This window comes from Escherichia sp. MOD1-EC6162 (assembly GCF_002965125.1).
Classification (GTDB): Bacteria; Pseudomonadota; Gammaproteobacteria; order Enterobacterales; family Enterobacteriaceae; genus Escherichia; species Escherichia marmotae.
On sequence record NZ_PTSB01000001.1, the window covers coordinates 57,672 to 115,342 of the forward strand.

The 57,671-nt window shown below is 51.1% G+C and carries 38 protein-coding genes and 1 pseudogene (2 of these 39 cut by a window edge); 17 read left to right on the forward strand and 22 right to left on the reverse strand.

What is annotated here, in order from left to right; all coding sequences use genetic code 11:
• From mqo to ompC, 6 genes are all read right to left on the reverse strand, one after another.
• Nucleotides 1-1,027: the 5' portion of a malate dehydrogenase (quinone) gene (mqo, locus tag A9587_RS00295; RefSeq protein ID WP_000758095.1), read on the reverse strand. Its footprint begins 620 nt before the window's first position; the window shows 1,027 of its 1,647 coding nt (coding positions 1-1,027); its start codon is at nucleotides 1,025-1,027; the stop codon falls past the left edge of the window.
• Nucleotides 1,028-1,236: 209 nt separating this feature from the next.
• Nucleotides 1,237-2,880, reverse strand: a complete 1,644-nt coding sequence (gene yojI, locus A9587_RS00300) for a microcin J25 efflux ABC transporter YojI (protein ID WP_001516738.1) — start codon at nucleotides 2,878-2,880, stop codon at nucleotides 1,237-1,239.
• A 75-nt stretch (nucleotides 2,881-2,955) separates the two neighbouring features.
• The gene (alkB, locus tag A9587_RS00305; RefSeq protein ID WP_000885047.1) at nucleotides 2,956-3,606 is read right to left on the reverse strand and encodes a DNA oxidative demethylase AlkB; all 651 of its coding nucleotides are present in this window, start codon (nucleotides 3,604-3,606) and stop codon (nucleotides 2,956-2,958) included.
• Nucleotides 3,606-4,670, reverse strand: a complete 1,065-nt coding sequence (gene ada, locus A9587_RS00310) for a bifunctional DNA-binding transcriptional regulator/O6-methylguanine-DNA methyltransferase Ada (protein WP_105263876.1) — start codon at nucleotides 4,668-4,670, stop codon at nucleotides 3,606-3,608. Before ada ends, alkB begins: the two co-directional genes overlap by 1 nt.
• 73 nt (nucleotides 4,671-4,743) lie before the next feature.
• Entirely contained in the window at nucleotides 4,744-5,799 is a 1,056-nt protein-coding gene (apbE, locus tag A9587_RS00315; protein ID WP_000425712.1) for an FAD:protein FMN transferase ApbE, read from the reverse strand.
• 111 nt (nucleotides 5,800-5,910) lie between these two features.
• A complete protein-coding gene (gene ompC / locus A9587_RS00320; protein WP_105263877.1) occupies nucleotides 5,911-7,014 on the reverse strand; it encodes a porin OmpC in 1,104 nt (367 codons plus the stop codon).
• A 735-nt stretch (nucleotides 7,015-7,749) separates the two neighbouring features.
• Here ompC and rcsD point away from each other — a divergent pair.
• Both rcsD and rcsB read left to right on the forward strand, forming a co-directional pair.
• A complete protein-coding gene (rcsD, locus tag A9587_RS00335; RefSeq protein WP_001516742.1) occupies nucleotides 7,750-10,422 on the forward strand; it encodes a phosphotransferase RcsD in 2,673 nt (890 codons plus the stop codon).
• A 16-nt stretch (nucleotides 10,423-10,438) separates the two neighbouring features.
• Nucleotides 10,439-11,089, forward strand: a complete 651-nt coding sequence (gene rcsB / locus A9587_RS00340; protein WP_001516743.1) for a response regulator transcription factor RcsB — start codon at nucleotides 10,439-10,441, stop codon at nucleotides 11,087-11,089.
• A gap of 135 nt (nucleotides 11,090-11,224) precedes the next feature.
• Here the strand turns inward: rcsB and rcsC are convergent, their stop codons facing one another.
• Nucleotides 11,225-14,077 carry a two-component system sensor histidine kinase RcsC gene (gene rcsC, locus A9587_RS00345; RefSeq protein WP_105263878.1) on the reverse strand — a complete coding sequence of 951 codons (2,853 nt, stop codon included), beginning with the start codon at nucleotides 14,075-14,077 and terminating at the stop codon, nucleotides 11,225-11,227.
• A 166-nt stretch (nucleotides 14,078-14,243) separates the two neighbouring features.
• Between rcsC and atoS the strand changes: the two genes are divergently transcribed.
• The 6 genes from atoS to atoB all read left to right on the forward strand — a co-directional run bounded on the left by atoS (nucleotide 14,244) and on the right by atoB (nucleotide 21,494).
• A complete protein-coding gene (gene atoS, locus A9587_RS00350) occupies nucleotides 14,244-16,070 on the forward strand; it encodes a two-component system sensor histidine kinase AtoS (protein ID WP_061090395.1) in 1,827 nt (608 codons plus the stop codon).
• Complete coding sequence (atoC, locus tag A9587_RS00355; protein WP_000125306.1) at nucleotides 16,067-17,452, forward strand: acetoacetate metabolism transcriptional regulator AtoC; 1,386 nt, start codon at nucleotides 16,067-16,069, stop codon at nucleotides 17,450-17,452. Before atoS ends, atoC begins: the two co-directional genes overlap by 4 nt.
• Nucleotides 17,453-17,647: 195 nt before the next feature.
• Nucleotides 17,648-18,310 (forward strand): acetate CoA-transferase subunit alpha, encoded by a 663-nt coding sequence (gene atoD / locus A9587_RS00360; protein WP_000850523.1) that lies wholly within the window; start codon nucleotides 17,648-17,650, stop codon nucleotides 18,308-18,310.
• Nucleotides 18,310-18,960, forward strand: coding sequence for an acetate CoA-transferase subunit beta (gene atoA / locus A9587_RS00365; RefSeq protein ID WP_000339068.1), 651 nt, complete (start codon nucleotides 18,310-18,312; stop codon nucleotides 18,958-18,960). Before atoD ends, atoA begins: the two co-directional genes overlap by 1 nt.
• Nucleotides 18,957-20,279, forward strand: a complete 1,323-nt coding sequence (locus A9587_RS00370) for a TIGR00366 family protein (protein WP_000580268.1) — start codon at nucleotides 18,957-18,959, stop codon at nucleotides 20,277-20,279. Before atoA ends, A9587_RS00370 begins: the two co-directional genes overlap by 4 nt.
• Before the next feature lie 30 nt (nucleotides 20,280-20,309).
• The gene (atoB, locus tag A9587_RS00375; protein WP_105263879.1) at nucleotides 20,310-21,494 is read left to right on the forward strand and encodes an acetyl-CoA acetyltransferase; all 1,185 of its coding nucleotides are present in this window, start codon (nucleotides 20,310-20,312) and stop codon (nucleotides 21,492-21,494) included.
• Nucleotides 21,495-21,567: 73 nt separating this feature from the next.
• On the opposite strand, the gene A9587_RS00380 is transcribed toward atoB, so the two are convergent.
• The 6 genes from A9587_RS00380 to gyrA form a co-directional block, all read right to left on the reverse strand.
• Nucleotides 21,568-22,344, reverse strand: coding sequence for a YfaP family protein (locus A9587_RS00380; RefSeq protein ID WP_001225842.1), 777 nt, complete (start codon nucleotides 22,342-22,344; stop codon nucleotides 21,568-21,570).
• Between the two features lie 4 nt (nucleotides 22,345-22,348).
• Nucleotides 22,349-23,998, reverse strand: coding sequence for a YfaQ family protein (locus A9587_RS00385; protein ID WP_001516748.1), 1,650 nt, complete (start codon nucleotides 23,996-23,998; stop codon nucleotides 22,349-22,351).
• On the reverse strand, nucleotides 23,999-28,597 hold the full coding sequence (locus A9587_RS00390; protein WP_105263880.1) for an alpha-2-macroglobulin family protein: 4,599 nt from the start codon (nucleotides 28,595-28,597) through the stop codon (nucleotides 23,999-24,001).
• On the reverse strand, nucleotides 28,531-29,154 hold the full coding sequence (locus tag A9587_RS00395; RefSeq protein WP_105263881.1) for a DUF1175 domain-containing protein: 624 nt from the start codon (nucleotides 29,152-29,154) through the stop codon (nucleotides 28,531-28,533). The genes A9587_RS00390 and A9587_RS00395 overlap by 67 nt, the downstream gene beginning before the upstream one ends.
• The gene (locus A9587_RS00400; protein WP_105263882.1) at nucleotides 29,151-30,839 is read right to left on the reverse strand and encodes a DUF2138 domain-containing protein; all 1,689 of its coding nucleotides are present in this window, start codon (nucleotides 30,837-30,839) and stop codon (nucleotides 29,151-29,153) included. The genes A9587_RS00395 and A9587_RS00400 overlap by 4 nt, the downstream gene beginning before the upstream one ends.
• 148 nt (nucleotides 30,840-30,987) lie before the next feature.
• A complete protein-coding gene (gyrA, locus tag A9587_RS00405; RefSeq protein WP_016248987.1) occupies nucleotides 30,988-33,615 on the reverse strand; it encodes a DNA topoisomerase (ATP-hydrolyzing) subunit A in 2,628 nt (875 codons plus the stop codon).
• Nucleotides 33,616-33,761: 146 nt separating this feature from the next.
• Here gyrA and ubiG point away from each other — a divergent pair, with 146 nt between their 5' ends.
• Nucleotides 33,762-34,484: a bifunctional 2-polyprenyl-6-hydroxyphenol methylase/3-demethylubiquinol 3-O-methyltransferase UbiG gene (gene ubiG, locus A9587_RS00410; protein WP_016242523.1), complete on the forward strand. Its 723-nt coding sequence runs from the start codon at nucleotides 33,762-33,764 to the stop codon at nucleotides 34,482-34,484.
• A gap of 145 nt (nucleotides 34,485-34,629) precedes the next feature.
• Here the strand turns inward: ubiG and yfaL are convergent, their stop codons facing one another.
• Complete coding sequence (gene yfaL, locus A9587_RS00415) at nucleotides 34,630-38,376, reverse strand: AIDA-I family autotransporter adhesin YfaL/EhaC (RefSeq protein WP_105263883.1); 3,747 nt, start codon at nucleotides 38,374-38,376, stop codon at nucleotides 34,630-34,632.
• A gap of 689 nt (nucleotides 38,377-39,065) precedes the next feature.
• On the opposite strand from yfaL, the gene nrdA reads away from it, so the two are divergent.
• The 3 genes from nrdA to yfaE all read left to right on the forward strand — a co-directional run bounded on the left by nrdA (nucleotide 39,066) and on the right by yfaE (nucleotide 42,800).
• A complete protein-coding gene (gene nrdA, locus A9587_RS00425) occupies nucleotides 39,066-41,351 on the forward strand; it encodes a class 1a ribonucleoside-diphosphate reductase subunit alpha (protein WP_001075189.1) in 2,286 nt (761 codons plus the stop codon).
• Between the two features lie 64 nt (nucleotides 41,352-41,415).
• Complete coding sequence (gene nrdB, locus A9587_RS00430; protein WP_000332038.1) at nucleotides 41,416-42,546, forward strand: class Ia ribonucleoside-diphosphate reductase subunit beta; 1,131 nt, start codon at nucleotides 41,416-41,418, stop codon at nucleotides 42,544-42,546.
• A complete protein-coding gene (gene yfaE, locus A9587_RS00435) occupies nucleotides 42,546-42,800 on the forward strand; it encodes a ferredoxin-like diferric-tyrosyl radical cofactor maintenance protein YfaE (RefSeq protein ID WP_000135039.1) in 255 nt (84 codons plus the stop codon). The genes nrdB and yfaE overlap by 1 nt, the downstream gene beginning before the upstream one ends.
• A 353-nt stretch (nucleotides 42,801-43,153) precedes the next feature.
• On the opposite strand, the gene inaA is transcribed toward yfaE, so the two are convergent.
• The 3 genes from inaA to glpT form a co-directional block, all read right to left on the reverse strand.
• The gene (inaA, locus tag A9587_RS00440) at nucleotides 43,154-43,804 is read right to left on the reverse strand and encodes a lipopolysaccharide kinase InaA (RefSeq protein WP_016248989.1); all 651 of its coding nucleotides are present in this window, start codon (nucleotides 43,802-43,804) and stop codon (nucleotides 43,154-43,156) included.
• 241 nt (nucleotides 43,805-44,045) lie between these two features.
• Nucleotides 44,046-45,122 carry a glycerophosphodiester phosphodiesterase gene (gene glpQ / locus A9587_RS00445; protein WP_105263435.1) on the reverse strand — a complete coding sequence of 359 codons (1,077 nt, stop codon included), beginning with the start codon at nucleotides 45,120-45,122 and terminating at the stop codon, nucleotides 44,046-44,048.
• A 4-nt stretch (nucleotides 45,123-45,126) separates the two neighbouring features.
• Nucleotides 45,127-46,485: a glycerol-3-phosphate transporter gene (gene glpT, locus A9587_RS00450; RefSeq protein WP_000948746.1), complete on the reverse strand. Its 1,359-nt coding sequence runs from the start codon at nucleotides 46,483-46,485 to the stop codon at nucleotides 45,127-45,129.
• Nucleotides 46,486-46,757: 272 nt separating this feature from the next.
• Here glpT and glpA point away from each other — a divergent pair, with 272 nt between their 5' ends.
• The 5 genes and pseudogenes from glpA to A9587_RS00475 form a co-directional block, all read left to right on the forward strand.
• Nucleotides 46,758-48,386, forward strand: coding sequence for an anaerobic glycerol-3-phosphate dehydrogenase subunit A (glpA, locus tag A9587_RS00455; protein ID WP_105263436.1), 1,629 nt, complete (start codon nucleotides 46,758-46,760; stop codon nucleotides 48,384-48,386).
• Complete coding sequence (gene glpB, locus A9587_RS00460) at nucleotides 48,376-49,635, forward strand: glycerol-3-phosphate dehydrogenase subunit GlpB (RefSeq protein WP_016262172.1); 1,260 nt, start codon at nucleotides 48,376-48,378, stop codon at nucleotides 49,633-49,635. The genes glpA and glpB overlap by 11 nt, the downstream gene beginning before the upstream one ends.
• Nucleotides 49,632-50,822 carry an anaerobic glycerol-3-phosphate dehydrogenase subunit GlpC gene (gene glpC / locus A9587_RS00465; protein WP_001000345.1) on the forward strand — a complete coding sequence of 397 codons (1,191 nt, stop codon included), beginning with the start codon at nucleotides 49,632-49,634 and terminating at the stop codon, nucleotides 50,820-50,822. Before glpB ends, glpC begins: the two co-directional genes overlap by 4 nt.
• A gap of 193 nt (nucleotides 50,823-51,015) precedes the next feature.
• On the forward strand, nucleotides 51,016-51,942 hold the full coding sequence (locus tag A9587_RS00470; protein ID WP_000140544.1) for an ISNCY family transposase: 927 nt from the start codon (nucleotides 51,016-51,018) through the stop codon (nucleotides 51,940-51,942).
• Nucleotides 51,943-52,189 (forward strand): annotated as a pseudogene (locus A9587_RS00475) (hypothetical protein); the annotation flags it as partial.
• A 40-nt stretch (nucleotides 52,190-52,229) separates the two neighbouring features.
• Here the strand turns inward: A9587_RS00475 and yfaU are convergent.
• From yfaU to A9587_RS00500, 5 genes are all read right to left on the reverse strand, one after another.
• Nucleotides 52,230-53,033 carry a 2-keto-3-deoxy-L-rhamnonate aldolase gene (gene yfaU, locus A9587_RS00480; RefSeq protein ID WP_105263437.1) on the reverse strand — a complete coding sequence of 268 codons (804 nt, stop codon included), beginning with the start codon at nucleotides 53,031-53,033 and terminating at the stop codon, nucleotides 52,230-52,232.
• Between the two features lie 16 nt (nucleotides 53,034-53,049).
• Nucleotides 53,050-54,339 carry an MFS transporter gene (locus A9587_RS00485; RefSeq protein WP_001516759.1) on the reverse strand — a complete coding sequence of 430 codons (1,290 nt, stop codon included), beginning with the start codon at nucleotides 54,337-54,339 and terminating at the stop codon, nucleotides 53,050-53,052.
• A gap of 56 nt (nucleotides 54,340-54,395) precedes the next feature.
• Nucleotides 54,396-55,601: an L-rhamnonate dehydratase gene (gene rhmD, locus A9587_RS00490; RefSeq protein ID WP_105263438.1), complete on the reverse strand. Its 1,206-nt coding sequence runs from the start codon at nucleotides 55,599-55,601 to the stop codon at nucleotides 54,396-54,398.
• 14 nt (nucleotides 55,602-55,615) lie between these two features.
• Nucleotides 55,616-56,398: an IclR family transcriptional regulator gene (locus A9587_RS00495; protein WP_000894175.1), complete on the reverse strand. Its 783-nt coding sequence runs from the start codon at nucleotides 56,396-56,398 to the stop codon at nucleotides 55,616-55,618.
• A gap of 217 nt (nucleotides 56,399-56,615) precedes the next feature.
• Nucleotides 56,616-57,671, reverse strand: partial view of a nicotinamide mononucleotide deamidase-related protein YfaY gene (locus A9587_RS00500; protein WP_105263439.1) — the 3' portion only. The gene runs 147 nt beyond the window's last position; 1,056 of the gene's 1,203 nt are visible here — the last part of the coding sequence; its start codon lies beyond the right edge, outside the window; its stop codon occupies nucleotides 56,616-56,618.

Genomic DNA, 57,671 nt, shown 5'->3' on the forward strand with positions numbered 1-57,671 from the left:
GCCCGAACAGCACCACGCGTTTACCGTCCAGTACACGGGTATCGATATGCGGAACTGACATCGGCGGCGCGCCAACGGATGCTTTACCATAGACCTTCGCCAGATGGTGATTAACCACATCCGGGTTTTCCGAAACGAGGAACTGACCACCCACCGGGAAACCGGCGTATTCTTTCGCTTCCGGAATACCGGACTCCTGCAACAGTTTCAGTGCCGCGCCACCCGCGCCGATAAAAACAAATTTCGCACGGATGTTCTGTGCGGTGCCGTTTTTCAGATCGGCAACGGTGACGGTCCAGGTGTTATCGTCATTACGTTTGATAGCGCGGACTTCGCTGCTGAGTTGCAGCGAGAAGTTAGATTTCTTCTGTAATGAGGCGATCAACTGACGGGTGATCTCACCGTAGTTCACATCGGTGCCAATTTCTGTACGCGTAGCCGCCACTTTCTGTTGTGGATCACGCCCTTCCATCACTAACGGTGCCCACTCCTTGATTTGCGCGTGATCTTCAGAGTAACGCATACCGCGAAACAGCGAACTTTGTTGCAATGCCGCGTAACGGGCACGCAGGAAATTGACGTTATCTTCGCCCCAGACAAAGCTCATATGCGGAACGGTATTGATAAATGAACGCGGGGTACGCAGCACGCCGCGCTCGACCTGGTGCGCCCAGAACTGGCGGGAAATCTGGAATGCTTCGTTAATGGCGACTGCTTTTTCAATACTGATGCTGCCATCGGCGTTTTGCGGGGTGTAATTGAGTTCCATCAGCGCAGAATGCCCGGTTCCGGCGTTGTTCCAGCCGTTCGAACTCTCCTGCGCGACACCCTCCAGGCGCTCTACCATGGTCATCGACCATTCAGGCTCCAGTTCCCGTAAATAGGTCCCCAACGTGGCGCTCATAATGCCGCCGCCAATCAACAGTACATCAGTTTCCTGCTCCTCGGACGCTTTCGCTTTTGCCGTCATTGAAACGGCATTAAGCCCCACGGCCATCGAGAAGAGCATGGCAGTCACTTTTTTCATCTTGTTAATGCCTTACTTTTAGTCGCTTTATTGCAGGTGAGATTTGCGCGGCATCAACGTTAACACTTAAGTAACAACATTTAAATAATGTTTATAATTTATCTTCTATTTTTATAAACATTATGATTTCGTTGATTAATTATAAGGTTATTAGAAACGAAGGGAACGCTTACCTGGCAGCAGAAGTCCGTCAGGTAAGCGTCAAAATATCATGCCGTCCGGGCAACGGCATCACGCGAAGCGGCATCACGCTCTTCGCCGGTTAGTTCGCTAAGCAGCCCACTGCGCATTTCCAGCAGGCGGTCGGCGTGAATAAAATAGTGGTCGTCATGACTGATGGCGAAAATCGTTTTGCCCATCTCCTGCATCAGCGGCAGTAATACCTGATAAAACTCACGGCGGAAGTGTGGATCCTGATCCGCTGCCCATTCATCCAACAGGATTATGTCGCGTTCTTCTGCCAGTGCCAGCAACAACGCCACGCGTTTCTTCTGCCCTTTCGATAACTTCAGGTTAAGAATACGCCCGTTACTTAACTCAAGCTTATGACCCATTTTCAACTGATCTAACCACTTCTCAACCAGTTGTGGATTTGCGGTTTTACCCTCCGGCCCCAGCAGTTGATCAAACAACCAGACATCGGTAAACACGGCGGAAAACAGCTTGCGATAATCTTCTGGTTTTTCAGCGCTGATGGGGTTGCCATCCAGCAAAATTTCACCGCTTTGCGGCTGATACAACCCCGTCAGCAACATCGCCAGCGTCGATTTACCGCTACCGTTGCCACCAATCAGGAACAGCAGTTCGCCACGTTTAATAGTGAGGTTAATCGGGCCAACGGAAAAAGCATTATCCTGATAACTAAACGTCACGTTACGCAGCTCCAGGGTTTGCCAGTTGGGAAACGCCTGCGGGCGCGGAAACTCCGCTTTAAAAGGCGCGAGCGCGAATTTGTTCAGCTTGTTGAACGCCACCTGTGCCGTCAGCAGCGTCGGCAACGCACCAACCGCCGAAAGCAGCGGTGTACGCAGGAACAACAGCGTCAGCGAATAAGTCGCCGCAACGTTGGTATCAGCCCAACCGAGACTGTTTGCCATCCAGAACACCAGGCCTATTGCGCCCAGCATCATAATGTTCGACCAGTTCACGGCACTAAGATGGAATGTATCAGCACGAATAATATGATGGCGATATTCTTGCGCATCGGGGATGTAGAGATTGTTAAAAACGTACTCGGCGCGCTCGCGGTTCAGGGTCAGCTCTTTGCGCCCTTCCAGTACAGTTTGAAAATCCGTGTACAGCTTGTCTTCGGTTTCTCGCAGGGTCGCCATATGTTTGTACACCCGCGCCACCAACAAAAAACCACCCCAGATGGTGATTGCCATCCAGATCGCCGTTACCAGCAACATTTTACCCGACAGCATCCACAGATACGCCGCCGAACCCACAGTGAGAATGATACCCTGCACCAGTTCAGGTAAGCGCACAAAAGCGATGGTGATATTGCGCACATCGCTGGTTAACCCCGCCAGCAATGAGGCACTGCCCAGTTGTTCAATGCGCTCGACGTGGGTATCCAGAATCCGCTTGATAAATTCGCTACGCAGTCGGTAAACGAAATGATGGCCCAGCGTGGTGAGCGCCAGTTGCGATCCCAGTGTTACCGCCATCAACAGCAGCAATAAACCCAGAAACTCCGGCAACACCAGCAAACTGGTATCTGCCGTTTCGATAAGACGCTGATTGATAAAAGCAATTAAGCCAATACCTAACGCCGCACTGGCGAGGCTGAGCGCCATCACACTGATAAATGGCCAGCGATACTGCCGCCAGACAAGTACAAGAAGTTCCATGCAGAAAACCCGGACAATGAATTACAGCCCGCAGTTTAAACATCTCCGCGCACACAGCAATAATAATTCTTATTTTTATTCTTCTTTACCTGCCTGGCGAAAGGTCAGGTTGTAGCGACAGTCGGCGGTCAGTGGATGAAATCCCGCTTTTAGCGATTGAATACCGTGATAAAACAGCCGTGACTCACCGCCCCACACCACCACATCGCCATGTTCCAGCAACAGACGTTTTAGCGGATCATTACGTTTCAAGCCGCCAAACTGGAAAATTGCAGGCAGTCCCAGAGAAACAGAAACAATTGGCGCGCGCAGATCCGGCTCGTCTTTATCCTGATGCAATGACAGTTTCGCGCCAGGGACGTAGCGGTTGATAAGGCAAGCGTCAGGCTGGAAATCGGGATACCCCGCCGCCGTTGCTGCCCGTTGGCACAAATCACGAAAGCCTTGCGGCATGGCGGGCCACGGCTTATTTGTTTGTGGATCAATAGGCGAATAGAGATAGCCTTGCTGGTTAGTCGTCCAGCCAAGACGTCCACAGTTAGTCATTGCCACCGACATGGTATACCCACCCGGTGTAACCATCTGGCGAAACGGCGACTGGTTGGCGACACCGTTAATTTCCTGCATCAGATCTTCTGCGATATCAAAAGCAAAACGGCGCAGGATCACTGCGCCGGAAGCCAGCGGTTCTTGCCAGGGTTCAGCATCAGTGAACAGATCCAGCATTACCTCTCCTCATTTTCAGCTTCGCGACGTAGCAATTGCGCTTTACGCGAAACACCCCAGCGGTAACCGGAAAGTGCGCCATCGCCACGTACCACCCGATGACAAGGTATAACGATCGCTAACTTATTGGCGGCACAAGCACTTGCCACTGCACGCACCGCTGTTGGTTTGCCGATGGAATTTGCCAGTCGCTGGTAACTCACTGTTTCACCACAAGGAATGGAACGCAATGCTTGCCAGACTTGTTGTTGGAAAGCAGTGCCGCGAATATCCAACGGTAACGTCAGCGGCGTATTACGGTTATTAAGGCTGGCGATGACCTCGCGCACATGTTGCTGAAATGTCGGATCAGCAGGGGCGTTGTCGGCGGCAGGAAACATCTGCTGTAGCTCGCCAATTAATGTCGCATCGTCATCGCCCAGTAAAATCGCGCAAATCCCCCGCTCGCTTTCCGCCACCAGGCAACGCCCCAGCGAACAATCGGCCAGCGCATAACGAACAGCCAGGTTTTCGCCACCATGACGAAACTGTTTAGCCGTCATGCCCAGCGTTTCGTCGGCTTTACGGTAGTAACTGCTGCCGTCGGGAAATCCGGCGTGGAGAATCGCCTGGGTGACGCTCTCCCCTTTCGTTAACGATTCGCGCAAGCGACGAGCGCGCCAGGCCTGTTGCCAGGCTTTTGGTGTCATTCCGGTCGTAGCTTTAAATAAACGGTGTAAGTGGAATGGACTCATCGCCACCTGGTCGGCTAAAGCCTCCAGCGTCACGGGCGTTTCTTGTTCCAGCAGCCGACAAGCATGGGTGATTTTATCCAACCGGTCTTGCCGGGCATTGGCTTTGTCCGGCTGGCAACGTTTGCAGGGGCGAAAACCTGCGGCAAGCGCCTCGCTGGCATCCGCATAAAAGGAGACGTTTTCCCGCAGGGCATGTCTGGCGCGGCAAGACGGGCGGCAAAAGATGCCCGTGGTACGCACGGCGAAAACAAATTCGCCGTCGGCGTGCGGGTCGCGGGCCAGGACAGATTGCCAGCGTTGATCGTCAGTTAAGCATGTGGCGTTTTTCATAAGCAGCTCCCTGGTTAAGGATAGCCTCTAGTCTGCCCGGTCACCATCACGCAAAAACCAACAATCTTGCGCTTTAATTTTTTTCGCTGATAAGGAAGCTTTTAAACTGCGGCGACATCCAGGTTTTAAAACTATCGCCCTCTTTGGTGATCATATAGACCGCCAGCCCTTCCCGGCGAACGATTTCTTTGGCTTTATCCGGCCCGAGAACCATTAACCCGGTGTCCCAGGCATCGGCCTCCAGCGCCGTCGGGGCAATTACCGTCACGGACACCAGATTATGTTCGATGGGACGCCCGGTTTGCGGATCGATAACATGGGACAGGCGTTTGCCGTCCAGCTCGTAATAGTTGCGATAGCTACCGGAGGTGCTAATCCCGTGGCCATTGATATCGACCACGGCCTGAACCGCATTCTCTTTATCGGTCGGTTTTTGGATCGCCACCCGCCACGGCTGCCCTTCACCATTCATGCCCCGGCTGTTCAGTGCGCCGCCAACCGACACCAGATAGCGGGAAATACCTTCCTGCTCCATGAGACGCGCCAGATGATCTGCCGCATAACCTTCACCCACGGTGGAGAGATCGACATATAAGTCCGGCACATCTTTTTGCAGATATTGCTGATGCAACTGATTAATTACCGTCAGGTGCTGTAAGCCGGTTTTGGCTTTCATCGCGTCGATCTGTTCCTGGGTCGGGATTTGTACCGGCTGTTGCTCCGGGCCAAAGCCCCACAAATTCACCAGCGGCCCGACGGTAATATCCATCGCACCGTCAGTCTTTGCGCCAATGCGTAGCGAAGTGGTGACGATATCAGCCATCGCTTCACTTACCGGCCACGGCGATAAACTTTGCGAGTCGTTAAAACGCATCAGCGCGGAATCTTTTTTATAAGTCGAAAGTAGCTGATCGTCGGCATCCAACTGAGTCTGGATCTTCTCTTTGAGTTCAACACTACGTTTGGCGTCAATGCCCGGAATGCTGGCACGCCAGAAGGTTCCCATCGTTTTGCCTTCAAGAACGGTAACTTCAGGAGCGTTGGGTTTGGCGGGTTGTGGTTTTTGATCGCAACCAACAAACAAGAGCGCGGCAGCCAGCAATGCCACACGGGTAAAGTTCATTTCCATACGTGATTATCCTCATGCGAACGGTCGCAAGAGTACACCAAAAGACTGCGTTTGTACGCTGAAAACAATGAAAAAAGGGCCCGCAGGCCCTTTGTTCGATATAAATCGAGATTAGAACTGGTAAACCAGACCCAGAGCTACGATGTCATCAGTGTTGATGCCAGCAGCGCGGGTGAACTGGTTGTCGTCCAGCAGGTTGATTTTGTAGTCAACGTAGGTGGACATGTTTTTGTTGAAGTAGTAGGTAGCACCAACATCAACATATTTCAGGATATCTTCGTCGTCGTAGTTACGACCAGCAACGACACCCAGGTTTTTACCTTTAGACTGCAGGTATGCTACAGACGGACGCAGACCGAAGTCGAACTGGTACTGAGCAACAGCTTCGAAGTTCTGTGCTTTGTTCGCCCAACCCAGGGAACCTACGCGAGTTGCGTTATAGGTCTGGGTGTACTGAGCAGCCAGGTAGATGTTGTTCGCGTCGTATTTCAGACCACCAGTGTAGGTTTCAGCACGGTCGCCGTTACCGATGTAAGCAGCGCTGTTCTGATCATCAGTACGTTTGGAGCTGGAAACTGCAGCACCGATACCGAAGCCTTCGTAATCATAAGTGATAGAACCGCCAACGCCGTCGCCGTTCTGACGCAGAGCGCCACGAGCGTTGTTGGTCATGCCTTCGCCGCTTACGCTACCGTTTTTACCCTGATACTGAACAGCAAAGTTCAGGCCGTCAACCAGACCGAAGAAGTCGGTGTTACGGTAGGTCGCGAAGCCGTTACCACGCTGCTGCATGAAGTTGTCAGAACCGTAGGTGTCGCCACCGAATTCTGGCAGAACGTCGGTCCAGGAAGTTACGTCGTAAACAACGCCGTAGTTACGACCGTAGTCGAAAGAACCGATATCCTGGAATTTCAGACCAGCGAATGCCACACGGGTCCAGGAGTTGTTTTCGCTTTCCGGAGCGTTGCCCTGGATCTGATATTCCCACTGGCCATAACCGGTCAGTTGGTCAGTAACCTGAGTTTCACCTTTGAAGCCGAGACGCATGTAGGTCTGGTCGCCATCTACAGACTTGTCGTCAGAGAAATAGTGCAGGCCGTCTACTTTACCGTACAGATCTAATTTGTTGCCGTCTTTGTTGTAAACTTCAGCAGCGTTTGCTGCGCCTGCTACCAGCAGAGCTGGGACCAGGAGGGACAGTACTTTAACTTTCATGTTATTAACCCTCTGTTATATGCCTTTATTTGCTTTTTTATGCCACTGCATACTGATTAACCCTCATTAATCAGTCGGCAAGTCCATTCTCCCCAAAAATGCAGAATAATCCAACACGAATATGATACTAAAACTTTTAAGATGTTTCATTTATCGCTATAGATGTTTCAAAATGTAAATGTGATGGAACTTTTTAAGATTCTTGATGATTGGCGAAATAAGCACCTAACATCAAGCAATAATAATTCAAGGTTAAAATCAATAACTTATTCTTAAGTCGTTGATAGCACTGAATGCCAAAACAAAATCTTCACTCGCAACTAAAATATGTCTCGCTATCATCATTAACTTTATTTATTACCGTCATTCATTTCTGAATGTCTGTTTACCCCTATTTCAACCGGATGCATCGCATCCGGTTTTTTTTACCCTTCTTTACACAACTTTTATTTTCTTGTGCTACCCATGCAAAATTATAACAACTGTTAATAATTTCACATAAAATTAACAATATTATAATTCCCCGCCATCTTTCCTTATTTGTAATTAACTTTGTTCTTTTTGCAGATTATTTGTACAAAAAAATGCCGCATGTACATCTCTTTCCCATCGTGCAAAAGGATAAATATCATTGGGGAAGAGAGAACCATCTATCTGGTAATAGTCTGGAATTTCGCTCTATACCCTTTATACTGCCCTATCACTTCGAGAAGTTTTAACAGGTCATAAACACGAATGCGTCAGAAAGAGACAACGGCCACGACCCGCTTTTCACTCCTACCGGGGAGCATTACCCGCTTCTTTTTACTGTTGATCATTGTGTTACTTGTGACGATGGGAGTGATGGTACAAAGCGCCGTCAACACCTGGCTAAAAGATAAAAGCTACCAGATTGTCGACATTACCCATGCTATACAAAAGCGTGTCGATACCTGGCGTTACGTGACCTGGCAGATCTACGACAACATCGCTGCGACGACTTCGTCTTCCACCAGTGAAGGTTTGCAAGAGACGCGTCTGAAACAGGATGTCTATTATCTGGAAAAACCACGCCGCAAAACAGAAGCCCTGATCTTTGGTTCTCACGACAATTCAACGCTTGAGATGACCCAACGAATGTCTACTTATCTGGACACATTATGGGGCGCAGAAAATGTACCGTGGTCGATGTATTATCTGAACGGCCAGGATAACAGCCTGGTGTTGATCTCTACTCTGCCATTAAAAGATCTCACTTCTGGTTTCAAAGAGTCGACCGTCAGTGACATTGTCGACTCACGTCGCGCGGAGATGCTGCAACAGGCCAATGCACTGGATGAACGCGAAAGTTTTTCTAATCTGCGTCGTCTTGCCTGGCAGAACGGCCATTACTTTACCTTGCGTACCACCTTTAACCAGCCAGGACATCTGGCGACGGTGGTTGCATTTGATCTGCCTATTAATGACCTGATCCCGCCGGGGATGCCGCTGGATAGCTTCCGTCTTGAGCCAGAAGCGGGCGCAACGGGTAACAATAATAATGAGAAAGAAGCCGCAGACAGCGTCAGCATTAACTTCAACAGTTCTAAAATTGAAATCTCTTCGGCGCTCAACTCCACCGATATGCGATTGGTCTGGCAGGTTCCTTACGGCACTTTACTGCTGGATACATTGCAAAACATTCTGCTGCCACTGCTACTGAACATCGGTTTGCTGGCGCTGGCGCTTTTTGGTTATACCACCTTTCGCCATTTCTCCGGCCGCACCACGGAAAGAGCCCCCAGTACTGCAGTGAATAACGAACTGCGTATTTTGCGGGCAATAAATGAAGAGATTGTGTCACTCCTACCGCTCGGCCTGCTGGTTCACGATCAGGAATCGAATCGCACAGTAATAAGCAATAAGATTGCCGACCATCTGCTACCGCATTTGAATCTGCAAAATATCACCACTATGGCAGAGCAACATCAGGGAATCATTCAGGCGACTGTTAATAACGAACTGTATGAGATTCGCATGTTCCGCAGCCAGGTAGCGCCGCGTACACAAATCTTCATTATTCGCGATCAGGATCGCGAAGTGCTGGTAAACAAGAAACTCAAGCAGGCACAGCGTCTGTATGAGAAAAATCAGCAGGGCCGGATGGCTTTTATGCAAAACATTGGTAACGCACTGAAGGAGCCAGCCCGGGGGCTTGCAGAAAGCGCAGCAAAACTTAACTCGCCGGAAAGCAAACAACTGGCGAATCAGGCGGACGTATTAGTACGACTGGTTGATGAAATTCAGTTAGCGAACATGCTGGCGGACGATAGCTGGAAGAGCGAGACTGCGCTTTTCTCCGTGCAGGATTTAATTGATGAAGTGGTGCCTTCTGTATTGCCTGCGATCAAACGCAAAGGTCTGCAACTACTGATTAACAATCATCTGAAAGCACATGACATGCGCCGTGGCGATCGTGATGCCTTACGCCATATTTTACTGCTGCTGATGCAATATGCCGTCACCTCAACGCAACTGGGGAAAATTACCCTCGAGGTTGATCAGGATGAATCCTCCGAAGAACGTCTGACTTTCCGTATTCTGGACACCGGAGATGGTGTAAGTATTCATGAAATGGATAATTTGCATTTCCCGTTCATCAACCAGACCCAGAGCGATCGCTATGGTAAGGCAGACCCGCTGGCATTCTGGTTGAGTGATCAACTGGCGCGCAAACTGGGCGGTCATTTAAACATCAAAACACGGGACGGCCTTGGTACACGCTACTCCGTGCATATCAAAATGCTCCCGGCAGACCCGGACGTTGAAGAGGAAGAGGAACGTTTACTGGATGATGTCACCGTGATGGTGGATGTAACTTCTACAGAAATTCGGAATATTGTCACTCGCCAGTTAGAAAATTGGGGTGCAACCTGTATCACACCCGATGAAAGATTAATTAGTCAGGATTATGATATCTTTTTAACGGATAATCCGTCTAATCTTACTGCCTCTGGCTTGCTTTTAAGCGATGATGAGTCTGGCGTACGGGAAATTGGGCCTGGTCAATTGTGCGTCAATTTCAATATGAGCAATGCTATGCAGGAAGCAGTCTTACAATTAATTGAAGTGCAACTGGCGCAGGAAGAGGTGACAGAATCGCCTATGGGTGGAGATGAAAATGCGCAACTCCATGCCAGCGGCTATTATGCGCTCTTTGTAGACACAGTACCGGATGATGTTAAGAGGCTATATACTGAAGCAGCAACCAGTGACTTTGCTGCATTAGCCCAAACGGCTCATCGTCTTAAAGGCGTATTTGCCATGCTAAATCTGGTACCCGGCAAGCAGTTATGTGAAACGCTGGAACATCTTATTCGTGAGAAGGATGTTCCAGGAACAGAAAAATACATCAGCGACATTGACAGCTATGTCAAGAGCTTGCTGTAGCAAGGTAGCCTATTACATGAACAATATGAACGTAATTATTGCCGATGACCATCCGATAGTACTGTTCGGTATTCGAAAATCACTTGAACAAATTGAGTGGGTGAATGTTGTCGGCGAATTTGAAGATTCCACAGCACTGATCAACAATCTGCCGAAACTGGACGCGCACGTGTTGATTACCGATCTCTCCATGCCTGGAGATAAATACGGTGACGGGATCACCTTGATCAAATACATCAAGCGCCATTTCCCAAGCCTGTCGATCATTGTTCTGACCATGAACAACAACCCGGCAATTCTTAGTGCGGTACTGGACCTGGATATCGAAGGGATCGTACTGAAGCAAGGCGCGCCTACGGATCTGCCGAAAGCCCTCGCCGCGTTGCAAAAAGGCAAGAAATTTACCCCAGAAAGCGTTTCTCGTTTGCTGGAGAAAATCAGTGCCAGTGGTTACGGCGACAAGCGTCTCTCGCCTAAAGAGAGTGAAGTACTGCGCCTGTTTGCAGAAGGTTTCCTGGTTACCGAGATTGCCAAAAAGCTCAACCGCAGCATCAAGACCATTAGCAGCCAGAAGAAATCCGCGATGATGAAGCTGGGCGTCGAGAACGATATCGCCCTGCTGAACTATCTTTCTTCTGTTACCTTAAGTCCGGCGGATAAAGAGTAATTTAGCCAGCCAACAGGTCGGATGCGGTGTAAACACCTTATCCGGCCTACAAATCCCAATATTTCAATAGATTGCACAAACGCAGGCCTGATACGACGTGCCAGCGTCGCATCAGACATTTACACCGACCACACCCTACGATGATTTCCGCGCTTTCCTGACTCTTTCGGCATACATCGTCAGCGTCTGTTTTATGACATCCAGCGTCACCGGCTTCGACAGACAACTATCCATCCCGGACTCCAGGCATCGCTGCTTCTCTTCGGCCAACGCATTGGCTGTCACCCCGATTACCGGCAATGTTAGCCCCAATTGGCGGATACGCTGCGTTAACCGGTAACCATCCATATTCGGCATGTTAACGTCACTAAGCACGATATCAATGTGATTCTTGCTAAGAACATTAAGCGCATCGATACCATCATTCGCGGTCTTACACTGATAACCCAACGATCCGAGCTGATCGGCCAATAAGCGACGGTTAATAGGATGATCATCAACCACCAGAATCATCATGTCGTCGTTGCTGGTAGACTCTTTGTCAGCCAGCGGCAGAACGTTGCCAGGAGCATCATTTTCCATCTCAACCCGATAGATACGCGCCAGTAGCACAGGCAGTTCATGCGACGAAGCAACGCTATGCTCCCATTCACCGGGCGCTCTTTCCAGCGGAATGCCAATATGTCGGCGGCAGAAAGTCACCACCGCTCTGCCCTGCCATTTTTCACTCAGCGGCTCATCAGTAATCAACACATCCTCAGGTGACGGTTCCTGACCTTCATATGTTGTAACGACTACACCACTGCGCTGCAAACTGGTTTCGATAAATTGGCATAGCGACGCATTGCGTACCGCCAACCAACAGCGTTTACCCGTTAACCCTTCAACGCCTTTTTTATGTGGATATTGTGCGCCGTACAGTGGAATACGCACGGTAAACTGGCTTCCCATACCAGGTTCAGACTCCACCGAGATGTCACCGTCCATCATGCTGATCAATTTTTCACAAATCGCCAGCCCCAGACCGGTTCCCTGGAAGTTACGCTGAACGCCTGTCCCCACCTGGAAGAAGGGATCAAACAGCCGCACCACTTCTTTCGCCGGGATACCCACGCCGGTATCGCGAACGCGAATAGAAAGATAATCACCATCGGCACGGACATGCAGAACAATGCAGCCGGTATCGGTAAATTTTATGGCGTTACTCAACAGGTTGGAGATGACCTGCTGTAAACGCATCGGATCACCGTTTAAAGTTACCGGCACATCCGGTTCAATAAAGCAGTACAAACCAAGTTGTTTACGCACCACCAGCGGCAAATAGTTGGCGGTGATATGGTTCATCACTTCACGCGGTGAAAACTCACGCGGTTCTATCTTCAACTGTTCCGATTCAATCTTCGAAAAATCGAGAATGTCGCTGATAATTTTCAACAGCAGACTGGAAGAGTTGTTCATTGCCGTCACCAGACGGTCAACGCCTTTCGGTAACTCTTTAGTTTGCAATAGATCCAGGTTACCGATAATGCCGTACAGTGGTGTACGCAGCTCGTGGCTGACGGTAGCAAGGAACATCGATTTCGATTGGCTCGCCTGTTCTGCTGCCTGCGCCATCTCTTGCAGCGACTCTTCCATCTTCACACGTGAAGAAACATCGACAAGTACGCAAATCGCCACGTTTTCATTACGATAGCGCGAATGGACGAAACTGATTTGCAGATTGGTATTGTTGCTGGTCAGGACATCGACAAAATTGACCTGTTGACCGCAAATAATTTGCGTCAGCCGCTGGCGATCCTCATGCGTAAGCATATTGAGATAGGTATGCGCCAGTTCGTTACTCAAAATATTGACGCCATCAGCGGTACGCAAAATGCAGATCCCGACCGGCGCGGAGGCGACAATCTTGCGGTTAAACTGCTCATGCTCCTCCAGACGCTGGGCGTCGCTTTCCGCCGGAATGAAAATACGCCGCTCATACATCCGCGCGAGAGTAAACAACGCCGCCCCGGTGATCACATTGAGCAAAATCGCGTTGAGGATCAGCATACGTATGCGTTCCAGCACCTGATCAACGGGCACCGAGTAAACAATGCTTAACGATGACGGCGGCAGATTTTTCTTCAGCACCAGCTCATGGAAACCTGGTGTATAACCGAACCAGGAGCGTTCCTGCATCCAACGCGGTTCAGCTTTGATTTTACTTTCCGGTCCGGTCAACGAAATCAGGGTATGACCATTCTCATCAAGGATGGTGACTCCCATCGGTAATGTACCCGGTAAAAAGAAGTTCTCCATCCGAATGGTTTGTTCAACGCCCAACAAGGCCTGCAAACGGTTCGCCAGATAAACCGGCGTCAGCGCGTAGAAATACCCGACGCCAGGGCGCGGGCCTTCGCTGATCCAATAGAGGTTGCTGCCACTGTCATCCTGCGGCGCATTACGATACTTATTGATGCGCTCATGCAGAGCTTTCAAGGCGGTATCGCGTTCGACAGGCATATCACGCAAACCAAAGTTTGCCATGCAGAGGTTATCGCTGCCGATCAAAAATACGCGGTTGAGATCGTAAGCTGCAGAGAAATTATCGCGCCAGTAGCGCATAAACCATGCCAGCGACTCCAGAGATCCCCGCCAGGTGTTACTCATCGCGGAACAGTCAGAATCGGCAAACAGCGGTTCGAACTCGGGCACATCCGTTTGCGTTTCCCGCCCACGCGGGGAAAGTACGCCGTTTTCTGCAGACAAGCGATTTTCGGCAATGTACTTCAGCTCTTTCATCACATCAGAAGTGCGTTGGATAAACCGCTGAGCCTGATCGGAGCTCAGGTTAAATTCCTGACGAATCTCAGATTCTCGCTGATGCAGAGCATTGACGATGTAAAACACTGATGAGAAAGCAATCAACAGCCAGAGCAATAACGCCAATGCTCTGAACATATAGCGCGAAACTTTCAGGGTTGTACGAAAAGAAGCAAGGTATTTCAAAGGGGCGAAGCTCCGCCTCAGGTGACCGATGGAGTGTGGTTAAGGTAGCGGTAAAAACGTGCCACCGCAATGTTCTGTCATCCCAGTAATATGATACACCGCCGAGAAATCATCACCTTAACCCCCGATAATCGTCATATACCGGACAAGATTGGTGGATTTCAGCATGAATTATATGAAGTGGATTTATCCACGCCGCTTACGCAATCAAATGATCCTGATGGCAATCCTGATGGTCATTGTCCCAACGCTTACTATTGGTTATATCGTAGAAACGGAAGGACGTTCAGCAGTCTTATCTGAAAAAGAGAAAAAACTTTCTGCCGTGGTCAATCTGCTTAATCAGGCGCTAGGCGATCGCTACAATCTCTACAACAACTTACCGCGTGAAGAGCGTATCCGCGCATTGAACGCAGAACTTGCTCCCATTACCGAAAATATCACTCACGCCTTCCCTGGGATAGGTGCTGGTTATTACAACAAGACGCTGGATGCGATAATCACCTACGCGCCTTCAGCGCTATATCAGAATAATGTGGGCGTTACTATCGCCGCAGATCACCCTGGTCGCGAAGTAATGCGTACAAATACACCTTTAGTTTATTCAGGCAGGCAAGTTCGCGGCGATATTCTGAATTCAATGATTCCCATTGAACGTAATGGTGAAGTCCTCGGTTATATCTGGGCCAATGAATTAACCGAAGATATTCAACGCCAGGCCTGGAAAATGGATGTGAGGATTATCATTGTGCTCACCGCCGGTTTGCTGATTAGCCTGCTGTTGATTGTGCTCTTCTCCCGTCGCCTGAGCGCCAATATAGATATCATCACCGATGGCCTCTCGACTCTGGCACAAAATATTCCTACCCGATTACCACAATTGCCCGGTGAAATGGGGCAAATCAGCCAGAGTGTTAACAACCTCGCCCAGGCACTGCGTGAAACGCGGACACTTAACGATCTGATTATTGAAAACGCTGCCGATGGCGTCATTGCCATTGACCGCCAGGGTGATGTAACCACCATGAACCCCGCAGCAGAAATCATCACTGGCTATCAACGTCATGAACTGGTAGGGCAGCCTTACGCCATGTTGTTCGACAATACTCAGTTCTACAGTCCTGTACTGGATACGCTGGAACATGGCACCGAACACGTGGCACTGGAAATCAGTTTTCCAGGCCGTGACCGCACCATTGAACTCAGTGTCACTACCAGTCGTATTCATAACACGCATGGTGAAATGATAGGTGCTTTGGTGATTTTCTCTGATTTAACTGCCCGAAAAGAAACCCAACGCCGCATGGCGCAAGCTGAACGCCTCGCCACCCTGGGTGAACTGATGGCAGGCGTGGCGCATGAAGTACGTAATCCGCTGACGGCTATCCGTGGTTATGTGCAGATCCTACGCCAACAAACCAGTGACCTAATACATCAGGAATATCTGTCCGTTGTGCTCAAAGAAATCGACTCAATTAACAAAGTCATTCAGCAATTGCTCGATTTTTCACGCCCACGCCACAGTCAATGGCAACAAGTCAGCCTTAATGCATTGATTGAAGAAACTCTGGTACTGGTGCAAACCGCCGGAGTACAAGCGCGGGTCGACTTCATAAGCGAACTGGATGATGAATTAAGCCCGATTAGCGCCGATCGTGAACTGCTCAAACAGGTACTACTGAATATCCTGATCAATGCCGTCCAGGCTATCAGTGCACGAGGGAAAATTCGCATTCGAACCTGGCAGTACAGTGACTCACAACAGGCCATTTCGATAGAAGACAACGGCTGTGGCATTGATCTCTCGCTGCAAAAAAAGATCTTCGATCCCTTTTTCACCACCAAAGCCTCAGGAACAGGGCTTGGTCTGGCGTTAAGTCAGCGCATCATTAACGCCCATCAGGGGGATATTCGCGTGGCCAGTTTGCCGGGCTGCGGCGCAACCTTCACCCTTATTTTACCGATCAACCCGCAGGGAAATCAGACCGTATGACCGCTATTAATCGCATCCTTATTGTTGATGATGAAGATAATGTTCGCCGTATGCTGAGCACCGCTTTTGCACTACAAGGATACGAAACACATTGTGCGAACAACGGACGCACAGCATTACAACTGTTTGCCGATATTCACCCTGACGTGGTGTTGATGGATATCCGCATGCCAGAGATGGACGGCATCAAGGCACTAAAGGAGATGCGCAGCCGTGAAACCCGAACCCCCGTTATTCTGATGACGGCCTATGCTGAAGTGGAAACCGCCGTCGAAGCACTACGTTGCGGTGCCTTCGACTATGTTATCAAACCGTTTGATCTCGATGAGTTGAATTTAATCGTTCAGCGAGCTTTACAACTCCAGTCAATGAAAAAAGAGATCCGCCATCTGCACCAGGCACTGAGCACTAGTTGGCAATGGGGGCACATTCTCACCAACAGCCCGGCGATGATGGACATCTGCAAAGACACCGCCAAAATTGCCCTTTCTCAGGCCAGCGTCTTGATTAGCGGTGAAAGTGGCACCGGAAAAGAATTGATTGCCAGAGCGATTCACTACAATTCGCGGCGGGCAAAGGGGCCATTTATTAAAGTCAACTGCGCGGCGCTACCGGAATCGTTGCTCGAAAGTGAACTGTTTGGTCATGAAAAAGGCGCATTTACTGGTGCACAATCCTTGCGTCAGGGATTATTTGAACGCGCCAACGAAGGTACTCTGCTCCTCGACGAAATTGGCGAAATGCCGCTGGTACTGCAAGCCAAATTACTACGCATTCTTCAGGAACGGGAATTTGAACGGATAGGCGGCCATCAAACCATAAAAGTTGATATCCGCATCATTGCTGCCACCAACCGCGACTTGCAGGCAATGGTTAAAGAAGGCACTTTCCGTGAAGATCTCTTTTATCGCCTTAACGTTATTCATTTAATACTGCCACCTCTGCGCGATCGTCGGGAAGATATCTCCCTGTTAGCTAATCACTTTTTGCAAAAATTCAGTAGTGAGAATCAGCGCGATATTATCGATATCGATCCGATGGCAATGTCACTGCTTACAGCCTGGTCATGGCCGGGAAATATTCGTGAGCTTTCCAACGTCATTGAACGCGCCGTCGTGATGAATTCAGGCCCGATCATTTTTTCTGAGGATCTTCCGCCGCAGATTCGTCAGCCTGTCTGTAGCGCTGGTGAGGCCAAAACAGCCCCTGCCGGTGAGCGTAATTTAAAAGAGGAAATTAAACGCGTCGAAAAACGCATCATTATGGAAGTTCTGGAACAACAGGACGGCAACCGAACCCGCACGGCTTTAATGCTGGGCATCAGTCGCCGTGCATTGATGTATAAACTTCAGGAATACGGTATCGATCCGGCGGATGTATAACACCAAAACTTGCTATGCAGGAATTTGCACAGTGCGCAAATTTCTGCATAGCCGAACATTCACCTTCGTCATCCCCTTCTAATTTACCCTTTATTATTCAACCAGTTAAAAAACAACAGCAAATATTCTCATTCTGGCACTCCCCTTGCTATTCCCTGACTGTACCCACAACGGTGTATGCAAGAGGGATAAATAATGAAAACAAAATTGATGACATTACAAGACGCCTCCGGCTTCTTTCGTGACGGCATGACCATCATGGTGGGCGGATTTATGGGGATTGGCACTCCATCCCGCCTGGTTGAAGCATTACTGGAATCAGGCGTTCGCGACCTGACATTGATAGCCAATGATACCGCGTTTGTTGATACCGGCATCGGCCCGCTCATCGTCAATGGTCGTGTCCGCAAAGTGATTGCTTCACATATCGGCACCAACCCGGAAACAGGTCGGCGCATGATATCTGGTGAAATGGACGTCGTTCTGGTGCCACAAGGTACGCTAATCGAGCAAATTCGCTGTGGTGGTGCCGGACTTGGTGGCTTTCTCACTCCAACCGGTGTCGGAACCGTCGTAGAGGAAGGCAAACAGACGCTGACACTCGACGGCAAAACCTGGTTACTTGAGCGTCCACTGCGCGCCGACCTGGCGCTAATTCGCGCTCATCGTTGCGACACACTTGGCAACCTGACCTATCAACTTAGCGCCCGCAACTTTAACCCCCTGATTGCCCTTGCGGCTGATATCACGCTGGTAGAGCCAGATGAACTGGTCGAAACCGGAGAGTTGCAACCTGACCATATTGTCACCCCTGGTGCCGTTATCGACCACATCATCGTTTCACAGGAGAGCAAATAATGGATGCGAAACAACGTATTGCGCGCCGTGTGGCGCAAGAGCTTCGTGATGGTGACATCGTGAATCTGGGCATTGGTCTGCCGACGATGGTCGCCAACTATTTGCCAGAAGGCATTCATATCACTCTGCAATCGGAAAACGGTTTTTTGGGGCTAGGCCCGGTGACAACGGCACACCCTGATCTGGTGAACGCTGGCGGACAGCCATGCGGTGTTTTGCCTGGAGCAGCCATGTTTGACAGCGCCATGTCATTTGCACTGATCCGCGGCGGCCATATTGATGCCTGCGTGCTCGGTGGTTTACAGGTAGACGAAGAAGCCAACCTCGCAAACTGGGTAGTGCCTGGGAAAATGGTGCCCGGTATGGGTGGAGCGATGGATCTGGTGACCGGGTCGCGCAAAGTGATCATTGCTATGGAACATTGCGCCAAAGATGGTTCACCAAAAATCTTGCGCCGCTGCACCATGCCGCTCACTGCGCAACACGCGGTGCATATGTTGGTAACAGAACTGGCAGTCTTTCGTTTCGTTGACGGCAAAATGTGGCTCACCGAAATTGCCGACGGATGTGATTTAGCCACCGTGCGTGCCAAAACCGAAGCTCATTTTGAAGTAGCCACCGATCTGAATACGCAACGGGGTGATTTATGATTGGTCGCATCTCGCGTTTTATGACGCGTTTTGTCAGCCGGTGGCTTCCCGATCCTCTGATCTTTGCCATGTTGCTGACGTTGCTAACATTCGTGATCGCGCTTTGGTTAACACCACAAACGCCGATCAACATGGTGAAAATGTGGGGTGACGGTTTCTGGAACTTGCTGGCGTTCGGTATGCAGATGGCGCTTATCATCGTTACCGGTCATGCCCTTGCCAGCTCCGCTCCGGTGAAAAGCTTGCTGCGTACTGCCGCCTCCGCTGCAAAGACGCCCGTACAGGGCGTCATGCTGGTCACTTTCTTTGGCTCAGTCGCTTGTGTCATCAACTGGGGATTTGGTCTGGTTGTTGGCGCAATGTTCGCCCGTGAAGTCGCCCGGCGAGTACCCGGTTCTGATTATCCGTTGCTCATTGCCTGCGCCTACATTGGTTTTCTCACCTGGGGCGGCGGCTTCTCTGGCTCAATGCCTCTGTTGGCTGCCACACCGGGCAACCCGGTTGAGCATATCGCCGGGCTTATCCCGGTGGGCGATACTCTGTTCAGTGGTTTTAACATTTTCATCACTGTGGCATTGATTGTGGTGATGCCGTTTATCACCCGCATGATGATGCCAAAACCGTCAGACGTGGTGAGTATCGATCCGAAACTACTCCAGGAAGAGGCTGATTTTCAGAAGCAGCTACCGAAAGATGCCCCACCATCCGAGCGACTGGAGGAAAGTCGCATCCTGACGTTGATCATTGGTGCACTCGGTATCGCTTACCTGGCGATGTACTTCATCGAACATGGTTTCAACATCACCATAAATACCGTCAATCTGATGTTTATGATTGCGGGCCTGCTACTGCATAAAACACCAATGGCTTATATGCGTGCTATCAGTGCGGCAGCACGCAGTACCGCCGGTATTCTGGTGCAATTCCCCTTCTACGCCGGGATCCAGTTAATGATGGAACACTCAGGCCTCGGCGGACTCATTACCGAATTTTTCATCAATGTCGCAAATAAGGACACCTTCCCGGTAATGACCTTCTTTAGCTCTGCGCTGATCAACTTCGCCGTACCTTCTGGCGGTGGTCACTGGGTTATTCAGGGGCCATTTGTGATACCCGCAGCCCAGGCACTGGGCGCAGATCTGGGTAAATCCGTAATGGCGATCGCCTACGGCGAGCAATGGATGAACATGGCTCAACCGTTCTGGGCGCTGCCAGCACTGGCAATCGCCGGACTCGGTGTCCGCGACATCATGGGCTATTGCATCACTGCCCTGCTCTTCTCCGGCGTCATTTTCGTCATTGGTTTAACGCTGTTCTGACGGCAACTCTACAGACAGAAGGAATATAAAATGAAAAATTGTGTTATCGTCAGTGCGGTACGTACTGCCATCGGTAGTTTTAACGGTTCACTCGCCTCCACCAGCGCTATCGATCTAGGGGCAACGGTGATCCAGGCCGCCATTGAACGCGCAAAAATTGACTCACAACACGTAGATGAAGTGATTATGGGTAACGTCCTGCAGGCGGGTTTAGGGCAAAACCCGGCGCGTCAGGCATTGCTTAAAAGCGGGCTGGCAGAAACGGTGTGCGGATTTACGATCAACAAAGTGTGTGGCTCGGGTCTGAAAAGCGTGGCGCTTGCCGCCCAGGCGATTCAGGCCGGTCAGGCGCAGAGCATCGTCGCGGGTGGAATGGAGAACATGAGTTTAGCGCCCTACTTACTCGATGCAAAAGCACGCTCAGGTTATCGTCTGGGAGACGGACAGGTTTATGACGTAATCCTGCGCGATGGTCTGATGTGCGCCACCCACGGTTATCATATGGGGATTACCGCCGAAAACGTGGCCAAACAGTACGGAATTACCCGTGAAATGCAGGATGAACTGGCACTAAATTCACAGCGTAAAGCGGCAGCGGCAATTGAATCTGGTGCTTTTACAGCCGAAATTGTCCCGGTAAATGTCGTCACACGGAAGAAAACCATCGTCTTCGATCGCGATGAATTCCCGAAATCAGATTCTACTGCAGAAGCTCTGGCTGCATTGCGCCCGGCCTTCGACAAAGCCGGAACGGTCACTGCCGGGAATGCTTCAGGCATTAACGACGGTGCTGCCGCACTGGTGATTATGGAAGAATCGGCGGCGCTGGCGGCAGGCCTTAAACCACTGGCTCGCATTAAAAGCTATGCCAGCGGCGGCGTGGCTCCCGCGTTGATGGGAATGGGGCCAGTACCTGCCACGCAAAAAGCGTTACAACTGGCAGGGCTGCAACTGGCAGATATTGATCTTATCGAAGCCAATGAAGCGTTTGCTGCGCAGTTCCTTGCCGTAGGGAAAACCCTGGGCTTTGATCCTGAGAAAGTGAATGTTAACGGCGGGGCTATCGCGCTCGGGCATCCTATCGGTGCCAGCGGTGCACGTATTCTGGTCACTCTGTTACATGCACTGCAGGCACGCGATAAAACGCTGGGGCTGGCAACGCTATGTATTGGTGGTGGTCAGGGAATTGCGATGGTGATTGAACGGTTGAATTAATAAACAAAAACGCCCGATAGCGAAAGTCATCGGGCGTTTTCTTAAACAACGACAGTGAAGGTAACCTCATTAATTACCAGTCAAAACTTTTCACCAGCGTCAGTTCACCAGCATTACGCATCGGGACAACAAAAGTTTCCTGTTTTTCATTGACCGAGCCTTCATCAGTGATGAGCGTCAGTTGAGCAGTCGTCAATTCCGTTTCGCTGCGTCCGCCATAGTAGTTGATATACACCTGATAGCGCCCGTGAATCGGCGCAGGCATAGCGAAAATCTCTGGTCCGTAACCTGTCGTGACATCCATATCCAGTGCGCCACTATTTTTCAGCGCTGTATTACCGTACCAGGCGTGTTCACCATCCGGCGTGACGACATGGAGATCGAGATCGGTATTATCCGTATCCCATGAAAGAACTAACCGTAAACGCGCGCGAATTGCACCAGCCCCCGGTGTAGAGTAAAACTGCATTTTTTGTCGGCTTTGCCCATCAGGGCTGATGACCTGCACACTGTTGCTGCCTTCGGTAAAAATATAAGGGCGCGCAAATGAACCATCAGATTCAATTCTCTGCGGCATACTGGCACCGTTGACCACCAATCGCCCCTGCTGGGTTTTGCCCGCCGCAGCATAATTTTTTATTTTGCCGCGGATCTGCGCAGAGATATTTTGATCATCAGCCATATTGACGGACGACGCGGGGTAATTGATCGATTGTGAAAAACTGGCATCTTCACCCTCTGCCGGATGCCAGCCAGAAAGCGGTGCATCAATTTCGACTTCCTGCACTCCTTCGCTGTGGGCAACAGGCGAAAGTGCCACCAGTAACAACGGAAGAAATATCTTTCGCATAGCATTAGTCCATTAATAATTGTCGGGTCAGCGCTTCGATATAGTTCTCATCCAGCCCGGTGGGGTATCCATCAAAGGCAAGATGCAGGTACTCATGAGTTAAATCCAGTCGATCCTGAAGTGTAAAAAAATTACGAATAAATAGCCTTTTTTGCTGCCGATCGGTATAGGGGAACCCCGAGACTAAACGGCACACCGCGAATACGTCTGGCTCGTTGTACCCCGTCTCGTCTTGTAACGCGCGCCGCCACTGTGGCATTTTTTCCGCCAGCCAGGCTTTCGCTTTCGGTAATAACTGGCAAGTAGAGCGTGGTGCTCCCCAGCGGCTAAGGCTGTTGTCGGGATAAGCAAAGGCGAGTATCTGGTCGTAACGCTCTCCCTGCCCCGCCTGGACGGTGGCTTGCCGCCAGGACAGCGTTCCTTCAGCAGCGCGACTGCCATGATAATGAACCGGATCGCCCGCATAGATGAGATCCTGCGTCCAGGCGGTCATCGTCCGCGCGCCCGTGGTGGCTGGCGAAGCAGAAACGCGCTGAGTGGCGCTGCTGTCCGGGATTGTCAGGCAATCGCCTTCCCGATCGGCGTTTTGCTGTAAAAATGTGCGAATCGCCACGGTCATGGCTTTCGCTGCCTCAGGGGGCGTACTTTTCGCCTCGCGATCCAGCACTCTGGCAACGTACTCTTCACGATCGAGATGCGACTGCAATTTTAGTTTGCCATTTTCCGTAAGTAAGGTCGTCTCACCGTGGCTGACCAACGTAATATGGTTACCATTGGCAAACGTCACTCGATAGCGCCCATTGAGCACGCCGGGTTTTACTGCCGTCGTACTCTTTTCCGCAGTGATTTTTTTCACCGGATAACGAGCAAACAGATCCACCAGTACACATTGCCCACTGGCAACTTGCGTCGGTACAGGCAAAACCTGATTAAGAATCGTCGCGTAACGGGTCAATACCGTTTTGCTGGTGCCGCTGCCTGTAACCCATAGCGGCGTACCATCAGTTAACCAACCAGCAAAACCGCCCTGACGGATTTCCTGTTTATCATCGGCAAACCAGCTCCAGGTTTTCACTCGTACCCGACTACCGAGCATGGACGCTACGCCAATTTTCGAATCGTCCAGCACCACGTCCAGTAATATTTCCTGGGCTTTGTTTTGCGCAGGTAACGTCGCCAGTGAATCAAGCAACGATTTAACGGTTACCGACGTTTCGGGTTTCAGCGTAGAAAGCGATGCTAACCAGGTTGGTGCCTGGCGCTGTTGCCAGTATTGCCCCCACGCATCCGCACCGATGTGCAACCGCTGCGGCGAAAAGTAGAGACCACAGGAACGCACCAACGCCGTTTCGCGCGTAATGCTCTCCCCCGCCTGACAGCAATAGACTTCTTCCGGAGAGTTACCGCGACACTGGTAGGGCTGCTCCGGCTGATGAGTATCCTCAAGCCAGGCATAAACATACAGCTTCCATAAGCTCCCTAACGGCGTAGTGAGCGTGTCAGGTAGCGTAGAGACGTTTGTCACGCCCGATGGCGTCAACTGATACAGTTGATCATGCTGCGCCCCCCGCAGTGCCAGTTGTAACGGCGTCTCCTCCGCAAACGTTGACAGCGTAACCAGCGTCAATAGCCAGACGATTCTGCGCCAGTTCACTTATTTCACCTGCATCCCGCGCCATTCGCTACCTGCCGCAACGCTTTGCTGCGCAGGCGCATAGGAACGCACATAACGAACGGGCGGTAGAACGAATTGCCCTTTTTGCGAGAAGCGCAGCAGATGGTGGAAAGTGACCGTTCCTGCAAATTCTTTCACCGGCACCATATAAGCCAACTCGCTCATTTCATTACGCGCTTTTTCCAGCAACTGCCCCTGCTGTTTCGCGGTGTTGGGCTTGTTGACTGAGATGCCCCACGTTGTCCGTTCAACATCAGCTCCCGGCGGTAGCGGTACTTCCACCTGACCGTAGCGCAGCGGCGCATCCTGCTCACTGGTGAGAGTGATTTCATCGAGATACAGCGCATCGCTGTCAATCTCACTACTGGTAACCGGCTGCAGAGTAAAGCTCATCTCTTCATCCCCCGGGATCAGCCGATACAACTGGCGTTCAACGGTCACCGGAATGTTACTTTGTTGAGCAGTTTTTGCCGGTTCACGCCAACGGATCTGCACGTTTTGCGACGATAATTCGTCACCAAAAGAGAGAATGTCTGGCACCCCCTGACCAACCCAACGCCAGTATTCGCCCCCGCCAGTCGCCTTTTGTTTAGCCCATGCGCCCGCAGGTGCGGGTAACACTACGGGAGGCATCGCTGCCATATATTTCGCCAGCCAGTTCATGGCCAGTGCACGTTCGATACTGGATTGCTGGGCGGTTAAACCACTTAAAATGGCCGCAGCCTGGGTGGAGTCGCCACCGCTATTAAGCAACACAACCGTGTGCGCCAGCGGTTGGTTGCTGTTTGCCGCTTTATCCCACGCATACTGCTGGACCTGTGGCATGACAGTGGACTTCAACTGTGCTTTTTTCAGTAACGTCATGGTTAAAACGTTTGCCACCGCATCCGCCAGCGGAGACTCTGGCGCATCGAGGATCAGGCTATCATTGATATCACGAGTGTCTTCCTCTGAGAGCGCTTTGATTTCTTTCCGGGAAACCGCTTCATCCAGCCCTTTCAGCAACGTTTTGCACGGCAGATTCATCTCCTGCGCCCACGCCAGCACCAGCGCCCGATGCAGTAACGGCATGTTATCCGCCTGCTCTGCGTAGCTGTCGAGCATATGCTGCCAGTATTCAGGTTGTTGCGTTACGCCAAGCGCCTGACTGGCCTGCCAGTCGGCATACCATGCCCATGCTGTCAGGAAGGCATCGCCATTGCCATCTTCACCCCACCAGGTAAAGCGCGCGCCTGGCCCCGCCAGTTGCATCAGCCGCAAACGGTTATCCTGAATCATCTGACGAATGTCGTTGGCGGCAGCACTCTGATGATCGGCAAGCGCACGCCAGGCAAGGCTTAGGGGGAGCAGACGGCTACCGGTGTTGATTACGCCCCCCCAGGGTTCATCGACTAACGCGTCGAGGTTATTACGGAAAATCTCCTGCGGCGTTTCGCTGCTTTGTAGTCGGATGTTACTCGCCAGCTCTGGCAACATCAGCGTGTTATCGCCACCGCCGAGCATGACGTTTTTCTGCTGTTCAACGGACCAGGTGTTATCAACAAAAGACAGTTTTGTGCTAATGCTGTCCTGCACTTGCCCATTTTGTTGCAATTCTGCGCTTAGCAAACCAGATTGCTGAATGTCCTGCGTCAGCAAAATATAGTTAGCCCCTTTATGCAACGTCAGCGTCTGGCGCATTTCAACACCCGCAAATTTACTTACCAGCTCTACCGGTTCGTTATCCTGCTGACTGAAAATAAACAGCCCTGCCGCCGGTTTGTCGCCCAGGCGATACACCGTTGGCATACTCCACTTCATGTAGAGATTTTTTTCCGAGCGCAAATAAGCACGCCCCTGCCCGACCAGCCCGTCGCCGTTCATCCCACGTGCGGTAATGCGCCAACGGGTTAACGAATCCGGCATCAGGAACGTGAAATATGCTTTGCCTTGTTTGTCCGTTGTTAGCGATGGCATCCATGCCGCGGTATCAACCTCTTCGCGCCGTGGGCGTTCCAGCATTTTCACTCGCCGCTCGCTGCGGTTTGTTGCTCCTGGCGCAACCGGCTCGCTGGAGAGTGCCTGGTCGTAGCTGATAAATGACAGGCTGGAACTGGTACGCACATTGTTACGCCCCAGCGGATAGAAAAATTTGCCGATATTTGGCGCAATCTCCGGTTGCAGCGCGTAGATCATTTCATCGACCACGCCAACCGTTAGTTGTGCAGAAACAGGTTTGCCCTTCAGCAATGAGGTTAATTCCACATTTACCAGTTCGCCTGGCTGGTAATGGGGTTTGCCCGTTTTCACCCGAATATCTAACTGGGGAACGGCGACTTTGATCCCGGCATTCTGAAAACTGTACTGCCCGTTACGGGTATACAGCACCGAAAAGGTGATATTAGGCGCAAAGGTATTACTCACCGGAACGCGGGCTTCATACTGGGTATCGTTTAAACGTTGCAGTGTTAGCCAGCTTGCTGGTTGCGATAACAGCGACCGCTGTTCAACGCGATCACGCTCCAGCGTCAGCAACGCTTCATCAATCGGTTCCGGGAAAGTGATCAGCATCTTCGCGGTTTCGCCGGGCTGGTAGAGCGTTTTATCCGCCACAATATCTACCGTACCGGTATGCGCCATGCTGCCCTTACCGCTGACCGCATGGCTTAACCCGGCGAGGATCAGGCCGTCTTTATCACGCAAAGTCAGATTGTAGTTGCCGGGTTTATCGAAATTAACGGTGAAGGATTTACCGCCAGACGCCAGGTCACCGCTGTAGCTTGTGCGGTCTTCCAGACGCAACCACTCGTACTTAACGGGAACCTGTTTTGAAGCCTCCAGCGCGGCATAACGGAATACCACCGGCTCGCCACTTTTGCTGTATTGTGCGGCGGTGCTTAGTGTGTAATGTGCAAGACCGCGTTCAATGAGGATCTCTTTGGTGGTGGTAACACGATACGCCGCGCCGTCGCTGGCGGAGACAGTTAATAAATAACGGCTCGGTTTATCGGCAGCGGGAAGATTTAACGCCACATGACCGCTATCGTCTGAAACCGTTTCGCTGCCTTCAAGCGACACCGGGAAACGCCCGGCATAACGCAAATCGTTGCCAACCATCGACAATTGTTGGGCGCGCAAACTTAACTGCACCCGAGCATTTTTTACTGGCTCACCATCCGGGTAGAGCAGTTGTAGTTTACCGCTGACCGCTTCGTCAGTTTTGAAATCTTTTTTGTCGAGGGCTAAGCCAATCTCAAAATGCGGTTTGATGTAGTTTGCCACGCGAAAACTGCTGCTATAGACCTGGTTGCGGTAAGCCAGGCGTAACTCATAACCTCCGGCAACGGCATTTTCTGGCAGGCGGAAACTCCCCTGCCCGCCATTACGCGCATCAAGCGCGACATTGACGGTTTGCAACAGACTACCGTTGGCATCCAGCACCGAGAGTTTCGCCGGAGCACTTACGATGGGGGATGAATGCAGCGGGCCGTGAAACTCGCGCCCCATCACTTTGACATCAACACGGTCGCCTGCGCGGTATAGCGGGCGGTCGGTAAAGATATACAAACGGGTGTTATAGGTTTCGCTTTCGTAGAAGAAATTCTCGGATACAAAAACGCCGCCTTCAGCATCTTTACCAAGAATGTATGAACGTTCAGGCGATATATGTTGTAACTGCAAGGCACCGCTGTCATCAGTAACGCCGCGAGTCATCACGCCAAAACCGTCAGTCCACAGGATCTCGGAGCCAGGCTTCGCTTCACCCTGCTTTTTGCCAGCGGTCCACACCAGAAGTTCGTTACCCGACACTTTGCTGAGCGCCACGGTATCGGAAACAAATACCACTGTTGTCGCCCGATAACTGCCTACCATCGCCTCGACGAGGTACAGTCCAGGCTCTTGTTTGCCGAGAGGAATATAGACATTGCCCGGCTGCGGCGAGATGAAATTACTGGATGCACCGTCCAGTTTTACGCCTTGTTGTGGCTCGACTGGTTTTGCCTGCCATAGTGGGTAACGAAACTGCTCCACCAGCGGATATTTCTTCAGCGGTGAAAACGGGTTGTTTTGTACATAACGGGAAGGTTTGATGATGGCATTGCCAAGCTGCAATTCCGGTAATGCCTGAGTTACATTCTGCCGCGACTGAGAAGAGAAAGAACGCTGCATCACGCGGCGAGATTTGCCGTACCAGTTATCCCACAGCCAGGTCAGCGTATTGTTCAGACCGTCGCCCAGATATTGCGGCTGTACCACAATGCGATGCAGGTTTTTCTGCTGACGCAGGAACGCTATTGGGTCAGGAATACGATACAGGCGAACATCCACGCCGCCGTATTCTTCCATCTGATAACGCCGATAATCACGCCCCGGAGCTTCCAGCCGCACTTTAGCCTCTTCATTGCTGCTAAAACTGCTGTCAGCGAGCAAAAAGAATGTTCCCCCGGCAGGTGGCGCATAATTGCTGGAAGGGAGTGAGTCATCAGCGTTAACAAACCCCGTCCCTGCGAGAGACAAGCACAGACAGGCCGCTATCGCACCAGAAAATTTAAACGATAAATGCCAATAAAATTGGGATTGGAATCGTTGGGTATCCATCGGGTGTCCTTCCATGTCATAAGTTGTTGCAGACTGACTGCGCGCATTCCGTTGTCAGTTTTCGTAGCGCTTCCGGTGTGGTAGATGACGTAACGCCCCATCCAGACCATTAAGTGCTGGGCATCGCCCTGATCGAAAAAAATCATATCGCCAGGCTGCGCCTGGTTTATGTCCAGGCCAATAAAATGGCTGTTGTACTGAATCAAATTAATCGCTGTCACATAGGGGCCGGTTTTGTCGTTCCCCTGATTCCAGTTTTGTGCCAGTTGCCGCTGTTCAGGTGTTAGCGTCATCTCTGGCGGCAAATACTGACTTGCTATACCGTTACTTTTTAGCCATTTGCTGTCGTGAACTTTCAGTGCCTCGTTCGCCGCAAAGCGCACCAGTCCCGCACAATCCTGCTGATACCAACGCGGACTTGGCCCCTGGCGTAGTTGTTCTTGTGCAATGCGCACAAACCAGGCGCGAAATAGCCCCGATTGTTCGACATTCAGCCTTTCGCTATGGGCAACAAAACAACACAGCCAACAGATCAGCGCCAGCAACCCGTGTCTCATAGTGGCTGCCAGGTAATGGGTATCCACTGCCAGGCGGCACCGGGTTCCATCTGAGCCAGCTTTATGACATAGCGAGGTTGTTGAGATAAAGCGTCCAGCTTCGGCATTAATAAAGTTTGCGCGGCATTATAAAAAACCGGTTCGAGGTTCTTCGGCAGACTGGTCAGCGTTTCGTTGCGCAACAATTTCGCCACGCCTTGCGGATTCACATAAACCGGAACCACACCACCGACCGGAATTACATCCACCATTGCCGGTCGCGTTTTATTCAGTGTTTGCAATGCGTTATTCACCAGCGTGTCATCCAGGGAGAAAAGCAACGTTTTATTTTGCATCGCCAGCGACACACGGAAAAAGGACGCTGACATAAGTTGTTCAGGTTGTGCTGCCTGTGCGGCTGGGTACTGGCCGTAACGAGAACTGACTTCCCGACGCCATATTCTGGCCTCTCCTTGTTGTGTTTCCGTCACCGGCAGTACACCTTCCGGCGCTTTGCTTTCGTGCGCGCCGATATTTTGGCTAAACAGTTTCCCTGGTAGTTGCGCCTGTTCGGCTGTGCCATCAAACTGACCAACAAATAACGGTGTTTGCAGTTTTGAGTCTTCATACCAACACAGTCCGGCTGTACCATCTAACGCCCCGTTCAACTTGTCGTTTTCCTGGCTGATGTGCGAAAGCATCTCTTCGGCAATACCGTGCGAATACGGCACAGCTACGCAGAAGCTGGCACCAGCAGGCATACTGTTCCATACCGGAGTGAAATCGAAACTGGCATCTACACTGGCGGATCCATCATTTAATGCCAGAAAGCTGTGCCAGCCGTCGTTGTTCATTTCGAAGCGCACACCGGCAAAAGATGGGATAAGTCGCTGGTAGCCAAAGCCCAGCAAATTTGCGCTAACCACGATACGCTGACGTACTGGTGTTTTTCCGGCAGTACGCTCTTCCAGGCCAAAGCGGGTTTCCCAGCGTTTTTTGCCGCTCAACAAATCACTCGCGATCGCCGTCGCTTCGCTATCCTGCTGGTCGTCTTTAAACAGCATATCCGTACTGGAGAAAACCAGCATTTTGTCCTGATAAGTCGTGAACATCAGTGTGTTATTGCTGTTATAGCGCAACTGATAAACAGGAATAGTTTCATTATTTATCTTGATGCTGCTGATTTCCGTCTTGCTTAACTGGCTGTCGCTGGTGGCAGCAAACAGTAACGGTTCCAGTAATTTACTTAAGCCACTGCGCTGAATCAGCACCATATAATGTGAAAGATGTCCCTGTTTATCGTGCCACAGCGCCGCCTGCGCAGGCTGGTCTAACAACGAGGAAAATAACTTATCTTTCAGCGTGAGATCGTGTTCATAGACAATGCGGCGAATGCTGCCTTCAATGCCCAGACGGTCGGCATGGTTCTGATAATAAAAAACAAAATCTTCGCTTAAAACATCATGGAGAAAAGGAATTGTGAGGAGATCTTTGGGGAGCTGGCTTAGAGAGTCGCTGTCGAGAAAGAGGTCCGGCTCATTGAGATCGATTTGCAGATTGTTGTGCACCACCAGTGGTGACAAGGTTTTTTCTGCTCCACTGCCAGTGTATTGCAATGCCCAGACGCCTGCGGAAAGCAGTGCTATTGCCCCAAAACCTACAAGGCCATAAAACCGCCAGCCTTTCGCCTTTTTTTCACCACTCATTGCCACATTCCTTGTGTAAAACCAGCCATTTTTTATGGGCGATGTAAAACTTTATCGCGCCCTAATACGACAAAAGCCCAGACTTTGCAGTCTGGACTTTTCAATTCAAAAAAGGGAAACAGCTCCCTTTTGGCATGAAGCGATGAAATTATTCTTCTTCTGGTTCGTCGTCAACGTCCACTTCCGGAGCGATTTCATCGTCCCCTTCCGCAGCACTGCCGTCGATAGCATCCAGCTCTTCGTCGTCAACTGGCTCTGCGACACGTTGCAGCCCCACCACGTTTTCATCTTCCGCTGTACGGATGAGGATAACGCCCTGAGTGTTACGACCAACCACACTGATTTCCGAAACACGTGTACGCACCAGCGTACCGGCATCAGTGATCATCATGATCTGGTCGCAGTCATCTACCTGCACCGCACCAACCACTAACCCGTTACGTTCAGTGACTTTGATGGAGATAACCCCTTTCGTCGCACGCGACTTGGTTGGGTATTCCGCCACCGCAGTACGCTTACCGTAACCGTTTTGCGTTGCGGTAAGGATTGCACCATCACCACGTGGAACGATCAGAGATACGACTTTATCACCTTCGCCTAAACGGATACCGCGAACACCAGTGGTGTTGCAGCCCATCGCGCGAACAGAAGATTCTTTAAAGCGCACCACTTTACCTTCAGCGGAGAACAACATCACTTCGTCTTCGCCGCTGGTCAGGTCAACGCCAATCAGTTCATCGCCTTCAACCAGTTTGATTGCCACTTTACCAGCGGTACGCAAGCGGTTGAATTCGGTGAGGACGGTTTTCTTCACAGTGCCGTTAGCTGTCGCCATGAAGACTTTCACGCCTTCTTCAAACTCGGTCACCGGCAGAATGGCGGTGATACGTTCGTCCTGTTCCAGCGGCAACAGGTTAACGATCGGACGACCACGTGCACCACGAGAGGCTTCAGGCAACTGATAAACCTTCATCGAATAAACGCGACCACGACTGGAGAAGCACAGAATATGATCGTGGGTGTTCGCCACCAGCAACCGGTCGATAAAGTCTTCTTCTTTTATACGTGCGGCAGATTTACCTTTCCCGCCACGACGCTGCGCTTCGTATTCCGAAAGCGGCTGATACTTCACGTAGCCCTGGTGAGAAAGCGTTACGACCACATCTTCCTGGGTGATCAGATCTTCCAGGTTGATATCAGCGCTGTTAGCCGTGATTTCAGTACGACGTTTGTCACCAAACTGTTCACGAACCAGTTCCAGTTCTTCACGGATCACTTCCATAAGGCGATCGGCACTGCCAAGAATACGCAGCAGTTCAGCAATCTGATCCAGCAGCTCTTTGTATTCGTCGAGCAGTTTTTCGTGCTCAAGGCCGGTCAGTTTCTGCAGACGCAGATCCAGAATCGCCTGAGCTTGCTGTTCGGTCAGGTAGTACAGACCGTCACGCACGCCGAACTGTGGCTCCAGCCATTCCGGACGCGCAGCATCGTCGCCCGCACGTTCCAGCATCGCGGCAACGTTGCCCAACTGCCACGGATTGGCAACCAGCGCAGTTTTCGCTTCTGCCGGGGTCGGCGCATGACGGATCAGCTCGATGATCGGATCGATGTTCGCCAGCGCCACGGCTAATGCTTCAAGGATATGAGCACGGTCGCGCGCTTTACGCAGTTCGAAGATGGTACGACGCGTCACCACTTCGCGGCGGTGACGGACAAACGCTGCGATAATGTCTTTCAGGTTCATGATCTTCGGCTGACCATGATGCAATGCCACCATGTTAATACCGAAAGAAACCTGCAACTGGGTCTGGGAGTAGAGGTTGTTGAGCACCACTTCACCGACCGCATCGCGTTTAACTTCAATCACAATGCGCATACCGTCTTTGTCAGACTCGTCACGCAGCGCGCTGATGCCTTCCACGCGTTTTTCTTTTACCAGCTCCGCAATCTTCTCGATCAGGCGAGCTTTGTTCACCTGATACGGAATCTCGTGGACGATAATGGTTTCACGCCCGGTTTTGGCGTCAACTTCCACTTCGGCACGCGCGCGGATATACACCTTGCCGCGACCGGTACGGTAAGCTTCTTCAATGCCACGACGACCGTTGATGATTGCTGCCGTCGGGAAGTCTGGTCCCGGGATGTGTTCCATCAGCCCTTCAATGCTGATGTCTTCATCTTCGATATACGCCAGACAACCGTTGATCACTTCCGTCAGGTTGTGCGGCGGGATGTTGGTTGCCATACCTACGGCGATACCGGAAGAACCGTTCACCAGCAGGTTAGGAATTTTGGTCGGCATGACGTCCGGAATTTTTTCCGTGCCGTCATAGTTATCAACGAAATCGACCGTCTCTTTTTCGAGATCGGCCATCAGTTCATGGGCAATTTTCGCCAGACGGATTTCCGTATAACGCATTGCCGCCGCGGAGTCGCCGTCGATAGAACCGAAGTTGCCCTGACCGTCTACCAGCATGTAACGCAGCGAGAATGGCTGCGCCATACGGACGATCGTGTCATAGACCGCCGAGTCACCATGGGGATGGTATTTACCGATTACGTCACCAACGACACGGGCAGATTTTTTATAGGCTTTGTTCCAGTCATTGCCTAGTACGTTCATGGCGTAAAGTACGCGACGGTGTACCGGCTTCAGGCCATCTCGGACATCTGGCAGCGCACGGCCAACAATGACCGACATCGCATAATCCAGATAGGAGCTTTTCAGCTCTTCCTCAATGTTGACCGGTGTAATTTCTCTCGCAAGGTCGCTCATCTAACCGCTATCCCTCTACTGTATCCCGGATTCAAAGGTCGCAAATTATAACACAGCCGCGCAGATTGAGGTAAACCTATACGCTTTATTCACCTGCAATGCCTGATATACTCGCTTGTCTTGCCAATTACGGAGTAGAAGTGCCAATGAATGCCGAAAAATCGCCGGTAAACCATAACGTAGACCACGAAGAGATCGCTAAATTTGAAGCCGTCGCCTCCCGCTGGTGGGATCTGGAAGGCGAGTTCAAACCACTGCACCGCATTAACCCGCTGCGTCTGGGCTATATTGCCGAGCGTTCCGGCGGTTTATTTGGCAAAAAGGTGCTTGATGTCGGTTGTGGCGGCGGCATTCTGGCTGAGAGTATGGCGCGAGAAGGCGCGACAGTGACCGGTCTGGATATGGGCTTTGAGCCATTGCAGGTAGCAAAACTTCACGCACTGGAAAGCGGCATTCAGGTGGAGTACGTGCAGGAAACCGTTGAAGAGCACGCGGCAAAGCATGCCGGACAGTATGATGTGGTAACCTGCATGGAGATGCTGGAGCACGTTCCCGATCCGCAGTCAGTGGTCAGAGCCTGTGCGCAATTAGTAAAACCGGGCGGCGATGTCTTTTTCTCAACGCTTAACCGCAACGGCAAGTCGTGGCTGATGGCGGTAGTCGGCGCGGAATATATTTTGCGCATGGTGCCAAAAGGCACGCACGACGTGAAGAAGTTTATTAAACCGGCAGAACTGCTGGGTTGGGTGGATCAGACCAGTTTAAAAGAACGTCATATGACCGGGCTGCATTACAACCCGATCACTAACTCCTTTAAGCTCGGCCCCGGCGTTGATGTGAACTATATGCTGCATACGCAGAATAAGTGAGATTGTAAGCCGGATCGCACCGAATCCGGCAACGATGCCAATGCCTGATGCGACGCTTGCCGCGCCTTATCAGGCCTACAAACGCTCCAGTAGGCCGGATAAAGCATTTACTCCACATCCGGCAACGATGCCGGGCGGGCAGTAATTACCATTTCACCGTCATCGACAAAAATCCTGCCGTCTGGGCAAAATCATCACTTCCCTTCTGCCACGCCACGCTGCCGCGCAGGGAAACTCGCTGGCTAATATTGCCTGTTATCCCCACTTTTATTTCACCACGCTGCTTCGCCACATCATCGCTAATATTGCTGCCATCTTCTTCAATTTCTGCCGAATGAGGATCGTGATAATAATTCAGATCCAACGTTGGCGTGACATGAACGACGGTATGCCATTCGCTGTGTAATCCCAACCGCATCTGAATATCATCACCCTGCGATTGGGACACCCGAGCACGGTTAGCGGCGGTGAAATCATTTTGCTTCACGCCCTGATAGACAACCTGCGCTTGCGGTTCAATTAATACGCCGCGCATCGGTAACCACTGATACCCCGCCTCCAGCGACGCAACGATCCCTGATGAACGATAATGGTCCACGCCATCGCCTTGCTCGCTGACATCGTTATTAAACCAGGCATATTGCAGCCAGCTATCAAGCCATGCCCCCTGCTTTTGACTGCCATGCTGAAACCAGCTTGATGTCAGACCAACGGCATAACCGCGGTTCTGGTTATCGGCACGGGTTGAGGTGATATTCGAGCGACTATATCCCTGGTTATTGCTGTAGCTTCCAACGCCCGCCAGTGTCCATTCGCCATCATCCCCCCAGTTTTCACTTAACAGGTTGCCACTAAGCTGTATCGTAGAAGTGTCTTCGTGCAGGGCCATTTGCCCCACGGCAGTGTAATGCTCGTGCCCACCCAAAATGCGTAAATGTAGCGATTGACTGTTGCCACCGGCATGGTCGCGTCTCTCCATCACAAATGCCTGGTTTACCGCTCGCAGGTTATTAAGATATCCCCCGGTTTTCGCATTCAACACAGGCTGGTAAGCAGGCATCGGGGTTGGTGCAGGATCAGGCGTGGGATCGGGAGTCGGTTCCGGCTCAGGTAGCGGCGTCGGAGTCTCTTTTTGCGAACGCAAATACCAGTCGCTGTTATCTTCCACCAACATATAGTCGTAAGCGCCCATATTGACGTAGCCGCTGCCCGCCAGACTAAACTGCGCATTGTTCTGAAATTGTGTGGGATCGGCATTGAAATCAACCACTTTAATACCTGTGGATGTCGGCTCGCCAATGCCAGTAATCGGGTTAATCACTACCGTGGTGTTACCGGAGGTATTGCCGTTAAGTACCAGCAGATCGCTTACAGAATCATTACCGTCTAATTCACTATCGAGCAGCAACGTACCGCCGCCATTGTAATCGCCATTCACCGTCAGTGTGTCGCCAGCAGCACCATTTTGCAGACTCACCTCACCGGAAGTATTGGTCAGATCACCATTGACCGTCACGTCTGAAAGGTAAGTCAGGCTGTCAGTTTCAAGATTGGTATTAAGCTCACCGGTCAACACCGTACCATCGGAGACATTGACCAGAGTACCGCCACCGATAAACAGTGAGGCATCCAACGCGGCGGAAGTCTCCTGTCCGGTTAAACGTAAGACGGTGCCATCGCTGATATCGATAGTGCCGCTGGAAGTCGCATCAATAGACTGAATATCCTGATCCGCACCAGTCTCGAACGTAGCCCCATCACCGACCCACAACGACGAAACATAAGGAAAGATATCCGCAACATCACCTTTCAGCGTGCCTTCCTCCACTCGCACCGCCGACTGCGCCGTACCACTGGCGGTCAGTTCCAGGGTGCCTGCGCCTGTTTTCGTTAGTGTGCTGCCAGCATCCTGATCCTGCCCACTACTGTCGGCCATCAACGCCCCCCATTGCGTGTAGACCCCCGCATCAACTGCGACTTCACCATCAGCGCGCATTTCGATATTACGCCCATGCCCCGCCGTCGCTGAGCATGTGTCAACATCTGCAGTTATCTCCATTACACTATTTTGCTGGTTATCGGTAAAAATGACCTGACGGTTGTAATCCGTATCGCCAAGCTGTGAATTATCGCTAACGATCAGCGTTCCCGAAGCGATTTGCGTAGTGCCCAGATATGGATTGTCATTCGCCAGGCTTACCTGTCTATCACCTGCATCCACTACCACATAGACACCTTTTTTCCCGTCATCGCCAATATGCAGATCGTCGCCGCCATAGAGATCGGCAACGTCCTGACTGCCAATCACCGTGCCGCCACTGCCGCTAATTTCCAGACCATCGTTTTCTGCCGTACCACTCTGCCAGGTAGTAAAATCGGAAAGATCCAGCACACCATTGTTTAGCACGATTGACTGTGGATCGTTCTGCATCGCCGCCAGGTCATCAGCATTACCGGTTAAGGAGAGAATCGCCCCGTCTTCCACCACAATATCGCCGGTCAGTGCCATCGACTGCGCTCCCGTCAGGACATAACTACCGTTTTCAGCAATAGTCAGTTGCCCATCCCCCTGAACAGTCCCGGCAAAACCGCCCTGGTTGACAGTAACATTACCACCGGCGTCAATATTTAAAGTGCCATTCTGAAAACCCGTTAACGAATGTACAAATGTTTGCTGAGTCGTTCCAACGTTAAGCTCAGCCTGATTATCTGTCTGTCCGATACTGCCAACGCTCAGACCATAGCAATTTTGCGGATTGTTTTGGCACTGATTGTCACCAACATTCATCAGCGAATTATTCCGCCCCAACATGACTTCACCGTTTTTAATTCTCATCTCACCGGTAAAATCATTGTTATCAGCGTTAAGCACCAGTTCGCCCGCTCCGGCTTTGGTAATAAAGCCCGTCCCCGCAATGGAATCGATAGCCCCATCATTTTTCGTACTGCCAATGATCAAAGTTTTACCAGCCGCAATATCAAAACGGATCTCACTTGACCCCATATACAGAAAGCCTCCTGCCGCTGCCGAAGCCTCTTCACCGTAAGCAGATGCACTGTTATTCACATCTAATAATACGCCCTCGTTCTGGCTATAACTGTCATCAACAGCGATATCAATAAGATAAGGAGAAATTGCGTTGCTGGTATAAATTGCACCACCATAACCTTCGGCAGTGTTATTTATAAATGAAGTATTATTAATGACTGTAAAGCCTGATGGATGTGTTTTATCGTTATTATTATCGGTAATATCGATAGCTCCACCATCGCCATCACTGTAACTCGTTGATGTATATGCCTGATTATTATTAAAAACCGTGTTATTTAAGTAGACATTATTATTAATTGAATAAATTGCGCCACCTTTGCCATCGTTAGCAATATTATCTGTAAATACAGCATTGGTGACGCTAAGATCAATATCACCAGCGTCATTTGTCCCCGCGGAATAAATCGCCCCCCCATACCCCCCTGCTACATTACCGTCAAAAATAACCTGAGTAATATTCAGCGTTGAATTTTCTTTCGCAAAGATAGCCCCGCCATTATTATACTCACCACTCACGGTATTATTTTCAAACAGCGTCATCCCTGTTCCGTCTTGTGCTGACAATGTGAAATTGGCACCTTGTTGTAAAAATACCGCACCTCCACTGGTATCATTTTTCATAGAAGAAAAAATAAGCCATTGCCCGTCAGCAACATTCCAGACCTGTGTACTACCTGAAAGGCTCTGGCGACTGGCCCGGCAACTGGCTATAACGTTAACACCCTGACATGAAGGCATAATCTGCGACGCTGCATTCGCTCGTGTAAACGCACATGCAACGACAGCCAGAAAAATTAAGAGATATTCTTTCCTGATAAAAACAATCCATTTTTTATTCATAATCTGACAGCCTGTGAGAAATAACACGCCATCATTAAAAGACATATTACGATTGTAGATAATGACTAATTGTAAGCAAGAAGAATTTAAAACCTATATACTAAAAATATTATCTTCTGAAAGAGATTAATTATTCTTTTTGATATTCACTAAATTATGAAATAACAATAATTAAAACACATCAAACTGATTAATTCGTTTCTTGTTTACCTGGAATAATCAACATCGCAAATTTTTATTTCACATCTGCTGATTAAAAAATACCGCTTCCGTGAACCACAACCATTTACATTCGCTCACATCATAAACATAACATTAAGTCACAACGTGATATGAATTTGTGCTGGTATCAATTTTCGCCACTCCTGACATAAGCGCAATAAATAACCTGGATCAATAATTATCTCAAATTGAACGTTCAAGAAATCACCGAACGGTTATTTTTAACAATTTTTTCTCTTCCCATTGACTTTCCCGGACACCTTGTCTGACCTAAGGTGCGTGGAAGCCACTTTTCCCGTTGCGACTTATCCACAAAGTTATGCACTTGCAAGAGGGCCATTTTCACACTATCTTGCAGTGAATCCCAAACATACCCCCTATATATAGTGTTCATTGCGACTTTCCTTACTACAGGTAGTCAAAGCGATGCTATTGCGGAAAGTATTCCAAAAACAGGTACGACATACATGAATCAGAATCTGCTGGTGACAAAGCGCGACGGTAGTACAGAGCGCATCAATCTCGACAAAATCCATCGCGTTCTGGACTGGGCGGCAGAAGGGCTGCATAACGTTTCGATTTCCCAGGTCGAGCTGCGCTCCCACATTCAGTTTTATGACGGCATCAAGACCTCCGACATCCACGAAACCATTATCAAGGCTGCCGCTGACCTGATCTCCCGTGAAGCACCGGATTATCAGTATCTCGCCGCGCGTCTGGCGATCTTCCACCTGCGTAAAAAAGCCTACGGCCAGTTTGAGCCGCCAGCGCTGTACGATCACGTGGTAAAAATGGTTGAAATGGGCAAATACGATAATCATCTGCTGGAAGACTACACGGAAGAAGAGTTCAAGCAGATGGACACGTTTATCGATCACGACCGTGATATGACCTTCTCTTACGCTGCTGTTAAACAGCTTGAAGGCAAATATCTGGTACAAAACCGCGTGACCGGAGAAATCTACGAGAGCGCCCAGTTCCTCTATATTCTGGTTGCTGCGTGCCTGTTCTCGAATTACCCGCGTGAAACGCGTCTGCAATACGTGAAGCGTTTTTACGATGCGGTTTCCACGTTTAAGATTTCGTTGCCGACGCCAATCATGTCCGGCGTGCGTACCCCGACTCGCCAGTTCAGCTCCTGCGTACTGATCGAGTGCGGCGACAGCCTGGATTCCATCAATGCCACCTCCAGCGCAATCGTGAAATACGTTTCCCAGCGTGCAGGTATTGGCATCAACGCCGGTCGCATTCGTGCACTGGGTAGCCCGATTCGCGGCGGCGAAGCGTTTCACACGGGTTGTATCCCGTTCTATAAACATTTCCAGACCGCAGTGAAGTCCTGCTCCCAGGGCGGTGTACGCGGTGGTGCAGCTACGTTGTTCTACCCAATATGGCATCTGGAAGTTGAAAGCCTGCTGGTGCTGAAAAACAACCGTGGGGTTGAAGGCAACCGCGTGCGCCATATGGACTACGGTGTACAAATCAACAAGCTGATGTATACCCGTCTGCTGAAAGGTGAAGATATTACCCTGTTCAGTCCATCCGATGTTCCGGGGTTATACGACGCGTTCTTTGCCGATCAGGAAGAATTTGAGCGCCTGTACACCAAGTATGAGAAAGACGACAGCATCCGTAAACAGCGCGTGAAAGCGGTTGAGCTATTCTCGCTAATGATGCAGGAACGCGCGTCTACCGGTCGTATCTATATTCAGAACGTTGACCACTGCAACACCCACAGCCCATTTGATCCGGCTGTTGCGCCAGTGCGCCAGTCTAACCTGTGCCTGGAAATCGCCCTGCCGACCAAACCGCTGAATGACGTCAACGACGAAAACGGTGAAATCGCGCTGTGTACGCTGTCTGCTTTCAACCTGGGCGCAATTAACAGCCTGGATGAACTTGAAGAACTGGCGATTCTGGCAGTACGTGCGCTTGATGCGCTACTGGATTATCAGGATTACCCAATCCCGGCGGCAAAACGCGGGGCAATGGGTCGTCGTACGCTGGGTATTGGCGTGATCAACTTCGCTTACTATCTGGCGAAGCACGGTAAACGTTACTCCGACGGCAGCGCCAACAACCTGACGCACCAAACCTTTGAAGCGATCCAGTATTATCTGCTGAAAGCGTCTAACGAACTGGCAAAAGAGCAAGGCGCGTGCCCGTGGTTTAACGAAACCACCTACGCAAAAGGGATCCTGCCGATCGATACCTACAAGAAAGATCTGGATGCTATCGCCAATGAGCCGCTGCATTACGACTGGGAAGCATTGCGTGAGTCGATCAAAACCCACGGCCTGCGTAACTCCACGCTTTCAGCGCTGATGCCGTCAGAAACCTCTTCGCAGATTTCTAACGCCACCAACGGTATTGAGCCGCCACGTGGTTACGTCAGCATTAAAGCGTCGAAAGACGGGATTCTGCGCCAGGTGGTGCCAGACTATGAACACCTGCACGACGCCTATGAGCTGCTGTGGGAAATGCCGGGTAATGATGGTTATTTGCAACTGGTGGGTATCATGCAGAAATTCATCGACCAGTCGATCTCTGCTAACACCAACTACGATCCATCGCGCTTCCCGTCAGGAAAAGTGCCGATGCAGCAGTTGCTGAAAGACCTGCTCACCGCCTACAAATTCGGGGTCAAAACGCTGTATTATCAGAACACCCGTGATGGCGCAGAAGACGCGCAGGACGATCTGGTGCCGTCAATCCAGGACGATGGCTGCGAAAGCGGTGCATGTAAGATCTGATATTGTGATGCCGGATGCGGTGTGAACGCCTTATCCGGCATTAAACTCCCAACAGGACATATTCATGGCATATACCACATTTTCACAGACGAAGAATGATCAGCTCAAAGAACCGATGTTCTTTGGTCAGCCGGTCAACGTGGCTCGCTACGATCAACAAAAATATGAAATCTTCGAAAAGTTGATCGAAAAGCAGCTCTCTTTCTTCTGGCGTCCGGAAGAAGTTGATGTCTCCCGCGACCGTATCGATTATCAGGCGCTGCCAGAGCACGAAAAGCACATCTTTATCAGCAACCTGAAGTACCAGACGCTTTTGGATTCCATTCAGGGTCGTAGTCCGAACGTGGCACTTCTGCCGCTGATTTCGATTCCAGAACTGGAAACCTGGGTAGAAACCTGGGCGTTTTCGGAAACTATTCACTCCCGTTCCTACACGCACATTATTCGTAATATTGTTAACGATCCGTCTGTTGTGTTTGACGATATTGTCACCAACGAGCAGATCCAGAAACGCGCAGAAGGGATTTCGGCTTACTACGACGAACTGATCGAAATGACCAGTTACTGGCACCTGCTGGGCGAAGGCACCCACACCGTTAACGGTAAAACCGTAACTGTCAGCCTGCGCGAGTTGAAGAAAAAACTCTATCTGTGCCTGATGAGCGTTAATGCGCTGGAAGCAATTCGCTTCTACGTCAGCTTCGCTTGTTCCTTCGCTTTCGCTGAACGTGAGCTGATGGAAGGCAATGCCAAGATTATTCGCCTGATTGCCCGTGACGAAGCACTACACCTGACCGGCACTCAGCATATGCTGAATCTGCTGCGCAGCGGTGCGGACGATCCGGAAATGGCGGAAATTGCCGAAGAGTGCAAACAAGAGTGCTATGACCTGTTTGTCCAGGCGGCGCAACAGGAGAAAGACTGGGCGGATTATCTGTTCCGTGACGGTTCAATGATTGGTCTGAACAAAGACATTCTCTGCCAGTACGTTGAATACATCACCAATATCCGTATGCAGGCTGTCGGTTTGGATCTGCCGTTCCAGACACGCTCCAACCCGATCCCGTGGATCAACACCTGGCTGGTGTCTGATAATGTGCAGGTTGCTCCGCAGGAAGTGGAAGTCAGTTCTTATCTGGTCGGACAGATTGATTCGGAAGTGGACACCGACGATTTGAGTAACTTCCAACTCTGATGGCTCGCGTTACCCTGCGCATCACTGGCACACAACTGTTGTGCCAGGATGAACACCCTTCCCTTCTGGCAGCGCTGGAATCCCACAACGTGGCGGTTGAATATCAGTGTCGCGAAGGCTACTGCGGCTCCTGTCGCACGCGTCTTGTTGCAGGCCAGGTGGACTGGATTGCCGAACCGTTAGCCTTTATTCAGCCAGGGGAAATTTTGCCCTGTTGTTGCCGGGCAAAAGGCGATATTGAAATCGAGTTGTGATCGAGTACTAGTGCCAGATGCGACGCTGACGCGTCTTATCTGTCTTACAACGGCTTTTTGTAGGTTGGATAAGGCGTTTACGCCGCATCCAACATGGCATGCGCGAATAGTTGCCAGATGCGACGCTGATGCGTCTTATCTGGCCTACAACGGCTTTTTGTAGGTTGGATAAGGCGTTTACGCCGCATCCAACATGGCATGCGCGAATAGTTGCCAGATGCGACGCTGACGCGTCTTATCTGGCCTACAACGGCTTTTTGTAGGTTGGATAAGGCGTTTACGCCGCATCCAACATGGCATGCGCGAATAGTTGCCAGATGCGACGCTGATGCGTCTTATCTGGCCTACAACGATTACATGGCGTAGTAATACGCTTTCACCTGTTCCCAGTCCGCTTTAGGGATCGGCTCCAGATATTTCTCCAGTTGCCGGAAGTCATGATTAATCGCTTTATGGCGACGCAGACGACGGCGACTTTTCTCCAGATCAAGAAAACCGGCTTCTGGCTTACCTTCTGTTTTCACATAGATATGGCGAACGTAGCAGCAGCCGTGTTGACGATTAACGCTATGCATCTTTTTAAATGCCAGCGCCACTGCTTCCAACATTGCTTGCCGTACATCGTTGGGATAGGGCATTACTGCATGCTGTGCATACCAGTCAGCAATACTGACAAAACCCGCCATATCTTCAGTCACCAGTAACGCACGCCATTCGCCATCAATTTTCACCGCTTCTCCAAAAACGATTTTCGGCACAATCACGCCAGCGCGTTCCAGATCTTTTATCACCGCAACCTCGCGCACAATCGTCGGGCGACCAAACGGATAGCGGATAGAATGAAACAGGTGCCGAGTCATGCGCTTTACATACAGCTTTTTGCCGTTGTGCTCGACGCATTGCACCCCACTCATGCCGTTGCGGCGGTAATTCGGTTTCTCAACCCAGTCACCTTCTGTAGCCCACCAATGATTGAATTCGTCGATTTTTGCTGAAACTGCCATACCCTGTCGCCTTGTTTTTATTGTTAACGACAATGACTATAGGTGTTCACCTTAAGAAAAACTTAATAAAAAGTGTTTCTTAAGGGATTTCATTTGTCGGGAACTCGTCATCTCACGCCAAAGAACAGCAAGCAAAGATAACCAACTGACTTTATTGAAGAATTAATTTCACTCTGACGTGAATGGGATTTTGAATGAAGGGAAATAGCGGATGGCACGTAAGTGCCATCCGAGACTGAAGTTACTCTTTATTGAGGAATTTTACTGCTTTATCCGGGAAGTCCGTAAACAGTCCATTAACACTCGCTTTGTTATACAGAGCGTCATACAGTTGATTCACATCGGTCGTATATTCTGGCAGCTTATCCGACCGCACGGTATAAGGATGCACAACCAACTTATTCTGCTGCGCGTCTTTCACCATTCCGGTAAGTTTAATATTGCCCGGCTGCGATGTCTCATCAATCACCATATGGTAATCCGGGCCAATGCCGTCAGCATACTCCGCTACCTGCTTCATGGCACCCGGCTTAAACATCCAGTCGTAACTGTAATTAACCCAGGTTCCATCTGGTTGTTTCTGCTGGGTTTCATTCCAGTCAGTATAGGCAATCAGTTGAACCAGATTAAGATCCATGCCCATTTTCGGTTCCAGCTCATTTTTAATACGTTTCAGCTCATCAGCATCAAAGCATTGCAAATAAACTTTGTCATCTTTACCGGTGTAACCGTATTTTTTCAGCACTTCCAGGGTTTTAGCCGCAATATCTTTCCCTTCCTGATGATGAAACCACGGCGCTTTAATTTCTGGATAGATGCCGATATTTTTCCCCGTCGAGTGGTTTAACCCCTGAACAAATTCAATCTCTTCTTCGAAAGTGTGCACACGAAAGTCAGATTTCCCCATCGGGAAGCGTCCGGGGAAAGTCTGCACTTTTTTGCCATTTTCAATATCAAAGCCTTCAGTGAATTTTAAAGACTTAATTTCATCCAGCGTAAAATCTATCGCGTAGTAACGGCCATCTTTACGCGCCCGCTCCGGAAAACGCTCGGCCACATCAGTAACGCGGTCAAGATAGTGGTCATGCAGGACGACCAGATGGTCGTCTTTGGTCATCACTAAATCCTGCTCCAGATAATCCGCCCCTTGTGCATACGCCATCGCTTTTGCGGGTAGCGTATGCTCCGGCAAATAACCGCTTGCGCCGCGATGGGCTATTACAATTTTCTCGCTGTTGTCTGCCGCCATTGCACTGCTTCCCATGATCATTCCACTCATCATGATCGCCATGCTAAGGTTTTTAAGTGTCAGTTTCATGCCATTAGCCTCCGTTGCGTTTTTGCTGTAATTCCTGATGGCGACGTTTTTCGCCAATCATCACGACAATTAACAAGATAACTGCCAGAATGCTGCCGCCAATCATCACCATGAAGCCGCCATCCCAGCCGAAGTAGTCAACGGTGTAACCGACAATTGCGCTTGCCGCCACAGAACCGCCAAGATAACCAAACAGCCCGGTAAAGCCCGCCGCCGTACCTGCTGCTTTTTTCGGTGCCAGTTCCAGCGCGTGCAGACCTATCAGCATGACAGGACCGTAGATCAGGAAGCCAATGACAATCATGCAAACCATATCAACAGTCGGATTACCTGCCGGGTTCATCCAGTAAACAATAGTAGCGATGGTCACCAGAGTCATAAAGAAGACGCCAGTTGCCCCACGGTTACCGCGGAAGACTTTATCCGACATCCAGCCACACAGCAGAGTGCCCGGAATGCCCGCGTACTCATAAAGGAAGTAGGCCCAGGAAGATTTATCCAGCGCGAAATGCTTCACCTCTTTCAGGTAGGTTGGCGACCAGTCGAGGATGCCGTAGCGCAGCAGATAAACGAATACGTTGGCAATAGCGATGTACCACAGCAGCTTGTTCGGCAGTACGTACTGCATGAAAATCTGCTTCGCAGTCAGTTCCTGTTCCGCTTTTTCGTTATAGTCGTCCGGATAATCATTTTTGTACTCTTCGATCGGCGGCAAACCACAGGATTGTGGGGTATCGCGCATCATGGCAAAAGCGAAAAGCGCCACCAGAATGGCACAGAAAGCAGGCATATAGAGCGCCGCGTGCCAGTCATTAAACCAGGCCATACCCAGCAGGAACAGCAGCGGCGGAATACCACCACCGACGTTATGCGCACAGTTCCATACTGACACAATGCTGCCACGCTCTTTCTGCGACCACCAGTGCACCATAGTACGACCACACGGCGGCCATCCCATTCCCTGGAACCAACCGCAGAGGAACAGAAGAACAAACATCACCGCAATGCTGGAAGTCGCCCACGGCACAAAGCCCATAAACAGCATCACTGCCGCCGCAAGAATCAAACCTGCTGGCAGGAAAACGCGCGGATTCGAGCGATCCGAAACTGACCCCATGATGAATTTCGAAAACCCGTAAGCAATGGAGATACCGGAAAGGGCAAAACCTAAATCCCCACGAGAGAATCCCTGCTCCACCAGATAGGGCATAGCGAGAGCAAAGTTCTTACGAACCAGATAGTAAGCGGCATAACCAAAGAATATCCCCAGGAAAATTTGCCAGCGCAATCGACGATAAGTCGGATCGATCTCCGCAGCAGGTAGGCGCGCTTTGTGTGGCGCTGGTTTAAAAATACTCAACATTTATAGCCTCCGTGGCCCGTGGTCTTATTTATGATTAACAGACTGATTCAATAGAAGAACCTGCCGTTTCTTGAGTGGCCGCGATGTTAATTAATCATTCATTTTATGAATGTGAATTACCGCACACATTATTAAATAAGATTGTCAAAATGTTCCGAAAGACGCATGAAATCACGTTTCACTTTCGAATTATGAGCGAATATGCGCGAAATCAAACAATTCATGTTTTTACTATGGCTAAATGGTAAAAAACGAACTTCAGAGGGATAACAATGAAAACTCGCGACTCGCAAACAAGTGACGTGATTATCATTGGCGGCGGCGCAACGGGAGCCGGGATTGCCCGCGACTGTGCCCTGCGCGGGCTGCGCGTGATTTTGGTTGAGCGACACGATATCGCAACAGGCGCGACCGGGCGTAACCACGGTCTGCTGCACAGCGGCGCACGTTATGCAGTAACAGATGCGGAATCCGCCCGCGAATGCATTAGTGAGAACCAGATTTTAAAACGCATCGCGCGTCACTGTGTCGAACCGACCAACGGCCTGTTTATCACCCTGCCGGAAGATGACCTCTCTTTCCAGGCTACGTTTATTCGCGCTTGTCAGGAGGCGGGGATCAGCGCGGAAGCCATTGATCCGCAGCAAGCACGCATTATCGAACCTTCCGTTAACCCGGCATTGATTGGCGCGGTAAAAGTCCCGGATGGCACCGTGGACCCATTCCGCCTGACCGCTGCGAACATGCTCGATGCAAAAGAACACGGTGCGGTTATCCTCACCGCCCATGAAGTCACTGGCCTGCTTCGTGAAGGCGCGACGGTGTGTGGCGTTCGCGTGCGCAATCATCTTACAGGCGAAACCCAGGCGCTCCATGCACCAGTGGTGGTGAATGCTGCCGGGATCTGGGGGCAACATATTGCCGAGTATGCCGATCTGCGTATTCGCATGTTCCCGGCCAAAGGATCGCTGCTGATCATGGATCACCGCATTAATCAGCACGTGATCAATCGCTGCCGTAAACCTTCTGACGCTGATATTCTGGTGCCCGGCGATACCATTTCACTGATTGGCACCACCTCTTTACGCATTGATTATGACGAAATTGACGATAATCGGGTGACGGCAGAAGAGGTGGATATCCTGCTGCGTGAAGGGGAAAAACTGGCTCCGGTGATGGCGAAAACGCGCATTCTGCGTGCCTACTCTGGTGTGCGCCCACTGGTTGCCAGCGATGACGATCCGAGCGGGCGTAATGTCAGTCGCGGCATCGTGCTGCTCGATCACGCCGAACGCGATGGCCTGGACGGATTTATCACCATTACCGGCGGCAAACTGATGACCTACCGTCTGATGGCGGAATGGGCCACAGATGCCGTCTGCCGCAAACTGGGCAACTCGCGCCCCTGCACAACCGCCGACCTGGCACTACCGGGTTCACAAGAACCGGCTGAAGTGACACTGCAAAAAATCATTTCCCTCCCTGCACCACTTCGCGGTTCTGCGGTTTATCGTCACGGTGATCGCACGCCAGACTGGTTAAGTGAAGGCCGCTTGCACCGGAGCCTGGTGTGCGAATGCGAAGCTGTCACTGCAGGCGAAGTGCAATACGCGGTAGAAAATTTAAACGTCAACAGCCTGCTGGACTTACGCCGTCGCACCCGTGTGGGGATGGGGACCTGTCAGGGCGAACTCTGCGCCTGCCGCGCCGCCGGACTGCTGCAACGCTTTAACGTCACCACGTCCGCGCAATCTATTGAGCAACTTTCCACCTTCCTTAACGAACGTTGGAAAGGTGTGCAGCCCATTGCCTGGGGCGATGCGCTGCGCGAAAGCGAATTTACCCGCTGGGTTTATCAGGGACTGTGTGGTCTGGAGAAGGAGCAGAAAGATGCGATTTGATACTGTCATTATGGGCGGCGGCCTTGCCGGATTACTCTGCGGCCTGCAACTACAAAAACACGGTCTGCGTTGTGCGATTGTCACTCGCGGTCAGAGCGCGCTGCATTTCTCGTCCGGCTCACTGGATTTACTAAGCCATCTGCCAGATGGGCAGCCGGTGACAGATATTCACGACGGACTGGAAACATTGGGTCGCCTGGCCCCCTCCCATCCCTACAGCCAACTCGGCCCACAGCGCGTGCTCGACCTCGCTTGCCAGGCGCAGGCGTTAATTGCAGAAAGCGGTGCGCAATTGCAGGGCAGCGTAGAACTGGCTCACCAGCGGGTTACTCCTCTCGGCACGCTACGCTCAACCTGGCTAAGCTCACCAGAAATCCCAGTCTGGCCGCTGCCCGCGAAGAAAATATGCGTAGTGGGAATAAGTGGCCTGATGGATTTTCAGGCACACCTGGCGGCAGCCTCGTTACGTGAATTAAATCTTGCTGTCGAAACTGCTGAAATTGAATTGCCGGAACTGGATGTCTTACGCAATAACGCCACCGAATTTCGTGCAGTGAATATTGCCCGTTTCCTTGATAACGAAGAAAACTGGCCACTGTTGATCGATGCGCTTATCCCTGTTGCCAACACCTGTGAAATGATCCTGATGCCCGCCTGTTTCGGCCTGACCGATAACAAACTGTGGCGCTGGCTGAATGAGCAACTGCCCTGTTCATTAATGTTACTGCCAACATTGCCGCCTTCCGTGCTGGGTATTCGTCTGCAAAATCAGCTTCAACATCAGTTCGTGCGCCAGGGCGGTGTGTGGATGCCGGGCGATGAAGTAAAAAAAGTGACCTGCAAAAATGGCGTCGTCAGTGAAATATGGACCCGTAATCACGCCGATATTCCGCTACGTCCACGCTTTGCCGTGCTTGCCAGTGGCAGCTTCTTTAGCGGGGGGCTGGTGGCAGAACGCGACGGTATTCGCGAACCGATTCTCGGCCTTGATGTGCTGCAAACCGCCACGCGGGGTGAGTGGTATCGAAGTGACTTTTTCGCTCCGCAACCGTGGCAACAATTCGGCGTGACCACTGACGAGGCGCTACGCCCGTCGCTGGCAGGTCAAACGATAGAAAACCTGTTTGCCATTGGTTCGGTGCTGGGCGGATTTGATCCCATAGCCCAGGGATGCGGCGGCGGCGTTTGTGCTGTCAGTGCATTACATGCTGCTCAACAGATTGCCCAACGCGCAGGAGGCCAAGAATGAACGATACCAGCTTCGAAAACTGCATCAAGTGCACCGTCTGCACCACCGCCTGTCCGGTGAGCCGGGTGAATCCGGGCTATCCGGGGCCAAAACAGGCGGGACCAGATGGCGAACGTCTGCGTCTGAAAGATGGCGCACTGTATGACGAGGCGCTGAAATATTGCATTAACTGCAAACGTTGCGAAGTCGCCTGTCCATCCGATGTGAAGATTGGCGATATCATCCAGCGCGCACGAGCAAAATACGACACCTCGCGCCCGTCGCTGCGCAATTTCGTTTTAAGTCATACCGACCTGATGGGCAGCTTTTCTACGCCGTTCGCGCCTATCGTTAACACCGCTACCTCACTAAAACCGGTGCGACAACTGCTTGATGCCGCGTTAAAAATCGACCACCGTCGCACACTGCCGAAATACTCCTTCGGCACCTTCCGCCGCTGGTATCGCAGCGTGGCGGCACAGCAGGCGCAGTATAAAGATCAGGTGGCGTTCTTCCACGGCTGCTTCGTCAATTACAACCATCCACAACTGGGTAAAGATTTAATTAAAGTACTCAACGCGATGGGAACGGGCGTGCAACTGCTCAGCAAAGAGAAATGCTGCGGTGTGCCGCTGATTGCCAACGGTTTTACCGATAAGGCGCGTAAACAGGCGATTATCAACGTGGAATCGATCCGCGAAGCTGTCGGAGCGAAAGGCATTCCGGTGATTGCCACCTCCTCCACCTGTACGTTTGCCCTGCGCGATGAATATCCGGAAGTGTTGAATGTCGACAACAAAGGCTTACGCGATCATATCGAACTGGCAACCCGCTGGCTGTGGCGCAAGTTAGATGAAGGCAAAACCTTGCCACTTAAACCGCTGCCGCTGAAAGTGGTTTATCACACCCCATGCCATATGGAAAAAATGGGCTGGACGCTCTACACCCTGGAACTATTACGTAAAATCCCTGGGCTTGAACTGACAGTGTTGGATTCTCAGTGCTGCGGTATTGCTGGTACTTATGGATTCAAAAAAGAGAACTACCCCACCTCACAAGCCATCGGAGCGCCACTGTTCCGTCAGATAGAAGAGAGCGGCGCGGATCTGGTCGTCACCGACTGCGAAACCTGCAAATGGCAGATTGAGATGTCCACGAGCCTTCGCTGCGAACACCCGATTACTCTGTTGGCCCAGGCGCTGGCTTAAACTCCCTTCTGATGCCCGGTAAGCATGTTGCTTATCGGGCATTTTTGCGGGCGCGATTCCGTGCCAAATGTACGCGTTGCATCGCCGTGAAAATTCCTCTGAAAACGTCTCGCAAAGACTGAAACTGTCAGATGTCAAAGGCCCGGGATACTCGTAATGTCGCGTCATCATAAACATCTGGTGACGGACAACCATGACAGAATCAACAACATCCTCCCCGCATGATGCGGTATTTAAAACCTTTATGTTCTCGCCCGAAACCGCACGGGATTTTCTGGAAATACACCTGCCGGAACCGCTACGTAAGCTTTGCAACCTGCAAACCTTACGCCTGGAACCCACCAGTTTTATTGAAAAAAGTTTACGCGCTTACTACTCGGATGTTTTGTGGTCGGTAGAAACCACCGACGGCGAAGGTTATATCTACTGCGTGATTGAGCATCAGAGTACTGCAGAAAAAAACATGGCCTTTCGACTGATGCGTTATGCCACTGCCGTCATGCAGCGCCATCTGGACAAAGGCTATGACAGAGTCCCTCTGGTAGTGCCAATGCTGTTTTATCACGGCGAAACCTCACCCTACCCATATTCACTTAACTGGCTGGATGAATTTGACGACCCGCAGCTTGCCCGGCAGTTGTACACCGAAGCTTTTCCGTTGGTGGATATCACCATCGTACCTGACGATGAGATCATGCAACATCGGCGTATAGCTCTGCTGGAACTGATTCAAAAGCATATTCGCGAGCGCGATTTAATCGGTCTGGTCGACAGGATCACCACGCTTTTGGTTAGGGGCTTCACTAATGACAGCCAGGTGCAAACGCTGTTTAATTATCTGCTGCAATGCGGCGATACCTCCCGTTTCACCCGCTTTATTGAGGAAATTGCCGAACGTTCACCACTACAAAAGGAGAGATTGATGACTATTGCTGAACGGCTACGGCAGGAAGGACACCAAATTGGCTGGCAGGAAGGTAAATTAGAAGGTTTGCAGGAAGGCATGCATGAACAAGCCATTAAAATTGCCTTGCGCATGCTGGAGCAGGGCTTTGAACGTGAGATTGTGCTGGCGACAACCCAACTCACTGATGCTGATATTCCACCGAACTGTCATTAAAAGAAGAGATTGATGGCTATTGCTGAACGGCTACGGCAGGAAGGGCATCAAATTGGCTGGCAGGAGGGTAAGATTGAAGGCTTGCAAGAAGGTAAATTAGAAGGTTTGCAGGAAGGCAAAGTAGAAGGCATGCATGAACAAGCCATTAAAATTGCCTTGCGCATGCTGGAACAGGGTATTGATCGTGACCTGGCTGCTCGCAGCCACCCAGCTAAGCGAAGCCGATCTGGCAGCGAATAACCACTAATTAACACAGGCCCACAAGCAATCCCCATGGGCCTTTGATATCAATAACTACCTTTTATGCGTGGCTCATTTTTGCCTGATTTAAATATCGCCAGTCGCTTATCCAGGGCATCACTGTAGAGCATGGTGTCGACGCCAACGGCGACAAAGTTCGCTCCCCACGCAAGGCATTGCTGCGCCATATCAGGAGCCACAGCCAGAAAACCTGCTGCTTTACCCGCAGCGCGGATCCGTCGGATGCTGGTTTCAATAATACGCTGCACTTCCGGGTGCCCGGCATTATCCGGGTAACCCAACGACGCTGAGAGATCCGCTGGCCCAATAAACACACCATCACCCCCCTCAACGTCGAGGATTTCATCCAGATTATCCAGTGCTGTTTTACTTTCCACCTGCACCAACAGACAAAGTGAGTCGTTGACTTGCGCCATGTAATTCTCAATGCGTCCCCAGCGTGCTGCCCGTGCCACGCTGGCCCCGACACCACGTTCACCGTACGGTGGATAGCGAGTTGCAGACACTATCTGACGCGCCTGTTCGCCAGTGTCGACCATCGGGATCAGTAGAGTTTGCGCGCCAATATCCAGGACTTGTTTAATCAGCGACTTACTCCCCTCCACTGGGCGGATCACGGGTTGGCTGTCATAGGGCGCTACCGCCTGAAGTTGGTGATAAAGGTTCTGAATGGTATTGGGCGCATGTTCACCATCAATCAGCAACCAGTCATAACCGGAGGTGGCGGCAATTTCTGCCATATAGGAAGTTGTCGAACTTAACCACAGGCCAATTTGTACTTCACCCTTGCGTAAGCGTTCTTTGAATGGATTGATTAATAATGTGTTCATCATGTTCCTTAACCTGTTAATGATGCGCCACGTTGGTCTGCGCAACAGCGCGACTTACACGCAGAGTGAAAATAATCAGCGAACCGATGACCGCCACCGCTGCCAGCATCAGCAAGCCTGCCGCATCGCTGGCAAACAACGTTTCTGCTTTTACACGCAGGATCGGGGCGATAAATCCGCCCACCGCGCCAAACAGGTTTACAAAACCAATCCCCGCAGCCAGCGCCGTACCGGAAAGCAGTTGTGTCGGCATCGTCCAGAACACCGGCTGAACCGCAATAAACCCTATTGCTGCAACACACAGCGCAACGATTGCCAGTACTGGCGAAAGTAGCCCGGAAAGGCCAATACCAATGCCTGCGGACAGCAATGTCAGCGCCGCGACATTGCGCCGTTCGCCGGTTTTATCGGAATAGCGCGGAATAAGCCAGGTCCCCAACAATGCCGCAATCCACGGAATGGCAGCGACCACGGAGGCCGTAAAGCCCACTTTTGTTCCCAGCAATGCGGCAACCTGCGTCGGCAGGAAGAAAATTAATCCGTAAACCGCCACCTGAATAGTCAGGTAGATAATCGCCAGTTGCCAGACTCGCCCATTACGCAGCGCATCACTCAGTCGCGAAGTGACTTTCTGTTGTTCTTCACTTGTAAGTTGATTAATGAGCAACGTTTTTTCTTCTTTACTCAGAAAACGTGCCTGCTCCGGTGTGTCATCAAGCCAAAAGAATGTGAACACCCCAGCACCGACTGCCAGTAATCCTTCAATCACAAACATCCAGAACCAGCCGGGATGTCCCATAAATCCATGCATCTCCAGAAGCGCGCCGGAGAGCGGTGATCCCAGCGTTAACGCCAACGGTGCTCCCATATAAAACAGCCCCATAATGCTGGCGCGATTACGCTGCGGAAACCATTGCGAAGTGAGATAAATCATGCCTGGAAAGAACCCGGCTTCCGCAGCACCAAGCAGGGTGCGAACTATCAGAAATTTCACTTCAGTATCGGCCCATGCCATTGCCGCCGAAAGAAATCCCCACAGCAGTGTCGTCGTACCAATCCAGGTCCTGGCTCCCAGTTTGCGCATCAACAAATTCGCCGGAACACCGAGAAACGCATACACCACAAAGAAAATTCCCGCTCCCAGCGCATAAGCTTCATTACTTAGCCCGGTATCAATCTGGTAGGTCTGTTTGGCAAAACCAATATTCGAACGATCGAGAAACGCCAGCACGTACAGCGCCAACATAAACGGGATCAAACGCGCGCGGTTTTTCTTCACCACGGCGTCAAGCAAAGCGGTGCTCATAAGAAGCTCCTTAGAACATGTGAGCGTTACTGTTGTCACGGCAACGCCCGGAATGATTAGTGGCTGTAAGGGCGTTTCAGATTGCAGTCACGATTGAGTTCGACGCCGAAACCCGGTTTATCAAGTACTGATTTGTGAATACGACCATTCACCGGCACCGGCTCATTAAGCAAAATCGGATCAAACTGCGGACGCATCGATGAACAATCCGGACTGGTCATCAGGAATTCGCTAAATGGGGTATTGGTGAAGGTGATCACCGCATGGTGGGAGTAAACAGACGAACCGTGCGGCACCACCAGTTGTCCACGTGATTTGGCAATTGCGGCAATCTCCACCAGCGTGGTTAAGCCACCGCACCAGCCAACATCTGGTTGCATAATGTCGATACCGGTTTCTGAAAGTGTACGGAAAGATTGCAGTGTGCCGTGGTGCTCGCCACTGGTGACCATCATTCCTGCTGGTGCGTTGCGTTTTAATTCGCGATAACCTTCATACTGTTGCGGCGGCAGGCACTCTTCGATCCATTTCAGGTTATAAGGGGCACAAGCGTGAGCCAGTTTGGTGGCATAGTTCACGTCCTGGCTCATCCAGCAGTCGAGCATCAACCAGAAATCTTCACCGCATTTTTCACGCATCCCCGCGACCATAGCGGCGTCTTTGCGGATCCCCGCATCACCATCATGTGGCCCCCAGTGCGTCGGCATCTTGCCGCCGATAAAGCCCATCTCTTTTGCCAGATCCGGGTGCGCGCCCGTGGCGTAGAACTGAATTTCATCACGGACAGCGCCGCCTAAAAGTTTATAAACCGGAAGCCCGACCACTTTGCCGAACAGATCCCACAGAGCCAAATCAACACAGGAAATCGTGTTCATCACCAGGCCCCCTGAACCGGAGTAATACTGGGTGGCGTTGAGCATTTGATCGTGAATCAGTTTGATATCACTGACACATTTGCCCTCTATGAAACGGTTTAGGTGTTTTTCAACGATAAAGCACCCCATTTCACCGGCTGTTGAAACGGCGAAGCCGGTCTGGCCATTTTCTGCTTCGACTTCAACAATTAACGTGCCAAGAACGTTAATACCAAATGACTGGCGGGACTGCTCGTAATCGCGGTATTTACTCATCGGGGTAGCAATATGATCGTCAATCCAGTGATCCACTCCCTGGTCGTGATAATCACCGCCGCCAGCGCCTTTTTCTGCTGTCGCTCCGCCAGTAAACCAGGCGCGAACCTGTTTGATTTTTGGTAGGGTCATGATGTTCTCCATTTTTATGAGGCCAGTAAGTCAAAGGGACTTTTCCATCCCAACAGACGTGAAATATCCCTGGCGCAGGCGATGGCTTTGCCCGCCAGATAATCACGATATTCTTCATTGATTTGTAAACGAGTACCGACCACTGAGATCGCGGCGGTAAGCTCGTTATTGGCGTTAAACACCGGGGCAGCAACACAACGGACATCGGTGTAATCTTCACCGTTGTCATAGCTCCAGCCCTGACGGCGAATACGTGCCAGTTCTTCGTGGAGCTGTGGTGGACGGGTAATCGTGGTGGGTGTCGCCTGTTCCCAGACCAGCCCTTCGATAATACTTTGCTGTACAGCTTCAGGTTGCCAGGCAAGCAGGCATTTACCTATTCCGGAGCGATAAAGCGAAAGGCTTTTTCCTTCATGGGAACGCACGCTGATAGTGGCTGAAGACTCCACTTTCAATATGTAATATGCGCTACCGTTATCGATGATCCCAAGGTGACACAACAGTCCAGTGGTATCCATCAGTTGCGTCAGGCGTGGGCGTGCCAGTTCCCGGAGATCCATCTTGCTTAACGCATGGCCGGAAAGCTCCACCAGCCTGGTCCACAGACAAAAATTTTCCTGGTGATCAAGACTCAGAAAACGCTGACGCTTGAGTTCGTTAAGCAGCAAATAGGCTGTGCTTTTAGGGATCCCCAATGTGTCGATGATCGTCGCAGCACTACAGGGGCCAATGCGAGCAATCAAATTGAGAATATCAATAGCCCGTGTCAGGGCGGGAACTTTGCTTGATTCCAACATACTGGACTCCAGTCTTAGATACTGGAATCAGTCTCGTTGCTCAGGGGGAGTAAAATTGTGAAGCGCATCAAATCCCACTCCTCGTCCAGAGGACTGGAGGAATTACGCACAAATTTGTGAATTAGCGCACGGATTTTTTCTTATTGAGTACAACAGGTTGGACAACCTTTGCGGGAGAGAAGTGTGCCGGTGTAGTAAACCGGCACGGAGTGGCTGCTCAGGCAGTTAGGGTCATAGATTCAACAACCTCAATCCAGCCATGCTCGCTGGCAATGTCCTGACCGTTCAGCCAGCGACGCAGCATATTGAGTGCCATCATTGCACACACTTCCTGACGAATAGCCAGACTGTAGCGCGTAGTGCTGAAATGTACGCGCAGAGCAAAAGTGCCATCCGGCGTGGCCAACGCAAAGTTGAGATACCCATCTTCCAGGCCAGAAATGGCCAGTGCCAGCCCGGCGAAATGTTTGGCTCGTCGTTCAGTTATCCAGTGTGCGGTTTGCGCCAGTGTTTCTTCCTGTGAAGGCACGACTTCACACGCCAGTAATGGCGCACCAGCACGAGAAAGTTGCAACGCCAATAAACCACCGGTGAATTGCTCGCTCAACGTCAGACTGAACTGGCGACGTTGCAATTCCCGGCTGATCTGCGCAGGTAGTCCTTCGGTGCCTTCAAAAATCATGCTCTGTCCGGCGACGCGTTTAACGTCCTGCCATAGTTTTTCCATCGCCTGTAGCTCGCTTGCCGGTCCGGTGAGTTTCAATTCGATAATCGGCATGGAAGAGCGATAGCCCATCGTTACGCCCGGCGGCAGTTGCAACGTGTCCAGGCTTTGCGCCAGATCGCTTTCTGAACGACCAAAGGTAGTCAAACGCAGGCAAACCGGTGGCTGCGGTAAGGAAAAACGCTCACGCAGGCGCGGCAGAATTTCATGCTCCACCATCACTTTAAATTCCGAAGGCACGCCTGGGGTAAAGAACATCAGGCAACGGTTAAGTTGCACAGCAAAACCACAGGCCGTGCCAACCGGATTATTGATAAATTCAGCACTGGCTGGCAGCTCCGCCTGTTTGCGGTTACTCGGCGCCATCACGCGCCCACGTTCGCGGAAATAGCGTTCCATCTCTTGCAGCCAGGCTTCATGAAGAACTAATCCCTCACCTTTTGCTGTCGCAGCAGCCAGTGCGCTTAAATCATCGCTGGTCGGCCCCAGACCACCGTTGACGATCAGCACATCGGTGTGCTGGCTACGTTCACGCAGAATGGTGACTAA

Coding starts and splice junctions, on each gene's coding strand:
- yojI (WP_001516738.1), bottom strand. CDS start 2,880: ATGGAACTTCTTGTACTTGTCTGGCGGCAGTATCGCTGGCCATTTATC.
- alkB (WP_000885047.1), bottom strand. CDS start 3,606: ATGCTGGATCTGTTCACTGATGCTGAACCCTGGCAAGAACCGCTGGCT.
- ada (WP_105263876.1), bottom strand. CDS start 4,670: ATGAAAAACGCCACATGCTTAACTGACGATCAACGCTGGCAATCTGTC.
- apbE (WP_000425712.1), bottom strand. CDS start 5,799: ATGGAAATGAACTTTACCCGTGTGGCATTGCTGGCTGCCGCGCTCTTG.
- ompC (WP_105263877.1), bottom strand. CDS start 7,014: ATGAAAGTTAAAGTACTGTCCCTCCTGGTCCCAGCTCTGCTGGTAGCA.
- rcsD (WP_001516742.1), top strand. CDS start 7,750: ATGCGTCAGAAAGAGACAACGGCCACGACCCGCTTTTCACTCCTACCG.
- rcsB (WP_001516743.1), top strand. CDS start 10,439: ATGAACAATATGAACGTAATTATTGCCGATGACCATCCGATAGTACTG.
- atoS (WP_061090395.1), top strand. CDS start 14,244: ATGAATTATATGAAGTGGATTTATCCACGCCGCTTACGCAATCAAATG.
- atoC (WP_000125306.1), top strand. CDS start 16,067: ATGACCGCTATTAATCGCATCCTTATTGTTGATGATGAAGATAATGTT.
- atoD (WP_000850523.1), top strand. CDS start 17,648: ATGAAAACAAAATTGATGACATTACAAGACGCCTCCGGCTTCTTTCGT.
- atoA (WP_000339068.1), top strand. CDS start 18,310: ATGGATGCGAAACAACGTATTGCGCGCCGTGTGGCGCAAGAGCTTCGT.
- A9587_RS00370 (WP_000580268.1), top strand. CDS start 18,957: ATGATTGGTCGCATCTCGCGTTTTATGACGCGTTTTGTCAGCCGGTGG.
- atoB (WP_105263879.1), top strand. CDS start 20,310: ATGAAAAATTGTGTTATCGTCAGTGCGGTACGTACTGCCATCGGTAGT.
- A9587_RS00380 (WP_001225842.1), bottom strand. CDS start 22,344: ATGCGAAAGATATTTCTTCCGTTGTTACTGGTGGCACTTTCGCCTGTT.
- A9587_RS00390 (WP_105263880.1), bottom strand. CDS start 28,597: ATGGATACCCAACGATTCCAATCCCAATTTTATTGGCATTTATCGTTT.
- A9587_RS00395 (WP_105263881.1), bottom strand. CDS start 29,154: ATGAGACACGGGTTGCTGGCGCTGATCTGTTGGCTGTGTTGTTTTGTT.
- A9587_RS00400 (WP_105263882.1), bottom strand. CDS start 30,839: ATGAGTGGTGAAAAAAAGGCGAAAGGCTGGCGGTTTTATGGCCTTGTA.
- gyrA (WP_016248987.1), bottom strand. CDS start 33,615: ATGAGCGACCTTGCGAGAGAAATTACACCGGTCAACATTGAGGAAGAG.
- ubiG (WP_016242523.1), top strand. CDS start 33,762: ATGAATGCCGAAAAATCGCCGGTAAACCATAACGTAGACCACGAAGAG.
- yfaL (WP_105263883.1), bottom strand. CDS start 38,376: ATGAATAAAAAATGGATTGTTTTTATCAGGAAAGAATATCTCTTAATT.
- nrdA (WP_001075189.1), top strand. CDS start 39,066: ATGAATCAGAATCTGCTGGTGACAAAGCGCGACGGTAGTACAGAGCGC.
- nrdB (WP_000332038.1), top strand. CDS start 41,416: ATGGCATATACCACATTTTCACAGACGAAGAATGATCAGCTCAAAGAA.
- yfaE (WP_000135039.1), top strand. CDS start 42,546: ATGGCTCGCGTTACCCTGCGCATCACTGGCACACAACTGTTGTGCCAG.
- inaA (WP_016248989.1), bottom strand. CDS start 43,804: ATGGCAGTTTCAGCAAAAATCGACGAATTCAATCATTGGTGGGCTACA.
- glpQ (WP_105263435.1), bottom strand. CDS start 45,122: ATGAAACTGACACTTAAAAACCTTAGCATGGCGATCATGATGAGTGGA.
- glpT (WP_000948746.1), bottom strand. CDS start 46,485: ATGTTGAGTATTTTTAAACCAGCGCCACACAAAGCGCGCCTACCTGCT.
- glpA (WP_105263436.1), top strand. CDS start 46,758: ATGAAAACTCGCGACTCGCAAACAAGTGACGTGATTATCATTGGCGGC.
- glpB (WP_016262172.1), top strand. CDS start 48,376: ATGCGATTTGATACTGTCATTATGGGCGGCGGCCTTGCCGGATTACTC.
- glpC (WP_001000345.1), top strand. CDS start 49,632: ATGAACGATACCAGCTTCGAAAACTGCATCAAGTGCACCGTCTGCACC.
- A9587_RS00470 (WP_000140544.1), top strand. CDS start 51,016: ATGACAGAATCAACAACATCCTCCCCGCATGATGCGGTATTTAAAACC.
- yfaU (WP_105263437.1), bottom strand. CDS start 53,033: ATGAACACATTATTAATCAATCCATTCAAAGAACGCTTACGCAAGGGT.
- A9587_RS00485 (WP_001516759.1), bottom strand. CDS start 54,339: ATGAGCACCGCTTTGCTTGACGCCGTGGTGAAGAAAAACCGCGCGCGT.
- rhmD (WP_105263438.1), bottom strand. CDS start 55,601: ATGACCCTACCAAAAATCAAACAGGTTCGCGCCTGGTTTACTGGCGGA.
- A9587_RS00495 (WP_000894175.1), bottom strand. CDS start 56,398: ATGTTGGAATCAAGCAAAGTTCCCGCCCTGACACGGGCTATTGATATT.